The organism is Hymenobacter sp. 15J16-1T3B (assembly GCF_020711235.1).
Lineage (GTDB): Bacteria > Bacteroidota > Bacteroidia > Cytophagales > Hymenobacteraceae > Solirubrum.
Window position 1 is genome coordinate 340429 of the sequence record NZ_JAJFAV010000003.1, and the last position, 55502, is coordinate 395930.

General features: G+C 64.8%; 54 protein-coding genes (1 of these 54 running past the window's edge). 21 read left to right on the plus strand and 33 right to left on the minus strand.

The genetic code is table 11. The features are described 5' to 3' along the window. Positions 1-532: the final stretch of an ABC transporter permease/M1 family aminopeptidase gene (locus tag LJ737_RS07385; RefSeq protein WP_227764230.1), read on the plus strand. It extends 3140 nt beyond the left edge of the window; only the last 532 of its 3672 coding nucleotides appear in the window; the start codon falls outside the window, past its left edge; it ends in the stop codon at positions 530-532. Positions 533-636: 104 nt separating this feature from the next. On the opposite strand, the gene LJ737_RS07390 is transcribed toward LJ737_RS07385, so the two are convergent. The 5 genes from LJ737_RS07390 to LJ737_RS27090 all read right to left on the minus strand — a co-directional run bounded on the left by LJ737_RS07390 (position 637) and on the right by LJ737_RS27090 (position 5264). Further along, a complete protein-coding gene (locus tag LJ737_RS07390; RefSeq protein WP_227764232.1) occupies positions 637-2100 on the minus strand; it encodes a hypothetical protein in 1464 nt (487 codons plus the stop codon). Positions 2101-2234: 134 nt separating this feature from the next. Continuing rightward, on the minus strand, positions 2235-2372 hold the full coding sequence (locus LJ737_RS07395) for a hypothetical protein (protein ID WP_165903891.1): 138 nt from the start codon (positions 2370-2372) through the stop codon (positions 2235-2237). Between the two features lie 113 nt (positions 2373-2485). After that, positions 2486-3109, minus strand: coding sequence for a hypothetical protein (locus tag LJ737_RS07400; RefSeq protein WP_227764233.1), 624 nt, complete (start codon positions 3107-3109; stop codon positions 2486-2488). Positions 3110-3191: 82 nt separating this feature from the next. After that, on the minus strand, positions 3192-3851 hold the full coding sequence (locus LJ737_RS07405) for a methylated-DNA--[protein]-cysteine S-methyltransferase (protein WP_227764236.1): 660 nt from the start codon (positions 3849-3851) through the stop codon (positions 3192-3194). A gap of 84 nt (positions 3852-3935) precedes the next feature. Next, on the minus strand, positions 3936-5264 hold the full coding sequence (locus LJ737_RS27090; RefSeq protein WP_227764238.1) for a polysaccharide deacetylase family protein: 1329 nt from the start codon (positions 5262-5264) through the stop codon (positions 3936-3938). A gap of 157 nt (positions 5265-5421) precedes the next feature. Between LJ737_RS27090 and LJ737_RS07415 the strand changes: the two genes are divergently transcribed. Together LJ737_RS07415 and LJ737_RS07420 are read left to right on the plus strand one after the other, a co-directional pair. Continuing rightward, positions 5422-5934: a hypothetical protein gene (locus LJ737_RS07415; RefSeq protein ID WP_227764239.1), complete on the plus strand. Its 513-nt coding sequence runs from the start codon at positions 5422-5424 to the stop codon at positions 5932-5934. Beyond that, positions 5931-7337: a M64 family metallopeptidase gene (locus LJ737_RS07420; RefSeq protein ID WP_227764241.1), complete on the plus strand. Its 1407-nt coding sequence runs from the start codon at positions 5931-5933 to the stop codon at positions 7335-7337. Before LJ737_RS07415 ends, LJ737_RS07420 begins: the two co-directional genes overlap by 4 nt. A gap of 68 nt (positions 7338-7405) precedes the next feature. On the opposite strand, the gene LJ737_RS07425 is transcribed toward LJ737_RS07420, so the two are convergent. Together LJ737_RS07425 and LJ737_RS07430 are read right to left on the minus strand one after the other, a co-directional pair. After that, entirely contained in the window at positions 7406-8560 is a 1155-nt protein-coding gene (locus tag LJ737_RS07425) for an OmpA family protein (protein ID WP_227764243.1), read from the minus strand. A 104-nt stretch (positions 8561-8664) separates the two neighbouring features. After that, positions 8665-11073: an outer membrane beta-barrel protein gene (locus LJ737_RS07430; protein ID WP_227764245.1), complete on the minus strand. Its 2409-nt coding sequence runs from the start codon at positions 11071-11073 to the stop codon at positions 8665-8667. Between the two features lie 230 nt (positions 11074-11303). On the opposite strand from LJ737_RS07430, the gene LJ737_RS07435 reads away from it, so the two are divergent. Both LJ737_RS07435 and LJ737_RS07440 read left to right on the plus strand, forming a co-directional pair. Then, positions 11304-12419 carry a sensor histidine kinase gene (locus LJ737_RS07435; RefSeq protein ID WP_227764248.1) on the plus strand — a complete coding sequence of 372 codons (1116 nt, stop codon included), beginning with the start codon at positions 11304-11306 and terminating at the stop codon, positions 12417-12419. An 11-nt stretch (positions 12420-12430) separates the two neighbouring features. After that, positions 12431-13192, plus strand: coding sequence for a LytR/AlgR family response regulator transcription factor (locus tag LJ737_RS07440; RefSeq protein ID WP_227764250.1), 762 nt, complete (start codon positions 12431-12433; stop codon positions 13190-13192). A gap of 9 nt (positions 13193-13201) precedes the next feature. On the opposite strand, the gene LJ737_RS07445 is transcribed toward LJ737_RS07440, so the two are convergent. The 9 genes from LJ737_RS07445 to LJ737_RS07485 all read right to left on the minus strand — a co-directional run bounded on the left by LJ737_RS07445 (position 13202) and on the right by LJ737_RS07485 (position 23540). After that, positions 13202-14302, minus strand: a complete 1101-nt coding sequence (locus LJ737_RS07445) for a CUB domain-containing protein (RefSeq protein WP_227764252.1) — start codon at positions 14300-14302, stop codon at positions 13202-13204. A gap of 212 nt (positions 14303-14514) precedes the next feature. Beyond that, a complete protein-coding gene (locus LJ737_RS07450) occupies positions 14515-15390 on the minus strand; it encodes an aldo/keto reductase (protein ID WP_227764254.1) in 876 nt (291 codons plus the stop codon). A 100-nt stretch (positions 15391-15490) separates the two neighbouring features. Further along, positions 15491-15907, minus strand: a complete 417-nt coding sequence (locus tag LJ737_RS07455; protein WP_227764255.1) for a hypothetical protein — start codon at positions 15905-15907, stop codon at positions 15491-15493. 107 nt (positions 15908-16014) lie between these two features. Beyond that, complete coding sequence (locus LJ737_RS07460) at positions 16015-17799, minus strand: peptidoglycan D,D-transpeptidase FtsI family protein (protein ID WP_227764257.1); 1785 nt, start codon at positions 17797-17799, stop codon at positions 16015-16017. A gap of 141 nt (positions 17800-17940) precedes the next feature. Then, on the minus strand, positions 17941-19140 hold the full coding sequence (locus LJ737_RS07465; protein WP_227764259.1) for an MFS transporter: 1200 nt from the start codon (positions 19138-19140) through the stop codon (positions 17941-17943). A gap of 225 nt (positions 19141-19365) precedes the next feature. Beyond that, positions 19366-20487, minus strand: a complete 1122-nt coding sequence (locus LJ737_RS07470; RefSeq protein ID WP_227764262.1) for a hypothetical protein — start codon at positions 20485-20487, stop codon at positions 19366-19368. Beyond that, the gene (locus tag LJ737_RS07475; RefSeq protein ID WP_227764264.1) at positions 20484-21119 is read right to left on the minus strand and encodes an ABC transporter ATP-binding protein; all 636 of its coding nucleotides are present in this window, start codon (positions 21117-21119) and stop codon (positions 20484-20486) included. The genes LJ737_RS07470 and LJ737_RS07475 overlap by 4 nt, the downstream gene beginning before the upstream one ends. 365 nt (positions 21120-21484) lie before the next feature. After that, entirely contained in the window at positions 21485-22264 is a 780-nt protein-coding gene (locus LJ737_RS07480; RefSeq protein WP_227764266.1) for an SDR family NAD(P)-dependent oxidoreductase, read from the minus strand. 202 nt (positions 22265-22466) lie between these two features. Next, entirely contained in the window at positions 22467-23540 is a 1074-nt protein-coding gene (locus tag LJ737_RS07485) for a mandelate racemase/muconate lactonizing enzyme family protein (protein WP_227764269.1), read from the minus strand. Positions 23541-23718: 178 nt separating this feature from the next. Here LJ737_RS07485 and LJ737_RS07490 point away from each other — a divergent pair, with 178 nt between their 5' ends. The 6 genes from LJ737_RS07490 (at position 23719) to LJ737_RS07515 (ending at position 27837) form a co-directional block, all read left to right on the plus strand. Beyond that, the gene (locus LJ737_RS07490) at positions 23719-24420 is read left to right on the plus strand and encodes a hypothetical protein (RefSeq protein WP_227764272.1); all 702 of its coding nucleotides are present in this window, start codon (positions 23719-23721) and stop codon (positions 24418-24420) included. A 186-nt stretch (positions 24421-24606) separates the two neighbouring features. Then, complete coding sequence (locus LJ737_RS07495) at positions 24607-25170, plus strand: hypothetical protein (RefSeq protein ID WP_227764274.1); 564 nt, start codon at positions 24607-24609, stop codon at positions 25168-25170. A gap of 575 nt (positions 25171-25745) precedes the next feature. Next, positions 25746-26183 (plus strand): hypothetical protein, encoded by a 438-nt coding sequence (locus LJ737_RS07500; protein WP_227764275.1) that lies wholly within the window; start codon positions 25746-25748, stop codon positions 26181-26183. Between the two features lie 189 nt (positions 26184-26372). Beyond that, complete coding sequence (locus LJ737_RS07505) at positions 26373-27041, plus strand: hypothetical protein (RefSeq protein ID WP_227764277.1); 669 nt, start codon at positions 26373-26375, stop codon at positions 27039-27041. 27 nt (positions 27042-27068) lie between these two features. Then, the gene (locus tag LJ737_RS07510; RefSeq protein WP_227764280.1) at positions 27069-27284 is read left to right on the plus strand and encodes a hypothetical protein; all 216 of its coding nucleotides are present in this window, start codon (positions 27069-27071) and stop codon (positions 27282-27284) included. Between the two features lie 55 nt (positions 27285-27339). Beyond that, entirely contained in the window at positions 27340-27837 is a 498-nt protein-coding gene (locus LJ737_RS07515) for a hypothetical protein (RefSeq protein WP_227764282.1), read from the plus strand. 351 nt (positions 27838-28188) lie between these two features. Here the strand turns inward: LJ737_RS07515 and LJ737_RS07520 are convergent, their stop codons facing one another. The 15 genes from LJ737_RS07520 to LJ737_RS07590 all read right to left on the minus strand — a co-directional run bounded on the left by LJ737_RS07520 (position 28189) and on the right by LJ737_RS07590 (position 44690). Further along, on the minus strand, positions 28189-28866 hold the full coding sequence (locus tag LJ737_RS07520) for a hypothetical protein (protein ID WP_227764283.1): 678 nt from the start codon (positions 28864-28866) through the stop codon (positions 28189-28191). Between the two features lie 287 nt (positions 28867-29153). Next, positions 29154-30206 carry a bifunctional transcriptional activator/DNA repair enzyme AdaA gene (locus LJ737_RS07525; protein ID WP_227764286.1) on the minus strand — a complete coding sequence of 351 codons (1053 nt, stop codon included), beginning with the start codon at positions 30204-30206 and terminating at the stop codon, positions 29154-29156. Continuing rightward, positions 30206-30982, minus strand: coding sequence for an isocitrate lyase/PEP mutase family protein (locus LJ737_RS07530; protein ID WP_227764287.1), 777 nt, complete (start codon positions 30980-30982; stop codon positions 30206-30208). The genes LJ737_RS07525 and LJ737_RS07530 overlap by 1 nt, the downstream gene beginning before the upstream one ends. Positions 30983-31254: 272 nt before the next feature. Further along, positions 31255-32034, minus strand: a complete 780-nt coding sequence (locus LJ737_RS07535) for an MBL fold metallo-hydrolase (protein WP_227764290.1) — start codon at positions 32032-32034, stop codon at positions 31255-31257. Between the two features lie 196 nt (positions 32035-32230). Further along, positions 32231-32587, minus strand: a complete 357-nt coding sequence (locus LJ737_RS07540) for a hypothetical protein (RefSeq protein ID WP_227764292.1) — start codon at positions 32585-32587, stop codon at positions 32231-32233. 136 nt (positions 32588-32723) lie between these two features. After that, positions 32724-33515 (minus strand): hypothetical protein, encoded by a 792-nt coding sequence (locus LJ737_RS07545; RefSeq protein WP_227764295.1) that lies wholly within the window; start codon positions 33513-33515, stop codon positions 32724-32726. Positions 33516-33588: 73 nt separating this feature from the next. Further along, a complete protein-coding gene (locus LJ737_RS07550; RefSeq protein ID WP_227764296.1) occupies positions 33589-37050 on the minus strand; it encodes a methylmalonyl-CoA mutase family protein in 3462 nt (1153 codons plus the stop codon). Positions 37051-37151: 101 nt separating this feature from the next. After that, a complete protein-coding gene (locus tag LJ737_RS07555; RefSeq protein WP_227764298.1) occupies positions 37152-37439 on the minus strand; it encodes a hypothetical protein in 288 nt (95 codons plus the stop codon). A gap of 68 nt (positions 37440-37507) precedes the next feature. Continuing rightward, on the minus strand, positions 37508-37750 hold the full coding sequence (locus LJ737_RS07560) for a CPCC family cysteine-rich protein (protein ID WP_227764300.1): 243 nt from the start codon (positions 37748-37750) through the stop codon (positions 37508-37510). A gap of 402 nt (positions 37751-38152) precedes the next feature. Next, positions 38153-38728 carry a dihydrofolate reductase family protein gene (locus LJ737_RS07565; RefSeq protein WP_227764302.1) on the minus strand — a complete coding sequence of 192 codons (576 nt, stop codon included), beginning with the start codon at positions 38726-38728 and terminating at the stop codon, positions 38153-38155. 313 nt (positions 38729-39041) lie between these two features. Beyond that, positions 39042-39776 (minus strand): DUF434 domain-containing protein, encoded by a 735-nt coding sequence (locus LJ737_RS07570; RefSeq protein WP_227764303.1) that lies wholly within the window; start codon positions 39774-39776, stop codon positions 39042-39044. Positions 39777-39872: 96 nt separating this feature from the next. Continuing rightward, positions 39873-40727: a carboxypeptidase-like regulatory domain-containing protein gene (locus LJ737_RS07575; protein WP_227764462.1), complete on the minus strand. Its 855-nt coding sequence runs from the start codon at positions 40725-40727 to the stop codon at positions 39873-39875. A 175-nt stretch (positions 40728-40902) separates the two neighbouring features. Continuing rightward, the gene (locus tag LJ737_RS07580; RefSeq protein ID WP_227764305.1) at positions 40903-42027 is read right to left on the minus strand and encodes a WD40/YVTN/BNR-like repeat-containing protein; all 1125 of its coding nucleotides are present in this window, start codon (positions 42025-42027) and stop codon (positions 40903-40905) included. A 210-nt stretch (positions 42028-42237) separates the two neighbouring features. Continuing rightward, entirely contained in the window at positions 42238-42591 is a 354-nt protein-coding gene (locus tag LJ737_RS07585; protein ID WP_227764307.1) for a hypothetical protein, read from the minus strand. Positions 42592-42842: 251 nt separating this feature from the next. Next, positions 42843-44690, minus strand: a complete 1848-nt coding sequence (locus LJ737_RS07590) for a glycoside hydrolase family 15 protein (RefSeq protein WP_227764309.1) — start codon at positions 44688-44690, stop codon at positions 42843-42845. Positions 44691-44840: 150 nt separating this feature from the next. Between LJ737_RS07590 and LJ737_RS07595 the strand changes: the two genes are divergently transcribed. Together LJ737_RS07595 and LJ737_RS07600 are read left to right on the plus strand one after the other, a co-directional pair. After that, positions 44841-45116, plus strand: a complete 276-nt coding sequence (locus LJ737_RS07595; protein WP_227764311.1) for a hypothetical protein — start codon at positions 44841-44843, stop codon at positions 45114-45116. A gap of 33 nt (positions 45117-45149) precedes the next feature. Beyond that, positions 45150-45554, plus strand: coding sequence for a hypothetical protein (locus LJ737_RS07600; protein ID WP_227764314.1), 405 nt, complete (start codon positions 45150-45152; stop codon positions 45552-45554). Between the two features lie 9 nt (positions 45555-45563). Here LJ737_RS07600 and LJ737_RS07605 read toward each other — a convergent pair whose 3' ends face one another. Then, entirely contained in the window at positions 45564-46415 is an 852-nt protein-coding gene (locus tag LJ737_RS07605) for a hypothetical protein (RefSeq protein ID WP_227764316.1), read from the minus strand. A gap of 129 nt (positions 46416-46544) precedes the next feature. On the opposite strand from LJ737_RS07605, the gene lepA reads away from it, so the two are divergent. The 8 genes from lepA (at position 46545) to LJ737_RS07645 (ending at position 53979) form a co-directional block, all read left to right on the plus strand. Continuing rightward, the gene (lepA, locus tag LJ737_RS07610; protein WP_227764318.1) at positions 46545-48332 is read left to right on the plus strand and encodes a translation elongation factor 4; all 1788 of its coding nucleotides are present in this window, start codon (positions 46545-46547) and stop codon (positions 48330-48332) included. Between the two features lie 96 nt (positions 48333-48428). Then, on the plus strand, positions 48429-48614 hold the full coding sequence (locus LJ737_RS07615) for a hypothetical protein (RefSeq protein ID WP_227764320.1): 186 nt from the start codon (positions 48429-48431) through the stop codon (positions 48612-48614). 31 nt (positions 48615-48645) lie between these two features. Further along, positions 48646-49122: a hypothetical protein gene (locus LJ737_RS07620; RefSeq protein WP_227764321.1), complete on the plus strand. Its 477-nt coding sequence runs from the start codon at positions 48646-48648 to the stop codon at positions 49120-49122. Positions 49123-49165: 43 nt separating this feature from the next. Continuing rightward, positions 49166-50077, plus strand: coding sequence for a bifunctional 5,10-methylenetetrahydrofolate dehydrogenase/5,10-methenyltetrahydrofolate cyclohydrolase (locus LJ737_RS07625; protein ID WP_227764323.1), 912 nt, complete (start codon positions 49166-49168; stop codon positions 50075-50077). 213 nt (positions 50078-50290) lie between these two features. Continuing rightward, positions 50291-50872, plus strand: coding sequence for a 7-carboxy-7-deazaguanine synthase QueE (locus tag LJ737_RS07630; protein ID WP_227764464.1), 582 nt, complete (start codon positions 50291-50293; stop codon positions 50870-50872). 9 nt (positions 50873-50881) lie between these two features. Beyond that, a complete protein-coding gene (locus LJ737_RS07635; protein ID WP_227764325.1) occupies positions 50882-52822 on the plus strand; it encodes an OmpA family protein in 1941 nt (646 codons plus the stop codon). 321 nt (positions 52823-53143) lie between these two features. Beyond that, a complete protein-coding gene (locus tag LJ737_RS07640) occupies positions 53144-53515 on the plus strand; it encodes a hypothetical protein (protein WP_227764327.1) in 372 nt (123 codons plus the stop codon). A gap of 98 nt (positions 53516-53613) precedes the next feature. Then, complete coding sequence (locus LJ737_RS07645; RefSeq protein WP_227764329.1) at positions 53614-53979, plus strand: hypothetical protein; 366 nt, start codon at positions 53614-53616, stop codon at positions 53977-53979. Positions 53980-54150: 171 nt separating this feature from the next. Here LJ737_RS07645 and LJ737_RS07650 read toward each other — a convergent pair whose 3' ends face one another. Next, positions 54151-55443 (minus strand): citrate synthase, encoded by a 1293-nt coding sequence (locus tag LJ737_RS07650; protein WP_227764330.1) that lies wholly within the window; start codon positions 55441-55443, stop codon positions 54151-54153. Positions 55444-55502: the final 59 nt, after the last annotated feature.

Genomic DNA, 55502 nt, shown 5'->3' on the forward strand with positions numbered 1-55502 from the left:
GCTCAACAAGGCCCTGGGCGACTTCGCGGCCGCCAACCGCTACAAAACCAACCCGTACCCGAACTCGGCCGACCTGATGGCCTACATCCGCCGCGAAACGCCCGACTCGCTGCGGTACCTGATCCGGGACATGTTCGAAACCATCACGCTCTACAAAAACGAGTTGAAAACCGCTACCTACACCGCGCGGCCCGACGGCAAGTTCGACGTGGCGCTGACCATCAAGGCCGAAAAGCTCCGCGCCGACTCCCTGGGCAACGAAACGTCCACGCCCGTGGCCGATTACGTGGAAGTGGGCGTATTCGGGGCCGATCAGTCGCCCGGCGAAGCCTGGGACGTGCGCGGCAAGGCCCTGGTGCTGCGCAAAATCAAGCTCACCCAGCCCGAAACCACCCTGCACTTCGTGGTGGCCGACAAGCCCGCCAAAGCCGGCGTCGACCCGTACCAGAAGCTTATTGAGCGGTACTACGTCGACAACGTGAAGCCCATGCAGGAAGAAAAGCCCGCCGCCAAGCCCGTGGCCGCGCGGTAAGGAGCCGTTTGGTGGGCGAGCCTGCCCCGGTTACTGCCTACGGGGCGGGCTCGCCCACTGCCAACGCCGTAGCGGCGGACGAAACCTGGGATTTTCGCCCGCCGCTACGGCTTGCAGCCGGCCGGCAGTTCCCGGGCTGCCTTTCGTTGCCGTTGCCGGAGCACCCGTGCCGGCAGCCGCCTGGGCGGGGCTACGCCGGCGGTTTGGCCGGGTTGGGGCCAGTCGGGCCAGTAATAGCTGGCCATAAAATCTACCGGAGCGCCTGTTTGCAGATTGGGCACGCAGTACCCGCTCACCAGTAGTTGGCTGGTGGCTGGGTTGAAGGTGCTGTGCTGCACAAACCGCCAACGGGTGCTGTCCGTCGTCGGCAGGGTGTGCAGCCCGGCCAGCTTACCATCGCGCCAGCGAATCAGTTGCAGGGCAAAATCGGGCGCGGGGCTGGCCGCCCGGTAGCGGATGCTGTGGGTGAGCAGCGCGTAGTCGCCGCGCACGCCCAGCACTTCCGGGGCCAGCTGGGTGGAGCGTTCCGGATTCTCCAGCAAGTAGCGCCAGCGCACCCGAAAGGCGCGGTCTAGGCCCGCCACAAAGTGGTAGCCCTGGCGGTGCGGCTGCAACTGAACGGTCCCGCTGATGACGAACCCGCGCTGCTGCGGCAGCTCCACCGGCGGCCCGGCCAGCACCACGTCTTCCAGCGAGTCGAGCAGCACCGGCGTGTGGCGCCGCTGGAAGCGGCCCAGGGAGTCGGTTTCCAGAAACAGGAGGCGGCGCGGCGCGTTGGCGCCATCCGGCCCGGCGGCTTCATGGGGCTCGGCGGCGGTAAAGCACTGCCATTGCCGGAGCCGGGGGCCCGTCAGGCGCCAGTGAAACCAGCCGCTGAGCAGAAACTGGTGGTCGGCGGTGCGCTGCAGGTGGGCTATTTCCAGACCGGCGTTGGCCGGGGCTTGGGCCACGTAGTCGTAGGCCCAGGCCACGCGGCCGGCGGTGTCGGCCCGGAGCAACGCGGGAGCATGAGGCTCGGTCCCAAACCACCCCCGGCGCGGGCCGATGATGACTGCGCCCGCCGCCACAAAGCTGCCCGGCCCCACCGGCAGCATTGCCGCGAGGGAGCGGTGCCGGCGCAGGGGCGAATCGTAGGTGGCCGGCAGGGCCAACGGCAGCAGCCGGCGCGTGGTGTTGCCGCGGTCTTGGCGGCCCAGGTACACCCGCGTGCGCGAAAACCACGGGCTGAAGTAGCCGCCGCCGGCTACCGGCAGCCAGGCCCCCTGCGGGATGTACGGGGTGCCGTCTGCGCTATCGGCCGGAATCACCACGGGGCGGGAGGATGGGGGCGTGAGCTGCCCCGCCGGCGTGACAAGCGCGTAGGTCGTGCCCCCGGCGTCGCCGTACAGGTCGTACAGTTCGTGCCAGGTGAAGCCGCGCAGGTGCGCGTACCCCTGGGCGTCGAAGCGGACGTTGGGGGGCACCGAACACAGGTGTTGCCACTGAAGCTGCGGCTGCTGCGCGAGCAGCGGCCCGCCCAGCGCCGACGCCAACGCCCAGCAGACCATCCGAAGAACAAAGCAGCGCATGGGCAGAAAAGGATAGCCCCAAAGGTAATAACCTAGGAGCCGGCGCGCAGAACGGCCCCAACCACAAGCAACCGGCCGGCCCCGCGTCTGCGGGGCCGGCCGGTTGCTTGTATTCCCGGAAGAGGCGCCAGAGCCTAGCAGCAGTAGTCGCTGTAGTCTTCGTCGAGCGAGTCGATGCGCAGGGAGAAGTTCAGCGTGCGGGCAGCCCATAGGCCCAGGCTACCCAGGCCACCCAGCAGCAACAGCGTCGAAACGGCGGTGGTCTTTTTCATGGTCTATATTGTATGTTGGTGAATCCCACGTTCTTGCTGCAAAGATACTACGCAAATGTTACATAATTGTTAGGCATGCATCATTGTTGTGAGGCCAGTGCTTCCCGCGGGCATCAGCTTTTGGCCGGAAATGTCTTACTGGCTTTTTTCGTGAGCAGGGGGATGATAAGGCTGTATTTGTACAAATGATGCTCGCTGAACTTGTCCACCACGTAGAAATCATTGGTCGTCAAGTCCTGCACGTACAAATCGACAGTGGTAATTTCCTCCTGGAAATACCGCGTTCCGCCACTGAAGGACATGTGGGTGCGCACACCTTGGTAGTTATTGGTCAGGAAACTGTTGAACGAGTCGTGGAACAGCAAGTACTTATAGCCCTGACTGCGGTAGTATGCCACGGAATCCTGGGTGGTGATGCGGTACGCGAACGGGTATTTCCGGGCGGCCTGCCGTAGTTGGTCGCCTGACCAGCCGCAGTTCTGGTTGTGCCAGCGCAAACGGGTGTACGCCTCCGAGGTCATGCCCTCTGGACGTTGGGCCGGCACTTGTACGGGCTCGAACTTGATGTAAAGAATTTTGGCCTGCGGCAGATCGTTCGGAAGCTGGTCTTTGAAAATGTGGGCGTTGGCTTCCTTGGCCGCTTTCCGATAGTTGCCAGAAATCTGCGCCTGCACCGCTGGCCGCAGGAACATGGTCGAGCCGAGACCAAGGAGAAAAGTAAGCGTGGGCGTTTGCATGTAAATAAGTTGCACGGAAGGAATAACGCGGTACAGTATTCTGGCTCCGCCAAACGGCAATGACCCAAAAGGCGCTTGGGGCTTAAAAAAGCGAAATCTGCTGCCCGGCCGCGGGCTGCCGGTGCTGCTGCTCCAGAGCCAGCAGCCGCTGCTTGCGCCAGAGGCCGCCGGCGTAGCCCGTCAGCTTGCCGTCGGCGCCGATGACGCGGTGGCAGGGAATGAGGATAGCAAGGCGGTTTTGCCCGTTGGCGGCGGCCACGGCGCGCACGGCTTCGGGCTTCTTCAGGGCCAGGGCCTGCTGCCCGTAGCTGCGGGTATGGCCGTACGGAATGAGCCGCAGCTCCTGCCACACCTGTTGCTGAAAGGCCGAGCCGGGCGTGAGCAGCGGCACCGTAAACTCCTGCCGGCTGCCGGCAAAATACTCGGCCAGCTCGGCGCGCAACTGGCGTAAGTGCGGGTTGTCGCGCTCCACCACCCGGGCGTTGAAACGCTGGGCCAAGTCTTGCAACTCGGTTTGCAATTCCCGCCGCTCGAAAAACTCCAGCAGGCACACGCCCTCGGCGGTGGCACCGGCCATCATCGGGCCCAGCGGGGTTTCGAGCCGGGCTAGCTCCAGCACGTGCGGGGCGTGGTCGGGGGCGGTGGGCAGGGGCCAGGGCCAGTCCGCGGCGGGGCCGGCCGGCTCGGCGGGGCGGTCGAAACGCAGGGCAAACTGGCTGGGAGCGGGCTGGGACTGGGGCATGGCGGGAGGCGGTTGCGTAGCTGAAAGATAGGCGGCCGAGCCGAAGAATAACGCTGCCGCCCGCAGGTCCGAACGCCGGCCAGCCTACCGCGGCGCGCCAACGGCGGCGCGCTGCTGGGCTTGCACGCTGGCGGCCACTTCCACCATTGGCGCCACCCAGATGTCCCGCTCGTGGGCCTTCAGGTAGCGCAGCAGCTGGCGGTGGGCGTTGGCGTCCACGTTCAGCGCGTGGCCGCCGCCCACGCCGTGAAACAGAAACACCAGCAGCGTGTGCGTCTGCTGGGCCTGCTTCACCAGATCCAGCATGTAATCGGCCGACTGCCCGTTAATCGAGTAGCAGGCTACGTTCGATAGGTCGACCTGCGCGGCCGTGGGCAGGCCTTTGGTCACGCCGCGGGCTGCCACGAAGTCGTTGCGCAGCGGTTGGTAGAAGTCCTGGCCGCCGATGGTCCGGTCACCGCAGGGGTAGGCGAAGGTGTGCGTGCTGCGGCCGTCGATGGCCCGGAGCAGGGTGTTGGTGGCCCGGATTTCGCTCACCGCCCGCCCGACGGTGTACTTGCTCAAGTCAGTGTCGGGCGTGACGAAGGAGCGGCCGGGCAGGGTGCCGTCGCAGGGGTGCATGAGGGCGTGGTTGCCCAGCTCGTGCCCTTTTTTGGCCGCCTTGCGCCATTCGTCGAGCCGTTTGGCCACCACCGGCGAGGAGCCAATGAGGTAAAACGTGCCGCGCAGCTGCAGCGAATCCAGCGCGGGCACGACGCGGTCCAGGTCGGCGTCGAGGGCGTCGTCGTAGGTCAGCACCACGGCGCACTGCTTGCCGTGCCAAGCGGAGGATTGGGCGTGGGTGGCCAGCGGAGCAGCCAGCAGCAAGGGGGCGAGCAGGTAGCGGTGGAGCATACGTGAAGATGGTGTTTTTCGGCGGTAGCGCCGGCCTAGTGCGCCCCAAAGGCTAGTAGTGCTGCCACACATGGCCAGGCCATAGGTACCCATCTGGTCGTAGTCGGTGATGCGGTGGGTTGTGCCGTTGGCATACTCCACCGTGAGGTAGCAGGTCTGGTCGTCGGTCCATTCCACCGCGGGCGAGGGGCCGCCGAGCAGCACCAGCAGTTGTTCCGTTTCCACGTCGCGGCGGAGGCAGGTGCGGGCCCGCACTTGCAAGTCGTCCGTGCCGTCGTGGCTGAAATCGGTCCGCTGCCAGTGCCCGGGCGCAGCAGGTGACATCAAGGACTGCGCGCTGTCTGGCAAGGACGCGTTGACGGCCGCCAGTTCCGTTGTGGCCCACCGGCCCCGTCGCCGCAGATAGGCTTCAATGCTGCTGCTGTGGCGCAGCGTATCGACTTCACCCGCGGCGCGGGCAATCAGGGGCTGGCACAGCAGCAGGACAAGCAGCAGGCGCATGGCAACGGCGGTGGTCACGACGGAAGTGTGCCGGCTGGATGCCGCCCGGTGGGCTTTCCCATAAGCAGACCGGTGGCCAAGGCCAGGTAATAGAGCCGGGCGAAGTGCCTCCGCGGCAACACCGAAAATGCTTACTTGCTGGTACCTTTGGCTTTCTGATTTGCCGCCTCCGATTATGCCGGCCTTATTTTCCGTGCTGCTATTCTGCCTGCTCAGCGGCCTGCTTGCCGGCTGCCGGCGCCCGTCCGCGGCGCAGCACCAGTTTACGGCGCCACCCGCGGCAGCAGCGCCCACGGCCAGCCGCCCCCAACTGGTATTTTTGACCTTCAAAGCAATAGCCAGCCCGAGCGGACCCGCCGTCATTACCCTGCTGGGCAGCACCGTGGCCGCCGGTGCGCCCAAGTCCGCCCCCGAAGACGCCCGCCACGCCCCGCACTACCTGACGATAAGCCAGCTCGGGGCCCAGCGGCAGGTGTTGGCCGCCGCGGCCGTGGAGCACCCGTTGCGCCGCTCCGTGGAAACGGCCGGGGCCGACGGGGCGCTACAGCGCCAGGACGTGCGGCTGCCCGAAGCCGAGTTTTTCGTGCGCCTGGCGTTGGTTCCGCAAGCCACCGCGGTGCGGGTGGAGGAGGTTGTCGACCGGCAGCCCGTAGGGGCCACTGATTTTCCATTACCGACTCGTCCATGAAAAAGCTCTATTCCCTGCTACTGCTGACCGGCTTGCTCTGGGGCCGCGCCGCCAGCGGCCAAACCACGTTCCAGGTGGATACCCTCATCAAAACCGGCCCGCTCGACCAGCGCGTCAACATTGTGTTTTTGAGCGACGGGTACCAGACCGCGCAACTGCCCCAGTTCGTCAACGACGTACGCGGGGTGGCGGCGGGCTTGTTTGCGCAGTCGCCCTTCCGCGAGTACCAGAACTACTTCAACGTTTTTGCCATTCGGGTGCCTTCGGTGGATGCCGGGGCCAAGCACCCGCGCACCGCCCCCGACTGCACCGCCATGCCCGCGGCCACGGTCAACAACTACTTCGGCAGCTCATTCGACCAGAACAGCATTCACCGGCTGCTGGTGGCCACCCGCGCCAGCGCCGTGGCGGGCGTGCTCTCCACCCACTTCCCGCTCTACGACCAGGCTTTCGTGCTCGTCAACACCACGGAATACGGCGGGGGCGGCAGCACGGCTTACGCCACGTTTTCCATCAACGCCAGCTCCCGCGAAACCTGCATCCACGAAATGGGCCACTCGTTTGCCAACCTGGCCGATGAGTATTGGGCCGGCCCCGGCTACGCCCGTGAGCGGGCCAATCAGACCGCCCAAACCGACCCCACGCTGGTGCGCTGGGCGCCGTGGGTGGGCACCGGCAGCGTAGGCGTGTACCCCTTCGTGGAAAACCCGCTCTGGCAACGCCCGCACCAGAACTGCAAGATGCGCTACTTGGGCTCCCCCTTCTGCAACGTGTGCCGCGAAACCTTTGTGGAGCGCATTCACACGTTGGTGCCGCCGGTGCAGAGCTTCAGCCCGGCCAGCACCGCCCTCAGCGACCCCACGGCCGCAGTGCCCTTCGCCCTGACTCTGCTGGCGCCTTCGCCCAATACCTTGCGCGTGACCTGGCAGCGCGACGGCGCCCCCTTGGCCCGCAACACCAGCCAGGTAACCGTGCCGCTGACGGCCCTGAATACTGGTACGCACGTCATCCGGGCCGAAGTAACCGACACGACCGGTTTTTCGCGCGCCACCACGCACGCCGCCCAGCATACCTACGTTACGCAGTGGACCGTGACGAACACGGCCACCGGCACGCATCTGCAGGCCAGCTCGTTCGAGTACCAGCTCGAAACCTACCCCAACCCGGTCACCGATGCGCTCAACCTAAGCTACCGGCTCAGCCGCCCGGCCCCGGTGACGGTAACCGTACTCGATGAGGCTGGCCGCCGCGTGCGCACCGTGTTGCAGGAGCGGGCGGCCGCCGCGGGCACGCACCAGTGGCGCTTCACGGCCGCCGAGCTGGGCCTACGCCGGCCCGGCACCTACCGGCTGGTGCTCGACATCGACGGGGCCCGCGTCAGCCGGCCGCTCGTGAAAGAATAAGCACGCAATAAGCCCACAAAACGGCCCGCCCCGGTACTGCCGGGGCGGGCCGTTTGCTATTCCGGTGCCTACTTCACTTCCGCCACTTCCACCCGGCGGTTGCGGGCATCGGGCGAGGGGAAGAGCGGACGGGTGTCGCCGTAGCCGACGGTGCTCAGGCGCGCGGGCTCGATGCCGGCTTTCACCAGGTATGCTTTTACCGCTTCGGCGCGCTGCTCGCTGAGAAGCTGGTTTTTCTCCGACTCGCCCACACGGTCGGTGTGGCCGGCAATCTGCAGACGCAGGGCGGGGCGCTGGCGCAGCTCGGCGGCGAGCTGGTTCAGGGCCGGCAGGCCGTCGGCCAGCAGCTCGGCCGTGCCCAGCTTAAAGAGCACCGTGGGCAGTACCACCGGCTTTTCGGTCACCACGGGCGACGGAGCGGGCACCGGCTGCGGGGCAGGGGTAGGCCGGCGCCGGGCGGTGTCGAGCGGGGGAAGGGGCGGCTCGGTGGCGGGCGGGGCTGCGGCCACCGGCGGCGCGGCCGGTTTTGGGGCGGGCGCCGCGCCGCCGACCTTCACCGTGACGGGCACCACGGCGCTTTCTCGGGTGGGGTAGTAGCCCTGCGTGATGTAGAACGTGGTGGTTTTGCTAAGCTTGGTGCGGTACTCGTTGCCGCTGGCGAGGGGCTGCTTCAGCTCGGCGTCGGCGTACCAGCGCACCTGCCGGCCCGACACGCGGATGGTGGTGGAACTGCCCGCCGGCACCGTGGCGGCCGATTTCAGCTTGACGCGGTAGAGCGTGAAGTTGCCGTGGTTGCAGGTGCCGACGGGGTCGTAGGCGGCGCGGCCGGTCAGCTTTTCCTCCTGCGCGTCGTAGCTGAAGGTGATGAGGCCCTCGCACCAGTAGCTGCCGGGCGTGCGGCCCGTTTCGTTGAGCTTGCGCACCTGGTCGAGGCGCAGGCCGGTGGGCGTGCGCGTGGCCTGCACCTGAAACGTGACGGTGACGCCCGGCCGACCGCCCGCTTCCTGGTAAAGGATGCCGAAGAGGCTGCTGCCCTTGCCGTTCTGCATGCGCAGCAGCGCCGGCCAGGTGGAGCCCGGCTCGTCGGTGTCGGTTTCGACGCCCTGCCAGATGCCGGCCAGGGAAGCCGTTTGGGCCTGGGCCGGAGCGGCCAGCAGCAGCACGGCCAGGCTCGCCAAGCCGCCGAGGTAACGCACGAAAGGGAAATGCCGGGTAGGTTTCATAGACTAGCTGCCCCAACGTCGGCGGCGGGCCCAAAGTGCGCGCGCAGCGGCTGGGACGCCGAAATATCGGCGGCGAACGGGCTGGGCGCAAGTCGGCCCGGCAGCTAGTGGCCGGCGCGGCTTTCTTCGTCGGCGCTGCCGCGGGTGCGGCCGGTGTGGGTGCTGCCGCTGCCGAGCTTGCAGGTGAAGCTGAGCGAGAGGCGGCGGCTTTCCCACTGGTTGTTCCAGCTCATGCGGATGTTGTTGTAATCCATAATACTGCGGAAGCGGCTGGTGCCGAATACGTCGCTCAGGCGCAGGCTCAGCGTGGCCCGCTCGCGCCAGAGCAGCTTTTTGGCGCCCAGCGTCAGGTTGGCGTAGCTGCGGGTGTAGAAGAGGCCCTGCACGCTGGGCGAGCCGTAGCTGCCGTTCACCAGCACTTGGTAGCCGCGCGGCAGCCGCACCGTGTGGTTGGAGGAGGCCGACAGGGCAAAGCGGCGCAGCTGCACCGGCTGGCCTTGCAGGCGCGAAGTCACGGCGTTGTAGCTGCCCTCCAGCTCGTTGTCCATGCCCCAGGCCGGGCTGACGTCGGTGTGCCCGCCCGAGGTGAGCGTGAGCGTGAGGGCCCGGTCCAGGTTTTGGCGCACGGTGGTCGTGACCTTGGTCTGGTCGTTCTGGTAGGCCACTTGGCTGACCACGTTGGTTTCGAGCAGGTAGCTCAGGCTCAGCACCTGAAAGTTGCGGTGGGCGTAGTTCAGCACCAGCGAGCGGGCCAAGGACGGGGCCAGAAACGGGTTGCCTTGCAAGGCGGTGTAGGCATCGGTGTAGGTCACGAAGGGGTTCAGGCTCTGGTACGACGGCCGGCTGATGCGGCGCCCGGCCGAGAGGCCCAGCTGGTCGTGCTCCCCGATCTTGTAGCTGGCAAACAGCGTGGGAAAGAGCTGGAAGTAGTTGCGCACCACGCGCTGGCCGGTGGTGGCCGAGGCGCCCACCGAGTGCGTATGCTCGCCGCGCAGGCCGGCTTTCAGCTCCAGCCCGCGCCAGGTGGTGCCCAGGGTGGCGTAGCCGGCCGTGATGATTTCGTCGTAGCGAAACCGGTCGGTGCGCGGCGCGTCCAGCTGCCACTGCTCATCCAGCAGCTGCTCGAAGTTCAGGAAGCTGCACGTGGTTACCCAGCTGGTTTTGGCGCCGGCTTCAGCCCGCCAGCCCCCGGCCGCGGGGTGCACGTAGTCGGCCTTGAGCGCCCGGATGACGACGTCGGCGCCCTGGTCGCTGCGCTGCTGCCCGCCGAGCGCGCCCGCGGCGGCCGGCGCGCTGCTCGTAACCTGGTAGCTCTGGTCCATGCGGCTGCGGTACTGAATCAGGTCTGCGTCGGCGGTCAGCTCGCGGCCGGTGCTGTCGAGGGCCAGGCGGTAGTTCAGGTTCAGGGCCCGGTCGGTGCTGCGGCTGGCGGAGGGGTTGTAGAGCGACACGGTGCTGACGGGCCGCCCATCGGGCGCCGTGGCCATGGAAGTACCCGTCGAGAGGGCCGTGGTGCGGTCGAGGGCGCCGCGCACCTGCCCGCCCAGGGTCTGGCGCGGGCTCAGCGGCAGTTCGACCCCGGCGGCGTAGTTCAGGCCGTTGTAAACGGGGTGCCAGTACTTCTGCTGGGCAAAGGTGGTGTCGCGGATCTGGCGGCGGATATCGAGGTTGTTGAACGAGTTGGAGTGCGTCAGATCAACCCGCCCGAACGTGCGCAGCCGGCCGGCGTTGTAGGCCAGGTTCAGCCCGCCCGAGCCTTTCTCGTAGCGCCCGTAGCCGCCGGTGGCGGTAGCGGTGCCCGTCAGGCCCGGCCGCAGGCTGCGCCGGGTGCGCAGGTTGATGACGCCCGCCGTGCCGGCCGCGTCGAGCGAGGCGGGCGGGTTGGGCAGCAGCTCGATCTGGCTGATGGCCGAGGCGGGCAGCGACTTGAGGTAGTTGCTGAGCGCGGCCCCGCTCATGTAGGTTTGCTTGCCGTCGATGAGCACCAGCACGCTGCCGCTGCCGCGGTACTGCACTTGGTCGTCCTTGTCGAGCGTCACGCCCGGGGCCCGTCGCAGCACCTCCAGGGCGTTGTCGCCGGCGGTGTTGAGGCGGTCCACGTTCACCACGGTCCGGTCGGCGTGCTGCTCCAGCACCGGCGGGCGGCCCTCCACCACCACTTCGGCCAGGGCAGTGGTAGCGCTGGGCAGGCGCAGGGCGGGCAGCGTGAGCGGCTGGTCGGTGACCGTGAAGCCGTAGTGCTGCGGCCGGTAGCCCAGGAGCAGGGCCTTGAGGCAGTAGGGCCCGGCCGCCACCGTTTCGAAGCGGAAAGCGCCCTGCGCATCGGCTGTTTGCACGCTGGCGACGGACGAGTCAGGCAGGTGCAGCAGCACGGCGGTGGCAAAGGGCAGGGGCTGGCCGGCGGCGTCCTGCAAGGTGCCGTGCACCGGCGCCTGGGCCTGGGCCGCCGCGCCGAGGGCCAGCGAGGCAAGGAGAAGCAGACCGAAACGTGGCGGGAGTTGAGGCTGGTGCATGGCAGGGGGCGTTTGGGCGGTTGGGTGGCTCAAAAGTGCCGGGCCCGGCGCGGCGCCGAAAAAAGATTATCCCACCGGCCCCAAATGCGGGGTAACTTCCGCCGCCCGCCCCGCGCCGGCCTCACCCGGCCGCCCGGCCCACTGACCCGGCCAAACCGCCCACTCACGTAAAAAATGCCGGCTCCAGCTGCGCAGCGGATAGTTTTGGGCTTCACCGTTTTGCCTGCGCCATGTCCTCGTTGCCCCTCAAATCCGCGTTGCGCTGGCACGTGCTGCTGTGGCTGGCCTACGCTGGCTACGTGCTGCTCGGCGCCTGGCTGCTCTTCGAGCCCCGGCCCGGGGGCACTGCGCTGAGCACCAAGCTGTGGCTGCAGGCATCGTTTCTGACGGCCCGCATGGTGACGTTTTACTGCTGCTACCTGCTGGTGTACCCGCGCTGGCTGCACCTGGGGCGGGTGCCCCAGCTGGTGCTGGGCCTGCTCGGGGCCGTGCTGGTGTTTGCCGGCACCCGGGCGCTGCTCGAAGAGGCGCTGTACCCGGCCGTGCTCGGTTTTCGCAACTACGGTCCCGATACCACGGGGCTCTACTACCTGCTCGACAATACCTACTACGCCGTGCTGCCGCTGGCTCTGAGCGCCCTGGTGTGGACCACCGAAACCACCCTGCGCCGGGAGCGGGAAACCCGTCAGCTCACGGCCGAAAAGCGCGCCGCCGAGGCAGCCTTCCTCAAAACGCAGATCAACCCGCACTTTCTCTACAACACGCTCAACATGCTCTTCGGCAGGGCCTACGCCGCCGACAAGGAGCTGGCCAGTGCCCTGATGAAACTCTCGGAGCTGATGCGCTACATGCTGCGCGACACGCCCGACGGCCGCGTGGAACTGGCCCAGGAAATCGACTACCTGGACAATTTCCTGGCCCTGCACCGCCTGCGCTTCTCGGGCCGCCTCAACGCGGAGCTTACCGTAGAAGGCGACCCGGCCGGCCACCGCGTGGCCCCGCTGCTGCTGATTCCCTTCGTGGAAAACGCCTTCAAGCACGGCGTGCTCGACGACCCGGCGGCCCCCGTGCGCCTGCACCTGCGCCTGCAGCCCGGCCGGGTGGAATTCACGGTGCGCAACCGCCGCCACGATTACCAATCCGATGCCACCAGCGGCATCGGCCTGAGCAACCTGCGCCGCCGCTTGCAGCTGCTCTACCCCGGCCAGCACGAGCTGCAAACCGGCCCCGAAGGCGCCGAGTTTCAGGCCCGCCTGCTCGTGTACGACGAGGCCGCGCCCACCGTGCCGGCCGCCGCGGCTGCGCCCGCGGCCCAGCCGCTGGCACCGGCCCCCGCCACCGCCTAGCTTTGCCGCCCATGATTCGCTGCGTAGTTATCGACGACGAGCCGCCGGCTCTGGCTATTCTGGCCGACTACATCGGGCAGGTGCCGTTTCTGAAGCTGGCTGGTACCACCACCGACCCTATCGAGGGCCTGACCTGGGTGCAGCAGGGCCGCGCCGACCTCGTCTTCCTCGACATTCAGATGCCGCGCCTCACCGGCCTGCAGTTTCTGCGCCTGGCCGGCCCGCGCTGCCGCGTCATCCTCACCACGGCGTACCCCGAGTATGCCCTCGACGGTTTCGAAAACGACGTGGTGGATTACCTGCTCAAGCCCATCAGCTTCGAGCGGTTTTTGAAAGCCGCCCAGAAAGCCCTGGCGCTGCTGATGCCGGCGCCCGCCGCGGCCGCAGAGCTACCGGCGCCGCAGGTTCCTTCCGTGGCGCCAGCGGTACCTGCGGCGCCGGTGGCCGAATACCTGTTCGTGAAGGGCGACTCCAAAAACCGCTTTATACGCGTAGAGTACGCCGACATTCGCTACGTGGAAGGGCTCAACAACTACGTGGTGCTGCACCTCGCGGACCAGCGCCTCATTACCTACCAAACGCTCAAGGAGCTGACCGACACGCTGCCGCAGCCGCCGTTTCTGCGGGTGCACAAGTCCTTCATCGTCTCGCTCGACCACGTGCAGGCCATCGACGGGAACACGCTCTACGTGCACGACAAGATGATTCCCGTCAGCGACACCTACCGCGACGCCCTCTACCAGCTCGTGCGCGGCGGCCGGGGCGGGCGGTAGCCGGCCGGCTCACATCGGGCGCCAGCCGCCGTTGAGGAAGATAAAGCGGGCAATGGCGTTCGGGGCCACGGTCGTCGTGCCCGTTGCGTGCGCCACCGGCAGCCCCTGCGAGTCGAAGTTGCCGAGCAGCAGGGTCTGGCCCTCCAGCGGCCCGGTCCAGCCCAGCGTGAGGGTGCCGTTGGCGCCGGCCGCCGCGTTGTCGGTGAAGTAGTGCACGGCCGACGTCACCGTGAGGGTGCTGGCGGCGGTGCTGGCCACGGCCGATGCCACGCTCAGGACCAGCGGCCCGGCGCTGAGCCGCAGGGCCGGCGTGCCGGCGCTGGCCGATACGTCGAGGCGGGCGGAGGGCGCGGCCACGCCCACGCCCACGTTGCCTGCGTTGTCGATGCGCACGCCCTCGTTGCCGCCGTCGCCCGAGAGCCAGTTGGCGTTGAGGCGCAGGTTCTGGGTGGCGGTGTGGTTGCCCAGGTTGTCGGCCGAGGAAGGCACCGTGACGGAGCCGCCCCCGCTCAGGCTGATGGTCGAGCCCGTGATGCTGAGCTGCTGCGCGGCCGCGGCGGTGGTTTGCACGGTGTTGTCGGGGAAGCGGAAGCCGCCCGCGTTGCTGAACACCTGCCCGGCCACTTCCAGCGCCTGCGTGGGGGCCGTGGTACCAATGCCCACCCGGGGCGGCGGCAGGGTGCAGGCTACCGTGGCCGACCAACCGGGGTACTGCACGATGGAGTCGGAGAAGAAAGTCAGGGTCAGGCTGCCATCGGCGCTGGTGGAGGTGAACGTGCCCGCCACGGTGCCGGTGAACGTGCCCAGCGAAGGCGCGCTGGCGCTGTTGCCGTTGTACACGGTCAAAAAGTCGTAGCCGCCCTCGATGTAGGTAGATGGAATGGTGATGGTGACCTTCGCGCCGGGGGTAGCCGGGTAGATGATGATGGTCGCGTTTTGGTCGGGCGGGTACAGGCCTCCGCTACTGGTATTGGTGATGAGGCCGTTGCAGGTGGTGATGGTGGCGCTGCTCGTCCCGGCGGGCACGGCGTAGGTGGTTTGGGCCCGCGCGGAGCCGGCAGCCAAGCCCAGCAGCACGGCGGGCAGGCAGGTGAGTAAGCAGGTTTTCATGCTGATGGCGGAGGGAAGCAGAACCAGTTCAGCCCCGTGTGGGCAGGGTCGAAGGGGGTTAATATTACGGGTTGGTAATATTACTGACAAGCTTCCAATACCCCGCGGCAATCCAGCCGTTTGTCAACGATTTCAGCTGTTTACAACGAGAGCGGGCAGCCGGTACGTCCGGCTGCCCGCAGCTTGGTTGGCGAAGTCACTCCTTGAGCGCCTCAGCCCAGGTAGGCCATTTCCTCGGCGCTCAGCTCAATATCCGTGGCCGCCAGGTTTTCGCGCAGGTGCGCCAGCGAGGAAGTGCCCGGAATGGGCAGTAGCCAGGGCGAGTGGTGCAGCAGCCAGGCAATGTTGAGTTGGGCGGGCGTGGCCGCGTGCCGGCGGGCTATTTCGGCCACCTTGTCGAGCTGCTTGGGCAAGGCGTGCAGCAGCGAGAAGAACGGAACCAGTGGAATCTGGTGCTGCTCGCAGAGGTGCAGCACTTCCTCGCCGCCGGGGTTGGAGCCGTGGGGCAGCTCCACGGTGGTGCGCTGGGCGTAGCTGAACATATTCTCCACCGAGGCCACCGGGCCCAGGCGCAGGCCTTCTTCCAGCTGTTCGGGCGTGACGTTGCTCAGCCCCACGTGCAGAATCTTGCCTTCCCGCTGCAGGTCGAACATGGCGCCGAGCTGCTCGGCCAGCGGCACCGGGCCGTGGCCCATCAGCCGCAGGTGCACCAGCTGCACCTGCTCCTGGCTCAAGGTGCGCAGGTTGTTGTCGATGCTCTGGCGCAGCTGCTCGGGCCGGTTGAAGGGCACCCAGCTTTTGTCCGGGCGGCGGGTGGCGCCCACTTTGGTGCAGATGACCAGGTCGTCGCGGTAAGGGTAAAGGGCCTCGCGGATGAGGCGGTTGGTGACGTCCTCGCCGTAGTAGTCGGCTGTGTCGAGGAAGTTCACGCCGCTTTCCACGGCGGTGCGCAGGATCTGCAGGGCCTCGGCGCGGTTGGCCGGCTCGCCCCAGATGTCGGGGCCGGTGAGGCGCATGGTGCCGTAGCCGAGGCGGTTGACGGTCAGGGGCCGGGCGGAATTCGGGGCGATGGTGATGGTTGCGGGCATGCAGTAGGAGTAAGGAATGAGGAACTACGCAGACCCAAGTCAAACCGCACCGGCCGGCAGAAGTTCGCAGCTTGCTACGAGAAGCGGACTGTGGCTGCGTCTACCATTCCAGTAAGTCGTTTTGCGCGTAGCGAATTTGCGGAGTGAGCCAGAACCGCCAGTCAAACGTCCCCATCGTGCCCACTGGTTGCCAGCTCTGGTTGTCAGGGTTTTGCATCTCAAATGTCCACTTGTACTCCCGCCCGGCCCGCGCGTAGGTTTTCAAGCGGCCCTGCGTCGACAAGCCGTAGCTCAGGTAATCCAGCAACTCGTTTTTGCCATCGGCAGTGTTGTCGAAATGGAAGTGCCAGTTGCCGAAATACAGGGTGTGTTCCCGTTCGCCGGCTTGTACCACGATTGCGAAGCCCTGGGCATTGGCCGGATGAATAGCCAATTCATCGTCGCTTCTTACCGAAATTCTGACATGAGGACACTTGGCCCGGAGCGTGGTGGCAATGCGGTCAATCAGTTCGTGCATACTGCTAGTAAGTATAGCAAGCCTATCGTACCCGGCGACAACTCTTCGGAAGGTGACGGTCCGGTACTGGCAAGCGGCTGGCTGAGTAGCTAATCCGCGGCCGCCCGCTACTCGCTGCCGGCCTCGCGCCTAATGCGCTTTTCCCAGCGCTTCCGCTTCGGCGCAACGGAGCCGCGCAAGTACTTTTCCATCACCAGCACGGCGCAGGGCGCGGCGGCTTCGGCCCCGAAGCCGGCGTTTTCGAGGTACACGGCCACGGCAATTTTGGGCTTGTCGGCGGGCGCGAAGCCGATGAAGGCGGCGTGGTCGTCGCCCTCGTCGTTTTGCACGGTGCCGGTTTTGCCGGCCACGCTGATGCCCACGTCGGCCAGGCTGGACGAAGCGGCGGTGCCGCTGCGCATCACGGCCTGCATGCCCGGAATCAGCGCTTCGAAGTGCACGCTGTCGACCAGGGTGCGGTGCTTCACCCGAAAGCGCGGCAGCGGACCGCCTGCGCCGATGCCGCGCACCAGGTGGGGCGGGTAGTACCAGCCGCGGTTGGCAATGATGGCGGCTAGGTTGGCCATTTGCAGCCCGGTGAGGTTGATTTCGCCCTGGCCCAGGCTCAGCGAGTAAATGGAGCGGTACGTCCAGGCGCGGGTGCGGCGGGCCTTGTCGTAATAGGCCGGGGTGGGCAGAAAGCCGGGGGCTTCGCGGGGCAAATCCACGCCCAGCACGGCATCGAAGCCGAAGGAGCGCACGTAGCGCCGCCACTGGGCCAGGGTGGCGTGGCGGGCGGCCACGGTGTCGCCGGCCAGGGTGTCGGGCACGCAGTCGATGAGGCTCTGCATGACCCGGTAGAAGTACGGGTTGCAGCTGTACTTGAGGCCGTCCGTGAGGTTCTTGGCCGGGCGGTGCCCGTGCACGCAGCTCACCAAAGACTGGTCGCAGGGAAAGGCGCTGGCGGGCGTAATGGCCTCCAGCTGCAGAGCCACGGCGGCATTCACCAACTTAAACACCGAGCCGGGCGGGTTGGCCAGCATGGCCGGGCGGTTGAGCAAGGGCAGGTCCTGGCTTTCGAGCAGCTCGGTCCGCACGCCGGCCTTGTCGGGGGCCGTGATGGTGCTGGCCGGGTACACCGGCGCCGATACGTAGGCGAGGATTTCGCCGGTTTTCGGGTCCAGGGCCACGAGGTAGCCGCGGCGGTTGCCCAGCAGCTTTTCGGCGTAGGTCTGCAGCTTCGCGTCGATGGTCAGGTGCAGGTCCTGGCCTTGCTGAAAAAGCGTGTCCTTGGCCCAGCTGCCGTGCTGCCGGCCCTGGGCATCGACGAGCGGGTGCTGGTAGCCGCGGTGCCCGCTGAGCAGCCCGTTGTAGTAGCTTTCCACGCCGCCGTTGCGCAGGCGGTAGAAGCGCCCGCGCTGGGTGCGCCGGGCTTGGCCGAGGAAGGGCTGGGCTTCGGCGTACATGTAGCCGAGCAGCGGCGCGCCGGCGGCCGTGGTGTAGGTGCGGCGGGGGCGCTCCGTCAAGGTCAGCTTCGGCACGGTCTGGCTGCTGTCCTGGCGCACCCGCTCGACTTCCGCGCGGGTGAGGCTGAGCTGCACGGGGTAGGCCGCGCCCCAGCGGTAGGCCGGCACGGCGTCCTTGATGCGCTGGCGCACGGTGGTGGAGTCCCAGCCGAGCAATTCGCCGAGCTTGAGCGTGTCGAGCAGGCGCGGCAGCTTCAGCAGGAACTGCGGGCGGGTGGCCACCAGCACCGAGTCGTGGCGGTCGAGGATGCGGCCGCGCTCGGGCACCTCGGGCAGCAGCACGCGGCGGGCAGTATAGCGGATGCGCACGTCGCCCGAGTCGGCGCCGGGGGCGCCGGCGGGTCGGTCGGGCGAGGAGCAGGCAGTTAGACCTAGAAAAAGTGCCAATAGGCTCCGTTTACAACGATTGGTAGCCGTGCGCATACCGGCAAAGCTAGGCAATTGGCCCGGGAAGGAGCGCCGCCATTCGCCCAAGCCGGCCCGCCACCGGCTGAACCCTGCAGAATCCTTGTCCGCCGTGGCTGCTGGCTACCGCGGGGCCGAAGCGGCGCGCTGCGTATGACCGAGCTGGGCCAACAGCCCCAGCAACGGCCCCGCGGTCAGTCCGACCAGCAGGTAGGTCGTCGGTACCCGGCCCGCCAGCCAGCCGGTAACCTGAATGCTGACGATGGTAAGGGCAAAGCCCAGGCAGTTGACGATGGTCAGGGCCGTGCCGCGGGTGGCGTCGGGCGCATTCTGGGCTACCAGGCTGGAAAACATGGGCGAATCGGCCACGACGACTAGCCCCCAGAACAGCAGAAACCCCAGCAGCACCGCCGCCGAGGCACTGCTCAGCACCCAAGGCGACACCAAACAGCACAGGCCCGACAAGGCCAGCGCCGTGAGGGCCAGGCGGCGCGGGGCCACCCGCCGGGACAGCAGCCCGCTGCCCACGCAGGCCACTGCGCCCGCCCCAATCAGTCCGAATGACCACCCTGCCACCGGCAACGCAGCCCCGGGATGCGCTTGGTTGTAACTGGTGAGCAGTAGCGGCACAAAGGCCCAGAAGGTGTACAGCTCCCACATGTGCCCGAAGTAGCCGAAGGCCGCCGCCCGGAAGCCGGGGAGCCGAAATCCGCTCAGAAACGCCGTCAGGTGCAGGCCTTGGCCGGCGCGGCGGTAGGGGCCATCGGGTACCAGTTGCCAGAGGGCCAGCCCGCCGAGCGTGGCCAGGGCGGAGGTAGCCCCGGGCACGAGCTGCCACGGCAACCGCACGGCGCCGCTCTTGAGCAGGTGCGGAAACGCCGTGCCCAGCACCAGCGCCCCCACCAGAAAGCCCAGCCACTTGCCCAGGCCGGCGGGGGCGTAGTCGGCGGCTATTTTCATGCCCACGGGGTAGATGCCGGCCAGGAAAAAGCCCGTCAGAAACCGGCACACCAGCAGATTGCCGGCCGCGGGCAGCAGCAAGCCCAGGTTGCACGCGGCGGCCGCCAGGGCGCAGAGGCCGAATACCCGGGAGGGCGAAAACCGGTCGGCCACGGCCAGCAGGGCAAACGTGAGCGTGCCGGTGATAAAGCCCAGCTGCACGGCGCTGGTCAGGTGGGCCACAAAGGCGGCCGGCTGCTGCAGGCGGGCCGCCAGGTCGGGGGCAATGGCATTGCCGGCAAACCAGAGCGAGGTGCAGCAGAACTGGGCCAGCACGATGACAGGCAGGGTACGGGACGGGGTGGGAGCGGAAACCCGGAGCATGGACGGGAGCGGGGAAGCTTGGAAGTGGCTCAAGGTAGCACCAGGTCCCGCAGGGGCGCACAGCCACGGCGTCGTATCAGGCTGGCGTCAGGTTCTGCGGGGAAATGCAGAGACACATTGTTGCGTCTTCACGTTGAATGGTAACGCCCACGCGGCGCGGCCGGCGAGACGCAACGGTGCGTCACTACATCGGGACCGATGCGCACGAAAAGCGCAGGCCGATAATCAGTCGGCAAAGGAGCGGCGGTGCAGCAGGCCCCAAGCGCTCAGCCCGCCGCCCACGACGAGCAGCAGGGTCAGGTTAAACATATCGGCAAGCAGCAGCAGCAGGAACAGCCCAAACAGCAGCCGCAAGTAGGTTTTCATGCGCAGCCCGACGCGGTACAGCAGGGCCCGAAACAGCAGCGTGGTGCTCAGCAGCAGCAGCCCGCCGACCAGGGCGGGGCCGGGCGGTACCGCCACCGCCAGCCAAATCAGCTCGGGCGCCAGCAGCAGGCCGTACAGGGCGGCTTGCTGGCCCAGCACCTGCCCGGAATGGTAGGGGAAATTGCGGGCGAAGCGCAGGTAGGTGTCCTCGAACTCGTGGGATTGGTACAGCAGCACCGCGTGAACCAGGGCCGCCCACAGGCCCAGCAGGCCGACGAGGCGCAGGTTGGTGTGCCCATCGGGGAAGACGCGCAGAATAAGCGTGAGGCTGAGCAGGGACAGCAGCTTGGTAACGCCCAGGGCTACGCGGCGGCGAATGAGCAGCTCGTACAGAAACAAGCTGAACAGGGGCTTGGGCCAACGCCGCAGCCAGCCGGTCCGGGCCGCGGCGCTTGGCTCGTCGATGGGGCGGTTGAGCAGGCGCACGCAGTAGCCGGCCCCGCCCCCGATCAGGCCAGCCAGGATGCCCGGAATGAGCAGGGGCACCAGCCAGTAGCCGTACCGCACCCCGACCAAGCCGGCGTAGGTGCCCAGTACGATGATGGGCAGCGAGGTGACCACCTGCACCACGGCCCAGGCCCGCAGCTGCCGCGCCGCGGGCAGGGCGGTGGTGCTGTAGCGCAGAAAGTGCACCTCGGGCTCCCGGAGCCGGCGGGCGGCATACTGCCAGGTTTTGAGGCTGTAGAAGAGAAAGACGCCCAGCAGCGCGGCCGTGCCCAGCGGGTGGCTCACCGAGGCCCGCGCCAGCCGCAGGGCGGTGGCCAGAATTTGCGCGGGCGTGAGGTGGGTCTGGTTAAGGACGTTGGTGTAAAAGAAGCTGCTGAACAGGAAGACGAATAGGCCGAACAGCAGCCCGGTGTGCTCCCGGTAAAACGGCTTGGCGACCAAGCGGACGAGCAGGCGCGGCAGGGAGTTGCTCATGCGGGCAGGCGCAGGGTGGCGTGCTCCAGGATGATTTCGCGCACGCCGGGCAGGCGGCCGCCCGCAAAGGCGTGGTGCGAGGACAGCAAAAAGGTGGTGCCGTGCTGCGCGTGCTGCGCAGCAATCCAGTCGTAGAGGATGGGCAGCGACGCCGCGTCGAGGGTGGTGAGGGGCTCGTCGAGCAGGATGCAGGCGGGACGGCCGAGAAAGGCCAGCAGCAGGGAGAGTTTCTTCACCATACCGCTCGAATAGGTGCCGATGGGCTCATGCAAGTACTCTGCCATGCCCATGCTCGTCACGTAGGGCTGCTCCTGCCCAGAGGGGGCGCCCTTGGCGGTTTTGAACAGCTGAATCAGCTCGTGGCCGGTGAGAAACTCGGGGAACAACGGCTCGGCCTCGGCGAAGTTGACGGCGCGGCGGTAGGCGGCGGGCTGCTGGCGCAAGGTCAGGTGCCCGTTCAGCGTCACCTCGCCCTCGCAGGCAATGATGCCGGCCAGGGCTTGCAGCAGGGTGCTCTTGCCCGCGCCGTTGCTGCCGCGCAGCCAGTAGATGCCCGGCGGAATGCGTAGCTCGTCGACGGTGAGGACCGGGTGCCCGGCGTAGGCTTTGCGGAAACGATGGAGGTGTAACATGCAGTGGCAAGCTCAGCGGTTGGCGCTTGGGCCGCCGCGCCGCTTAACGATGCAAAGCCGGATTATATGATAACGGCGCGGGGCGGGCGCGCAGGCCCGGCCCGCGGGTAGGAGTGGGGAGAGGTCGGGCCGCCAGATGTATAGGCCGTCATGCTGAGCCCCGCGAAGCATTTCTACCGAACAACGAAGCGGTAGAGATGCTTCGCGGGGCTCAGCATGACGTTCTTTATTTATTGCTGACTATGCAGCCTAAGAGGCACGAAATTCCAGCTGCTCCCGCGCCGCTCAAACGGTTTCGGGCGGGGATGAAGGCGGCTACAAACGCTGGTTCGGCGAAGCCCGGCATCCGGCCCGCCCGCGCCGGCTCAGAACCCGAAGGCCAGGGCCCCGCCGTCGACGCTGAAGTCCTGGCCGGTGATGTAGCTGGCCCCCGGCCCGGCCAGGAAGCACACCAGGGCCGACAGCTCCTCGGGGCGGCCGAAGCGGTGCAGGGGCATGCGCTGCAGGATTTTCTGGCGGCGGTCGGCGTCCATCACCTGCTGGCTCATCTCCGACGGAAACCAGCCCGGCGACACGGAGTTGACCAGCACGTTATCCTGGCTCCACTCTACGGCCAGGCCCCGGGTGATGCCCAGCACCGCCGACTTGCTGGAGCTGTAGGGCACCACCTCGGCAAAGCCCAGGTAGGAGGCCATCGAGGCCACGTTGATGATGCGGCCGATGTGCCGGGACTCGCGCAGGTAGGGGAAGGCGGCGCGGCAGCAGCGGAACACGCTGGTCACGTTCACCGCGTGAATGGCTTCCCACTCGGCCGTGGTCAGGGCCTCGGCCCGCTTGCGCTGGGTGATGCCGGCGTTGTTGACCAGCACGTCGATGCCCCCGCCGGCGCCGATGTCGTCGAACACGCGCTGTACGGCGGCTTCGTCGGTCACGTCGAGGGGCAGGAAGGTGATATTAGCGGGCACCGGGCCGGGGTGCTCCACCTTGATGCGGCCGGAGCGGCTCAGGGCGAAGACCTCGGCGCCGCACTCCGCCAGCGTTATGGCCTGGTCGAGGCCCAGGCCGCTGGAGGCGCCGGTGACGATGACGCGCTTGCCGGCCAGGGAAAACAGCGCGCGGAGCTTGGAATCGGGATTGGGCTGCATGGGGTGGAGCTGCTAGGTCGACTGGGGCTAGGTGCCGATTGATTATAAAGCTGTCTAGGAAATTCGTTGCACGTCATGTCGAGCTGGTCGAGACATCTCGCTCGATAGTATCCTTCTCTTCAAAAGGAAGGACTACTCGTGGCCGTCAGCACGCGAGATGTCTCGACCAGCTCGACATGACACTCCCTAACCAGGTTCTACGCTAGATTTCGGTGAGCACGGCGTCCTTGAAGCCGAAGCCCCAGCCCGGCCGGTCGTGGGGGCGGGCCAGGCCGTTGACAATCTGCAGGGGGTGGTCGATGAGCGGGTCAATCCAGTCGAAACTCTCGGCACCGGCCCCGTTCGGGATGGTGCAGAGCAGGGGAATGTCGTAGTCCTTGTAGTAGTGGGGCAGCACCGGGATGTTGAAGGCGCCGGCCAGGGCGGCGCTGTTGCGCCAGGCTTCCACCCCGCCCAGGCGCAGGATGTCGGGCTGCCAGATGTCGATGGCGTTGCGCGTGAGCAGCTCGCGCAGGGGCAGGGTGGAGTATTCCCGCTCGCCCATGGCCAGCGAGATGCCCGCCTGGTTGCGCAAGAGCGCGTAGCCTTGGTAGTCGTCGTGCGGAATGGGCTCCTCGAACCACTGGATGTGCAGCTCGCGGGCGGCGCGGGCCAGGGCCAGGGCGTTGGGCACGGTCATCCCCTGGTTGGCGTCCATCATGATGCCGATGTCATTGCCGACGGCCTCGCGCACCAGCCGCAGCCGCTCCAAGTCCTCGCGCCAGTCGGGCTTGCCCACTTTGATTTTGACGGCCTGGAAGCCCCGGGCCTTGTAGCCGCTGACTTCGGCAATGAGCTCCTCCACGGAGTAGGAAATCCAGCCGCCGCTGCCGTAGATGGGCACTTCGGTGCGGGAGGTGCCGAGGATTTTCCAGATGGGCTGGCCTAGGGTTTTGCCCCAGGCGTCCCACATGGCAATGTTGTAGGCGGCCTGGGCCCAGCGGTTGATGCCTTCGTGGCCGAAGTACTCGTTGGCGTGGTTGAGCCGCTCGAACACCGCCACCGTCTCCGACACCTCAGCCCCGCGCACCATTTCGCCCACGTCCTGCATGGCCCCGGCAATGGCGCGGGGGCTGTACTGGAAGCTGAGCAGGTAGGACTCGCCCACCACGCCGGTTTCGGTGGTGATGCGCAGCACCAAAAAAGATATTTCCGTCAGGGTGTGGGTGGCGTCGGCAATGGGCTGGGTTAGCTGGGCCTTGGCGGTGTACACGCCGTAGCTCTTGATGCGGTTCATGCGGGGGCGGGGTAGGGTGGAAGGGGCGCCGCCGGGAGTCGGGCGGCCGTGTGGTGAATGGCGGCGGCAAAGTAGCGGCGCCCGGCGGCGGGGGTGTCCTGTAGTGTCGGGTGGGGCGGCGGGCTACGGGGCGTGGGGATGCTGGCTGCTACCGGCTACTTTTAGCGCCAAACTTCCAGTGATGATTCCTTACTACGAACCATTTCCAAAGCTTATTGAACGCCTGGCCGCCGCGCCCCACATCGAGTTGCTGCAACGGAGGTTCGACTTTCCGCTTGAATCGGCGCATGATCTAACAGACACGGCGCAGTTCGTAGAAGAAAAGTTTGGCTTCGCGCTGCCGGAGCAGGAATGGCCGTTGGCGTTCATGCCCGCTGAGATGGACATTGCCTGGATCAGTCGGCCGGACGCTCCCTTGCCGCCGGACTGTGAACAACTCACGGGCTGCATCAGCTTGGTCAACTTCACGGTGTCCTTCGATGATTGGGACTACCACCTGGACCGGATCAACCCGAACCACGCGCCGTTTGCCCACTGCTCGTACTTCGAGACGGGCGGGGCCGAGGACTTCGACTACCGCACGTTCCTGCACTTCGTCCGGGGCCAGGGCCAGGCGCCCGACGTGCGCCTCTTCGACCGCCCCGACGTGCTGCCGCTCACCCTCTCGATGGGCGAATACGTGCAGGCGGCCCTGGCCTGGCACGGAGCCTACGGCTGGCAGCTGCTGTACCTGCCGCTAGACGTGTTTCGGGCCCTGCCCTGGGTTACGCGCCAGAAAGCCTACCAGCTGGCCAAAGTCCTGCCTGCCCTGTTCCCCGACGCCGACTGGTCCGTCATCGATACCCGGCGCGCTTACTTCGATACCGACCCCGAACGGTAGCCTTGCCTGCGGGCCCCTTTCATCTGTGCTAAAATTCCGATGCGCGCTTCTTACCCCGAGCAGTTTCAAGCCCTGATTCAAAGCCTCGCCCACAACCCACAGGTACGCCTGCTGCGACAAGAGTTATCAACGGGTACAAGGACCGACGCTTACATTCGACAGTACCAAGAGGCATTCGTTGACCATATGGGCTTTGATGCCGGGTTCGAGGTGTATAAGCTGTTTCTGGCCACGCCATCCACGGACGTGTGCTGGACCACGGGCGCGGACACGGCCCTGCCCGACGGCGGGCCCGAGCTGATGGGCTGCATCAGTCTGCTGAGCCTGAGCAAGAGCCTGAACGATTCGGCTTACCGGCTAGACGAGCTGAACCCGTCGGCGGAGTTTGCCCACGCCTCCTTTTTCGAGACGGGCGGGGCCGAGGACGCGGGCCTGCGCACGCTGCTGCGCTACGAGCGGGACCACAAGAAGCTGCTGGGCCTGGCCGTCTTCGACCGCCCGGACGTGCGCCCGCTGACCATCGGCATCGACGCGTACGTGCAGGCGGCGCTGGCCTGGCGCGGGGCCTACGGCTGGCAGTTGCTGTACCTGCCCTTGGCGGAGTTTCGGGCCCTGCCGCTGCCCACCCGCCGCCACGCCTACCGCCTGCCCCGGCTGCTGCCCGCCCTTTTCCCCGACGCCGACTGGAGCATCATTCACACCAAGCAGGCCTACTTCAATACCGAACCGGCGCTTCCGGCAGAGGGATGAGCCGTCGCGCTGACAACCCACGCCCGCCGCTGCCCGTCGCCGGAGCCTCCTGTAGTGTCGGGTGGGGCGGCTGGGGCGGTATGGGCGGGCCGCTGGCAGGGCGCGTGGGGCGGCTGGGAAACCGGGCGGCGGTGGCGCGGGGCCGGCCTGCTGCTGTTGGCGCCAGGGGGAGCAGCTTTAAATCCGTAGGAACGTTCACGCGCATCGTCCTGGCTTTACCGCCACTAGCTCGAAAGAACTGGCCATATTGGCCCAGACTGGCAAAGAGCCCGGTCAGAAATTGCCCATATAAGCCCCATTAGATGTACCCTTACCACAAGCGGTTTCAGGCGCTGATTGAGCAGTTGGTTGCTAACCCCAGCATCCAAGTGCTTCACCAGCAGTTTTCCCCCTCCCTCAGGTCACCGGAAGCAGTGGCTGGCATGGCTCATCATGTGGAGAAGGAGTATGGCTTTCTGCTACCAGAGGAAGATTGGGAACTGTACTACATGCCTAGCGCTACGGACATTGCTTGGCTGACCCGGCCCGAAATAGCACTATTGCACACCAACGAACGGCCCTCTGGTTGCTTGAGTATGCTTAACCTGACGGTGTCTTTGTACGAACCGGAGTTTCACCTCTACAACTCCAATCCGGGTTATGAGGACTTTGTGGGCTGTTCGTACCTGGAAACGGGTGGAGCCGAAAGCTGGGATTATCGCTCATTCCTGCGCTACGACCAGATTCAGCGCCACCTGCTGCGGGTGGCGCTGTTTGATCGGCCCGACGTACTGCCGATGACTACCACCCTGGGCGAATACATGCGTGCTGCCTTGGACTGGCACGGGGCCTACGGCTGGCAGCTGCTCTACCTGCCGCTGGACGAGTTTCGGGCCCTGCCCTGGGTCACGCGCCAGAAAGCCTACCAGCTGGCCAAAGCCCTGCCCGTCCTGTTCCCCGCCGCCGACTGGTCCGTCATCGAGACCAAACGCGCCTACTTCGATACCGAACGGACGCTTCCAGGAGAGGCCTGAGCCGCTGCGCGGGCAGGTCGTGCCCACGGCGCATTAATCAGTTATTCCCTCATTCCCCCGCCTGTCATGGCCCTGAACTATTGCCTGACCCTGCCCGAAGTCGGTATTGCCTGCGGCGACTATTTCTTGTTCTAACCCCTCCTTCCCATCTGTTCAATGCCTTCCCAATACTACCCCGTTCTGCGGCTTATGGCTGCTGGCATAGAAAAGCATTTTCAGCCCGTACCGCCGTTGCAATACGCGCCGCCGACGAAGCGGGAGCTGGCCAAGATGGAGCACCTGGACTGGGTGCCGGCATCGATCCTGAACTTCAGCCAGGAGTTCAACGGCTTTCGCGTCCGCTGGACTACGACGGCCGAGCAGCAGGCGCGCTACACGGAGCGGGCGCAGCGGGGGCTGCGCCAGGCGCGCGGGCGCATCGAGTTCAAGCGCCTGCAGGACATGTACGGCAGCTGGGAAGGCGTGGTGTACTTCGCCGACCAGCCGCTGGACAATGCGCGGCTGCGCGCCTTCAAGGTGGTGGATATGTTCAGCGACGAGGCCGCCGTGGGCCTGTTCCACGACGCGCAGCAGGAGGCCCAACTCTACCTGTGCGTGTTTGGCGAGGAGGAGCCCGCGCCGCTGGGCGTGGACTTCGAGGGCTACCTGCAGCTGCTGACCCTCACGCTGGGCCACGTCTACTGGCCCTACCTGCTGCGCGATGTGCACCAGCACTTCACCCTGCAGCCGGCTGAGCCCTACACCGCCCCCACCAACGCCAGCGCCCAGCAGTGCGCGGCCGAGCTCAGCGCCCTGCTGCCCGACTTCTCCCTCGATGCCTTTGTGGCCTGCTACGACCAGGTCCGCCTGCGCCGCTAGGTAACTTCCTAACTCCTTGCTTTCCCGATGTACGATTACGTCACCGCCATCAATCAAATCCTGGCGCGGCTGCGGGCCAATCCCCGCGTCGACCTTTCCTACCAAGACTTCGGGGTTGATCCGCTCAGCTTCGACCCGACGTGGCTGGAAGAGATGGACGAGTTCATGGCCGAGCTGTGCGGGGCGCCTTTCCCCTTGCCGGCCGAAGACCGGCAAGGGGAAAGGCGCCCCGCACGACTTTGACATTGCCTGGGAAAACACCCCGGACCAGCCCCTGGCCGGCGGCCTTCTTCCTCTCATGGGCGGGTGCCTGAACCTGCGCGGGCTGACCACGGCCTTTGCCGAACCTACCTACAAGCAGCTGAGCCGCCGCTACTCGCCCGCGTACATCGAGGACGTGCCGCTGCTGCGCATCGCCACACTCTTCGACTGCGGCTCGGTAGCCAACGTGACCAACTACCTGACCTACCTGCTCTACGACCCGGCTACGCCCCAGTACCAGGGCCTGGCCGTCGAATATGGCTCACGCATGCTGCCTCTCACGGTGGACATCGGCGCGTACGTGCGCGCCGGGCTGGCCTGGCACGGCGGCTGGGGCTGGCGCCTGCTCTACCTCTCGCTGAAGGACTTCTGCACCCTCGACGGCAGCGACCTGCTCACCCTCTACCAGCTCTACGACGGGCTGCCGGAGCTGTTTCCCGACGTGGACTGGTCCATCATCGACACCAAGAAGGCGTACTTCGCCATTGCCCGCCCGGCCGCCCTGCACTACCGCGCCCGGCAGCTTCGCCCCTAAGGCGGACCGCCGCGGGGCTGGTACGTCCCGGCGGCGCGGCCCGTAGTAGAGCGGCCGGTAGCGGCCCTGGGCACCGCGTACCTCGCGCCCCCGGCGTCAGCTGCGGGGCGCGGCCGTGGCTAGCCCCGCGGCGGCGATGGTGCGCCACTAGCAGCGGGCGACGCCGCTGGTCGGGGCGGGTTTGGCGTTTACTAGCTAGTCTGGCGCCCGGCTGCGACGCGCCCGATAACCTGATACGTCGGATCATCAACCAGGCGGCGCGGTCGACCTGCCACGCGGACGCGCGCCAGTGGAGGCCAGCGGGCGGGCAACGCAGACGCAACCAGGGTAACCGCTGGCAAGCCCAGCCGGTCAGCGTACGTAAATAGCGTAGTTGGTATTAGAGAGGCCGTAGCGCAGAAATAGGGTATCTTGGCGCCGGATGGGGTGATTGTACTGGTAGAAATCATCGAGCGAAGTGCCTACGATGGGCACGTCCGCTTCTTTAAAATAGGCTTTTACGCCCCCCACGTTTAGTTCCAGGTATTCGTGGCCGAAGGTTCGGAAATGAGGATTCCAAGGCTCGTCGGGGGTAACTGAGGAATTGCCCGGATAAATGTACAGGTGAAAGTGGACGTCTGAGTCAAAGTCATTTTCCGTGACTTGAAAGCCGACGGAACGCAGATTCGTGAGGCTCCGGTGGTCGTCGTAAAGCTCCCAGCTTCCCCGAACGGGTACAGGGCCATCCTCATCATTAAATGTTTGGTAATGCGTGACGGTGTCCGCCTCCGTAGGGTAAGGAAAGCGGTGACCGAACCGGGGGCCAAAAATCGAATCCGGTATTTTCTCTATCACCAGCTGTGGGTTGCTTAAAGCCGGAAATGGCTGCCAGGAGGGGTGACGGTCAACGGAAGGAATTTGGTACCCCAGGGAAAAGCACAACGCCACCCAACCGGCCGTCCCGGCCGCTAGTAGGCCTCCCGTCGTCTTCGGGTGTGCCGTGGCCCAGCGCAGCCCTGCAAGGACCCGTCGTATAATGCTTAGAATCATCAGGAGTGCCTTGCCGAATGAAACACATAGTCGTGCTGCAAGTAAGTGCACAACGGGGTACCTATTGCCGGTCCCGGGCTATAAGCTGCGGGCAAGGCTTGGCTCCGCCGAAGTATGGCCCCCGCTTCGTTGCGGGAGTTCCGGCGCCCCCCGGACGACTCCGAGCGGCGCGGTGCCGGTTGGCCGCTGCGGCGGCTGCTTGGGGCACGGCTTGCACGTCAGGGCTGGGCAGGTGAACCAGGCGGCGCTGCCCGTGCGCCCGAAAGGGCACCAAGTGGCGCCGAGGCCTACTGCGGGGTTTGCTCCAGTTCCAGCAGCCACTGCTTGCGCCACAGGCCCCCGCCGTAGCCCGTCAGCTGCCCGTCGGCCCCGACGACGCGGTGACAAGGGATGAGGATGGCCACGCGGTTGAGGCCGTTGGCGGCGGCTACCGCCCGCACCGCCGCCGGGCGGCCCAGGGCCTGGGCCTGCTGCCCGTACGAGCGCACCGCCCCGTAGGGAATCTGCCGCAACTCCTGCCATACAGCCTGCTGAAACGCGGTACCGGGCGTGTGCAGCGGCACCGTGAATGCCTGGCGCTGGCCCGCAAAGTATTCGGCTAGCTGGGTCCGCAGCAGCTCGAAGTGCGGACTGGCCCCGGGCACCACGGTAGCCCGCAGGCGGCGCGTCAGGTCGCGGAGCTCGGTTTCCAGCATGCGCCGGTCGGTAAACTCCAGCAGGCAGAGGCCCTGCTCGGTGGCACAGGCCAGCATGGTCCCGAGCGGGGTGTCGAGCCGGGTGAGGTGGAAAATCTGCTGCTCCCGGCTGCGCGATGGTGCGGCTCCGAACGTGGCCTTAAACGAGTCCTGAAACCCGCTCAGCGACTCAAACCCACTGTCAAAAGCTGCCGCCGTCACCGTGTCGCCGTCTTGCAGCCGCTTGAAGGCGTGGTTGAGGCGGGTGAGGCGCTGGTAGGCCTGGAAGGTGAGGCCGTGCTGGCGCACAAACCAGCGGCGCACCGTGGCCGGCTCCAGGCCGCGCTGGCGCAGGTCACCGTCGCTTATTCTGACGGTCGGCTGCTCGGACAGCTGCGCCAGCAGCGCCTGTAGCTGGGGCGGGGCGGCGTCGCGCGGGGTAAGCGGCGTGCACACCTTGCAAGCGCGGTAGCCGCGCTGCAAGGCTTCCTTCGGCGTCGCAAAGAACTCTACGTTTTCGGGCTTGGGCTTGCGGGCTGTGCAGGTGGGCCGGCAGAAGATGCCGGTGGTCTTCACGGCGGCCACAAAGCGGCCTTCGTAACCGGCATCTTTGGCTACGAGGGCCCGGTAGCACTCCGGGGCGGAAATGGGCAGCGGGGCAGGCATCAGGCAAATAAAGCGCAGAAGGATTGGTCGTTGCTGATTTGCTGGCTGAGCTGCTGTTGCCGCTGGCTCAGGGCTTCCAGCAAGAAGTTGCCCATGCTCAGGCGCCGCACGCCGGCCGCGGCCAGCGCCGCAAAGTCGGGGAGGGCGGGCAGGGCCATGAGGTTGACGGGCAAGGACGTGGCCTGGCAAAGGCGTTGGATGGCCGCCAGCTCCGTCAGGCCCGGCACAAACAGGCCGTCGGCGCCCGCCGCTTCGTAGAGGCGCAGGCGGTGCAGGGTAGCGGCCAGGGGCTGGGGCCCCGGGAGCAGGTAGGTATCGGTGCGCACGTTGAGGAACACGTCCACCCCGGCGGCCGTCAGCCCGGCGCGCACCGCGGCTAGGGTAGCGGCAAAGGCCTCGGGCGCCAGCAACTCCCGCCGCCCGGGCGCCGCCACGGAGTCCTCCAGGTTGATGCCGGCTACGCCCAGGGCCGCCAGCTCCCGAATGTGCTCCAGGATTTGGGCCGGCTCCCGGCTGTAGCCGCCTTCCATATCCACCGACACGGGCACCGTGGCCCCCGCGCAGATGCGGCCGACCAGGTAGCGCAGCTCAGCAAAAGGCAGCTGCTCACCGTCCGCGTAGCCCAGTACGCTGGCCATGGCCGCGCTGGAGGTGCCCACGGCCGCAGAGCCCTGCGCTTGGCACACGGCGGCGCTGCGGGCGTCCCATATGGTGGGCAGCACTAAAGGGCTGCGTTGGTAGTGCAAGGCGCGGAAGCGCTGATAGGGAGTTACCATCGTTCTTTTTTCGGCAAAGGACGAAGCCCCGCCGCCCCTCCGGCAACCGGAAAATCGACAAGCATTTTTGGGTGAAACAAAAAAGCGCCTGACGCTACGGAAGCATCAGGCGCTAATTGCAATGTTACTGGTTGGCTCCGAGCGGCCCGGTACCGGCTGGCCGCTGCGGCGGCTGGGGGAGGTGCATTCCACGTTAGGGGTGGGCGCGAGGCAGGGCTAAGCTCACGTCCGTACTGGGGCTTGGCAGGGCGCTCAGGCGCCCGCGGAGTTGCTTAGTTGGCCGCCGGGTACCAGTTGCGCAGCCGCACGTCAATCTTCTTGTTGGCCGCATTCACCGTTTTCTGGAAGCTGGCCACGTCGCTCAGGCCATTTTGCCCCCGGTAGTGATACGGATACACGATGCCCGGCTTGAAGGCCAGTACGCCCTGCGCGGCCTGCTGCACGTCCATGGTGTAGGGCAGGTTCATGCAGACGAAGGCCACGTCGATGTTCTGGAGGGCGCGCATCTCGGGCGTGTCTTCGGTGTCGCCGGAGAGGTACACGTTCTTGCCGCCCAGGCTGAGTACATAGCCGTTGCCCCGGCCTTTGGTGTGCATGGCGTCTTGGGCTTCGGGCAGGTTGTACATCGGAATGGCCGAAACCGTCATCCCCAGCGTATCGAGCTTCTGCCCGTTGCGCAGCACGCGGACCCGGGCTTTGTACTCGGCGGGCAGCTTAGCGGCCACAGCCGGGGGCACAATCATCAGGGCCTTGCCCACGGACAGCCCCGCAAGCGTCTGCGGGTCGAGGTGGTCGGGGTGAATGTCGGTAATGAGGACGACAACAGGGGCCGCCAGGCCGGCGTAGGCGGCGGCTCCGCCGTAGGGGTCCACGTAGATGGTCTTGCCGTTCCAAGTCAGTACCACGCTGCCGTGGGTGATGGGCTGCACCGTGAGCGGGCCTTTCTTGGTGGCAATCTGGTCGGCCGCCGCCCGCGGCGCGGGGGCAGTTTGAGCCGGCGCCTGCGTAGCAACCGCCGCCAGGGCCGCCGCGAGGATAAGGGTAGATTTCATCAGGTGTTTGTTGGTGGGTAAAAGGGACCGGGTTGCTAACCCGGGGCGGGGGCGAAAGTTCTGGGAAAGGGGTTTAGGAGAGAATGGAGGCGAATAGAAAACGCCGTCCGGACGACTCCGCGCGGCGCGGTACTGGCTGGCCGCTGCGGCAGCTAGGGGAGGCTGGGGCTTCTGCGTGGCCTAAGCGGCAACTACACTACCCTGGAATTGCTCCAGGTGAGCCTAGCAAATGAGTGATTATAAACTTGAGCGCTTCTGCATTTGGTTCTTCATACCAGTCACCGATTTCGGTTTGCATATCATCATTCCACAGGCAGATAACCTCGATGTCAGGGTCAAGCTGAATAGCAAATGCTTTTTCAGTCGTTTCGTAAGTGGCGTATACATCTTCTGTTTGATGCATCATTGAACGAAAGAATCTTAGGCAGTTGAATACGCTAGGTAGCTGGTTATTAATTAGCGGAAACAATCCAATGCCGAATCCTGAATATCTGTTCAGGACGTCTTGGTATTCCTCTTCTACAAAGGTTGAATTAGCAGGCAGTAGAGGCATAGGTGTAAGGTCGAGCAATTCTTTCTAATGAATACGCCGCCCGGACGACTTCGCGCGGCGCGGTACCGGCTGGCCGCTCGGGCGGCTTAGGGAGGCTGGAGCTTCTGTGAGGCATTGGATAGAACTCACCAAGCCTCTAATACACTATACGTGCCTGACTTACCTGCTTTTTAATGTTGGTAGGATCAGATGCATCTATTTCTACCTGATTAAACTTGTTTATTCCTTCGTGGCTATCAATTATTTCTTGGGAAACTAACCAGTAAAACCTTTTAGACTTATGGTTGTACTCAAATTGCACCTCAGCGACCGGGTTGATTTTTCTATTTGCTTTTTTAGCTATTTCTAAAACTCGACAAACAGTAAGAGTCGAGTCGATAGGCTTGTAATCTGCTTCCGCAGGAAAATTAAAAGGAGAAAGAATATTTCCCTGCTCGTCTGCTGCAATACCGATATTGTATACTGCCTCAGTATCTGCTTTAAATACATAAAAGAAGTAGTATTTGGATTTACACCTGCTCATATCGACAGCAGGACCCCTGTTGTCAAACTTCCTGATACTATCTGGATAGACTACATCAACGGACGAAAATTCTAAGTGTGAAAAGAAAGACTGACCTGCATATGCCTGTATCTGTTTCTCGATACGATTTTTTATCGGAAACACGGTATTAGATACCTGATGGATATCAATGGGATTTAATATGCTCCAAGATTTGGCAGTATCTCCATCGTATGCAAAGTGATAGGTAGGGCAGAAGTAGGTGTAATCATACGAATTGAAGTCGCCTCCATACTTTACTTTTTCTTCGTCAATACACTTGCTTATTGGTTTGACGTTTTTCTTCTGCGGAGGATCATTGACAGCAATTTTTGCTGAATCAGGCTGACAGTTGGCTAAAAAAAGTAAAAGAGCAAATGCTTTCATAGAACGCAAAAAACGGGTGCTACCTCTCACAAGGTAGCACCCGTTTCCGTTCAGCCAAAGCAGCCGCTGCGGCTTACATATTCCGCCGGTACTGACCGCCCACTTCGAACAGGGCGTTGGTAATCTGGCCCAGCGAGCAGGACTTCACCGTTTCCATCAGCTCCTCGAAGAGGTTACCGTTTTGCACGGCTACCTGCTGCAGGCGCTTCAGGGCGTCTTCGGCCTTGTCGCGGTTGCGGGCGTGCAGGCGCTGCAGCATGCTGATCTGGTACTGCTTCTCCTCCTCGGTGGCGCGGATAACCTCGGCGGGCTGCACCGTGGGCGAGCCTTTGGAGGAGAGGAAGGTGTTCACCCCGATGATGGGCAGCTCGCCGGTGTGCTTCTGCATCTCGTAGTAGAGGCTTTCCTCCTGGATTTTGCCGCGCTGGTACATGGTTTCCATGGCGCCCAGCACGCCGCCGCGCTCGGTGATGCGGTCAAACTCCAGCATCACGGCTTCCTCCACCAGGTCGGTCATTTCCTCGATGATGAAGGAGCCCTGCAGCGGGTTTTCGTTTTTGGCCTCGCCCAGCTCCCGGTTGATGATGAGCTGAATGGCCATGGCCCGGCGCACCGATTCCTCGGTGGGCGTGGTAATGGCCTCGTCGTAGGCGTTGGTGTGCAGGGAGTTGCAGTTGTCGTAGATGGCGTACAGGGCCTGCAGCGTGGTGCGGATGTCGTTGAAGTCGATTTCCTGGGCGTGCAGGGAGCGGCCCGAGGTCTGAATGTGGTACTTCAGCATCTGCGAGCGGGCGTTGGCGCCGTACTTCAGCTTCATGGCCTTGGCCCAGATGCGGCGCGCCACGCGGCCCATCACGGCGTACTCGGGGTCCATGCCGTTGGAGAAGAAGAAGGAGAGGTTGGGCGCGAAGTCGTTCACGTCCATGCCCCGGCTCACGTAGTACTCCACGAAGGTGAAGCCGTTCGACAGCGTAAGGGCCAGCTGGGTGATGGGGTTGGCCCCGGCCTCGGCAATGTGGTAGCCCGAAATCGACACGGAGTAGAAGTTCCGCACCTTGTTGGTGATGAAGTACTGCTGCACGTCGCCCATGAGGCGCAGCGAGAACTCCGTGCTGAAGATGCAGGTGTTCTGGGCCTGGTCTTCCTTCAGGATGTCGGCCTGCACGGTGCCGCGCACCTGCGAGAGCGTGCGGGCCTTGATGGGCTGGTACACCTCGGCGGGCAGCACCTGGTCGCCGGTCACGCCGAGCAGCAGCAGGCCCAGGCCGTCGTTGCCCTCGGGCAGCTGGCCCTGGTAGCGCGGGCGCTCCTGGCCCAGCTCCTTATAGATGGCGTCGATTTTCTGGTCGACTTCCGCTTCCAGGCCGTGCTCCTTGATGTACAGCTCGCACTGCTGGTCGATGGCGGCGTTCATGAAGAAGGCGGCCAGTTGGGCGGCGGGACCGTTGATGGTCATCGACACGGACGTAACCGGGTCGGCGAGGTTGAAGCCGGAGTAGAGCTTTTTGGCGTCGTCGAGGCAGCAGATGCTCACGCCGCTGTTGCCGATTTTGCCGTAGATGTCGGGGCGGTGGTCGGGGTCTTCGCCGTAGAGCGTCACCGAGTCAAAGGCCGTGCTCAGGCGCTTGGCGGGCAGGCCGGCCGACACGTAGTGGAAGCGGCGGTTGGTGCGCTCCGGGCCGCCTTCGCCGGCGAACATGCGGGTGGGGTCTTCGCCCTCGCGCTTGAAGGGAAACACGCCGGCGGTATAGGGAAACTCGCCGGGCACGTTTTCCTGCAGCATCCACTTCAGCAGGTCGCCCCAGGCGGCATAGCGCGGGGTGGCCACCTTGGGCACTTGCAGGTGGGAGAGGGTTTCGGAGTGCGTCTTGATGCGGATTTCCTTGTCGCGCACCTTGAACACGAACTCCGGGGCTTTGTAGGCGGCTACCTTTTGCGGCCAGGTTTCCAGGAGTTTCCAGTTCTGCCCGTCCAGCCGGAGCTTGATTTCCTCGAAGGTTTTCTCCAGGCCGGTTGCGAGCTGATCGGGTTGGAGTCCGTCGCGGCTGCTCCCCCCGGTTCCGGTTGCGGCGCCAAGGCTCCGGACGGCGTCAAGGCTTTGGCGGAGTCCGTAGAGCTGCTGAGCGGTTTCGGCTTGTTTATCGACCCACTGGTCATATTGGCGGATGGTTTCGGTGATTTCGGAGAGGTAACGCGTGCGGTGGGGCGGAATGATATACACCTTCTCGCTGGCTTCCTCCGAGGTTTCGAGGGTGGAATGGAAAGGCGTGCCGGTTTTGCGCTCAATGGTGCTGAGCACGGCCCGGTACAGGCGGTTCATGCCCGGGTCGTTGAACTGCGAGGCGATGGTGCCGAACACCGGCAGCTCGTCGGCCTTGGTGTCCCAGAGCTGGTGGTTGCGCTGGTACTGCTTGCGTACGTCGCGCAGCGCGTCCTGGGCACCGCGCTTGTCGAATTTGTTCAGCGCAATGACGTCGGCGAAGTCGAGCATGTCGATTTTCTCCAGCTGGGTGGCCGCTCCGTACTCGGGCGTCATCACGTACAGGCTGGCGTCGGAGTGCTCGATGATTTCGGTGTCGGATTGCCCGATGCCGGAGGTTTCGAGGATGATCAGGTCGAAGTCGGCGGCGCGCACCACGTCCACCGCGTCCTGCACGTACTTGCTCAGGGCGAGGTTGCTCTGGCGGGTGGCCAGGCTGCGCATGTACACGCGCGGGTTGTTGATGGCGTTCATCCGGATCCGGTCCCCGAGCAGGGCGCCGCCGGTTTTGCGCTTACTCGGGTCGACCGAGATGATGGCAATGGTCTTGTCGGGGAAGTCGAGCAGGAAGCGGCGCACCAGCTCATCCACCAAGCTCGATTTGCCGGCGCCGCCGGTGCCGGTGATGCCCAGGATGGGGGCCTTTTTGTCGCTCTTGCCTTCCACGCGCTGGTCGTTGCCGGCTTCGCTGCGCTGGAACTCGGCTACCAGCTGGGTCTTCACGCGCTCAAACTCCTCGGGGAAGTTTTCGGCGGCTGAGATGAGGCGGCCGAGGGAGCGGGCGTCCTTTTCCTTGACGTGGCCGGCTTCGCCGTTCAGGTTTTTGCCGGTGGGGAAGTCAGCCTTTTCGAGCAGGTCGTTGATCATGCCCTGCAGGCCCATGGCGCGGCCGTCGTCGGGGGAGTAGATGCGGGTGATGCCGTAGCCCTGCAGCTCCTCGATTTCGGAGGGCAGGATAACGCCGCCGCCGCCGCCGAAGATTTTGATGTGACCCGCGCCGCGCTCCTGCAGCAGGTCGTGCATGTACTTGAAGAACTCGTTGTGGCCGCCCTGGTAGCTGGTAATGGCAATGGCCTGGGCGTCTTCCTGGATGGCGCAGTCCACGATTTCCTGCACCGAGCGGTTGTGGCCAAGGTGAATGACCTCGGCGCCGCTGCTCTGGATGATGCGGCGCATGATGTTGATGGCCGCGTCGTGGCCGTCGAACAGCGCGGCAGCAGTCACGATGCGGACGTGGTTCTGGGGTTTATAGGGAGCTACGGGAGCTGGGTGCATGGTAGGGTTCCGAACGAGTGGGAAATGGGCGGCTAAAGTACGAAAAACGGGCGGCGGAGGCTTACAAGTGTTAGGTGAAGCAGTGAAGGGATATTGGGGTGTTATTCCGGATCAGCGGGGAATATGTCTTCGGGTAATGGCTGAAATCTTTTTCCACCGGTAGTGTTGAAACTATGTAATAGCCGTTCGAGTGCCTCAAATGGAATGTCTATCGGGCTGAAAGTGGCGAAGTCAATTTTTCGCAAATCATCGTGACGGAATATTTCTAGTAACCATACCCATTGCTGATCCACGTACTCCCACAGTTCCCAGCCGGCTCCATCCCGGTTAGATACGTCGCCTGCTCCCATAATTTGGAAACGACGGTTGTTGATAACGAAGTCAGCCATATGAGATGTGTAGAGCGTCCGTTTTGAGCTGGTTGATGAAATACGTTGAGGCTTAGTGCTTACCTGGGCTACAGATCATGCGGTGACGGCGGTTTGGCATCTTTTACGAATTCCTTTTCGCAGGCTCCCAATTGCCTATAGTTCTCCCGGGCAACTTCTATCGATACATAGTTGGGCCCGTCAGCATCATTGGTATCTACTTCTTCCTGATAATGGTCTTGCTGCCACCAGCAGACGTAGCAAATTTCAAGGGCTCGTTCGATGGTCTTGTAGCCGCAGCAGGCGCAGGCTTGTTTTCGGACGAATTTCATGCGTTGTAGTTTAGGCTACCGGAAAAAGACCGTGCATCGCTTTGATGGGTGCGAGTGGAGTGTCGAGGGGTAACACGGCCGAGGCGTGCGGCTTAGGCTTCGTTATTCTCGACATGAATCCTAATGCAGGCATCAAGGGCTTCGACAGCGGTGATATGGCTTTGAACGAAGGCGTCAGGGCTCTGAACAAACGTGACATGCCTCTGAACGGTGGTGACATGGCCCTGACGTTTTTAGCCCGCAGAGGCCACCGGAGAAATGCAGATGGCGCAGAACTCAGCATTGTCTGCGCCAACCTCCGCTTACTCTGTGGGCTACAGTCGTCCGCGCAGCCTCACCGCAGCTCCGCCAGCCGCAGCCGGAAGCCGGGCAGCTGTGCTTCGGCGGACGGCCGAAACAGCCTCAACGCTGCAGCGGCCCCACGTGCCGGTACGTGTTGAGCAGCACCCCAGTGGAAGTTGCCTGCGAGCTGACAAAGGCCAGTTCGCGCGGCGCGGTGCCCTCCGAAAACATGCGTTTGCCCCGGCCCAGCAAGACCGGGTAGACCATTAGCACCACTTCATCCACTAATCCCTGCTCGAACAACACGGATGTGAGCGTGGAGCTGCCGCAGACAATCAGGTCGGGGCCGTCGGTGGCCTTGACGCGGCGGATGCCTTCGATGACGTCCGCACCCAGGTCCTGCGCCGGGCCCCAGCTCAGGCTGTCCGGCCGGTGCGTGGCCACGTATTTTGTTGCTGCGTTCAGCCCGTTGGCAATCGGACTATCCCCGGCCTGGGGCCAGAAGCCGGCCCAGGCGTCGTAGGTGCGGCGGCCCAGCAGCAGATCGAAGCGGCTGCCGTAGGCCTCTACGACGGCCGCCAAGCCCGCGGGCGTGCGAAACGGGGTGGTCCAGTTGCCGTACGCGAAGCCCTGGTCGCTGTCGTGCTGAATCACGCCATCCAGGGAAATGTGTTCCATGATTCGGATTTTGCGCATGAGGGGAGCTAGTGGAGTTGTGACCCACAAAGGTGGTCCGGCCGGCGCAGATGGACGCGGGGTATTCAAGACAAAAGACCGGGCCGTTTGCGACGTTTCATCGCCGCCAGTTTAGGCTTTCAGTTCTATAAAGAACCCCAACCGGCGCACAGGGTAGCGCGGGCTTTACCGGCATCCGGCTGGTCAATTTCTTCGCCGGTGGGCGTATCCGTTGTGGGTCAGGATCGAGTTTGCGTCCATGCGGGCGGAACTGACCTTGCTCTGGTTAGGGGGCGTGGGGTTGCGGCAGCTCCGCCCCGCGCTGCTGCTACCCTCAACCCGCCGCTTCGTCCTGGCTTAAATCCAGTAGCCAGCGCGGCAACTCGGCCTGCAAAGCCAACGCGGCCAGGTTAAGCCAAGTGCCGGCGCGGTCCAGCACCTCCGAATCCGAAGTCACTACAATGTCAGTGGTGTCGGCCAGCACCGTGTCGGGGTTCATCACCACCTCGGCGGTCCATGTGAGGCCGAGCTCGGGGCCCAGGTCGCGCAGGCGGGCGGCGAGGCGGCCGCTGTTGGACACGGGCTGATCGAGCAGCCAGCGGATGGGGCCGGGATGCAGGGGGCGCAGCGCGGCGGCGGCCAGGCGGATGGCGCGGTCGGTTTCCTGCACGGCCCGGTAGGTGCCGTGAATGCTCGACAGGTCGCGCAGGGCGGAGTCACGTCCGCGCAGCACCACGCCGCCGCTCAGGGCCGTTTCCAGGGTGATGAGCAGGTTGAAGCCGTCGATGGCGACGGGACAGCCGCCGAGGTCGGCGGCGGGCAGTTGCTTGGTGGTGCGCTGAGCCAGCTGCTCGTCGGTGCAGGCGGCGCGGCCCACGGCCCAGCGCTGCCGCTCGGTGAGGGAGTACCGGTCGCCCACCAGTTTGAGGGTGCCGCCGGGCGGGTAGCCGCGCGTCAGCAGCCAGGACATTTCGGCCGTGGCGCGGCGCAGCTCGGGCAGCCAGCGGGGCGCAAACAGTTCACCATCGGCGGGGTGCGGGCCGCGGTGGCGGGTATCGGCAGGGCGCATAACGAACAACAGGAGGCGCCAGCAGCGGCGCGGTGGGCAGTAGGAGTGAAGCCAGGGGGACGGAAGGTAGCGCCCGCGGTTCCGGCGGGGCGTTGGTTACTCCGTCAGCAAGGAGAAGTACAGGCTGGGCTGCATGGGGTGGATGGTCCAGAGGGCCTGGCTGTTTTCGCGCTCCACCATGGTCTGCTTCGGGTCGCGCTTGACGGGGATGCTGAAATACTTGTTTTCGGGCTTGCTCGTCTCGCTTTGCAGCCACTGAAGGGTGGCCACCACAGGCTGCGCGGCCAGGGCAATTTGGTAGGGGCGCAGGTCCAGCGTCACCCAGCCTTTCTGCCAGCGCACCACCTTCAACTGCACGTCCTGGCTGAGCAGGGGCTTGCCGGGGCGGCCGTTTTCCAGGGCGTAGAGGTTGAGGCGGAAGCGCAGGTGCTCGTAGGTGTTGTCGAAGAAAAACACGTGCAGCTCCTCCAGCAAGGCCGGCTTAGGAGGCGTCAGCACCGTGCCCAGCTCCCAGCCCCACTCCGTATCGACGGTTTCCAGGCCCGAGGAGCCGGCCATCCAGCGCACGTCGCCCTTGTCTTGGGTGCGGCCGAGCGTGGCCGGGTGCACCGGGCGGTGGGCAATCTGCACGGTCTGCAGGGTTTGCTGCTCGGGCGGGAGCTTGAACACCCGCTGCCCGGCCGCCAGCGCCGCCGGCGGCACCACCACGCGCCCGAAGCCCACGCTGGTGACAATGACGGTGTCGGTCAGGGCCGGCAGGCGCAGCACGTAGCGGCCTTGCTCGTCGGCCACGGTGCCCAGGCCGCGGCGGGGCACACCGAGGGTGGCGAAGGGGACAGGCAGGCCGGTTTGGGCGTTCAGGACCTGGCCTTGCAGCGGGGTGGGTTGGGCCAGGGCCGGGAGGGTGAGCAGGCCGAGAAGCGGGGCGGCAAGCAGCCGGCGGATAAGCATCAAAGCAGAAATAGGAAAACGAGCAATGGGCGGAAGCGGGCCCGAAGGGTTGCGCCGGCGGCGGTAAAAGTAGCCGTTCGGGGTGGGTGGGGGCTACGCGGTTGCGCCCGGCAGGGTTGGGGCCGCAATGCCGCGGCGGCTGCCAATGCCGTGCCAGCCGCCGTTCCTGAGACGCTCAGCGGCGCGGCGCCCGCACTTGCAGCTGCGCCCGCCCGGTTGAGAGCCACACCCGTTCCGGCCCGAAAAACGCGTACGGCTGGGCCGCGGAGCCCACTGGCAGCCGCTCCTGCTGCCAGCTGCGGCCCGCGTCGGGGCTGCGGTAGAAGCGGTAAACCGGCTGCTGGGGCTGGTCGGCGGCGAGCAGCACCGAAACGCTGGAACCCGCTAGGTGCAGGGCTACCGGCCGCAGCCGCTCCCCGTGGGTTGGCACGAAGCGGTGCACTTCGGTATAGCGGCCCGTGCGCGCCGCGCGCTGCAGCAGCCGGGCGCTGCCGTCGGCGGCGGCACTGACCAGCCAAAGGTTGCCGGCGGCGTCGAGCAGGGGCGCGGCTTCGACGTGGCCGCCCGGAATGGCTTCGACGGTTACGGCCCCGCTGCGCCAATTGACGTGGGCCAGCGAATCCGCAAACCGGCGGGGCGGCCCGGGCGGCGCGAGTAGCAGCCAGGCCGTGCCGCCCGGGGCCGCTACGCCGTCGAGGGCGGGTACGGGCCGCCGCAGCCGCGCCGGCTGCCAGCTGCGGCCGCCATTGGCCGTGTGATACAGCACGGGCGGGGCGGGGGGCGGCGCGTCGGTTGCCAGCACTAGCCCCTGGGCGGTGTCGGCGAAGGAAACGGTCAGCACCCGGCCGGGCACCGCCCGGCCTAGCAGCTGCCAGCTCAAGCCGCCGTCGGCGGAGCGCAGCAGCCGAGAGGTGTCGCGGGCGCTGCCGGAGGCGGCTTCCTGCAGCTCCACGGCGTAGGCCGTGCGCCCCGCGCGGGTGGCCAGGGTGAAGCGGCGGCCCTTGCCAATAACGTGCAGCTGCCAGCTGCGCCCGGCGTCGGTGGTGCGAAACACCGTGGACACTTGTTCGGCCGAAACGGTGCGCGTGCGGGCCGCCGCGTCGCTCCAGGCGCTGCCCAGCAGCAGGCCGGTGGAGTCGTCGAGGAAGAGCAGGGCGCCGGCGCGGTGGTTGGCCAGCGGAAAGCCGGTGGGCGAAATCAACTGCCAGGACGCCGCCGGGGAAGAGCAGGCGGCCAGTCCCGCAGCCGCAGTGGTGGCGGAAAGGGCAACTCGCCGCGCCCAATGGAAAAACCGAAGCATGGCGGCAAAGTAAATACCGGCGACAGTTCAGCGCCGCGTCCCTGGCCCTGGCAGATGCCCAGGCAGCAAACCAGGGAAGCCGCGACGCCCCGCCCGCCGACTCTGGCGAGCCGGCGGCGGGGCGCCTTTGAGCGAGTTTGGAGTTGGTCTAAAAGAGCTCTGAAACATTATGCTCCGACAAGCTCAGCAGGGCCAACACCAACCACGCACTTACTTCGCGGCCTGCTTTTCCAGCGCCTGCTCCAGCTCGTCGGCGGCTCGTTCGATGTCGTGGTAGCCTTGCTGAGCCGCGCGCTCCTTGGCCGCCAGCAGTCCGTCGCGGTGCACGGTTTTGAAGTCGCCGAAGGGGAATTTGTAGCGGCCTTTGGTGTCTTCGCCCAGGGAGGTGTCCTCGCCCAGGTGCCACTTGGCGTACTCCTCGATTTCGTGCTTGGCGAGGTACTTGTTTTCGGCGGCCGTGTCGGGGTTGTGCTCCCGCCAGTGGCCGGAGTCGTTCTTGAACTTGCCCTCTTTGATAAGCTGTTTGGCGTAGCGGACGGCGGCTTGGTTGAGTGTTACGGACATAGCGCTTGGGGAAGTTGGGTCAACTCCGCAGTACGCGGCCGGACCGCCGGCCGTTAACGTTGAGCTAAGCGCGGCTAGCGGGCTTGCTGGTGTGTCAGGCTTCGGCAACCGCCGCCCAATACGTGCACGCTTATAGCATTCCAAGACTAGCCGTTATCGAGCAGTTAATAATACCATTAGGGCTCTACGTTGAAAGAGCTGTTTATGCAGTCTTAAGGGGAAAACAAACGCGCTACCAAGCCTACTTTGGTTTACACAAACTGGTGCCCTTGGGGCTGGCCGGCGCGGCGGGCGTCCAGGTCGCGGTTGAGCTGAAACGCGGCGCTGATCAGGGCCAGGTGCGTAAAGGCCTGCGGGTAGTTGCCGATTTGCTCCCCCTCGGGCCCGATCTGCTCCGAATAGAGCCCCAGCGGCGAAGCAAAGCCCAGCAGCTTCTCAAACAGCAGCCGCGCTTTATCAATCTGCCCGGCCCGCGAGAGGTTTTCGATAAACCAGAACGAGCACATGGTAAAGGCGCCTTCCTGCCCGCGCAGCCCGTCGGTGGCCCCGTCCTCGGCGCGGTAGCGAAACATGAGCGAGTCGAGCACCAGCTCCTGCTCGATGGTGCGCAGCGTGGCCTGCCAGCGCGGCTCGGCGGGGCTGAACATGCGCATCAGCGGCAAGAGCAGCACCGAGGCGTCGAGCACCTGGCTGCCGCGGTACTGCACGAAGGCCTGCCGCTCCTCGCTCCAGAAGTTGTGGTAGACTTCCTGGTAAATCTCGTCGCGAATGCGGTGCCACTCCACCAGCGGGGCCGGAAAAGACCGGTCGCGGGCAATGCGGATGGCGCGGTCCAGGGCCACCCAGCACATGAGCTTGCCCGAAATAAACGGCCGCTCCTCGTCGCGCACTTCCCAGATGCCGTGGTCGGGCCGCTGCCAGTTGTCGGCCACGAAGTTGACCAAGCGGCACAGGTGCTGCCAAAAGTCGAAGGTGATGGCGCCGCCGTAGCGGTTGTAGAGGTACACCGTGTCGAGCAGCTCGCCGTAGATGTCGAGCTGAAACTGCCGGGCGGCGCCGTTGCCGATGCGCACCGGCTGCGAGTCGCGGTAGCCGCTCAGGTGGGGCAGCTCCTGTTCGGGCAGTTCCGCGTTGCCGTCGACGGCGTACATCAGCTGCAGGTCGCCGGCTTCGGGCAGCTCCACGCAGCGCTCCATGATCCAGCGCAGAAAGGCCTTCGACTCTTCCATAAAGCCCAGGCGCAGGAAGGCGTACATGGTAAAGGCCGCGTCGCGAATCCAGGTGTAGCGGTAGTCCCAGTTGCGCACCCCGCCGATGCTTTCGGGCAGGGCAAAGGTGGCGGCGGCCACCGTGGAGCCGTGCTGCAGGGAGGTGAGCAGCTTCAAAGTAATGGCCGAGCGCAGCACCGTTTCGCGCCAGCGGCCGGTGTAGGAGCTCTTTTCCACCCAGTTCTGCCAGAAGTGCAGCGTGTCCTGAAAGGCGCCCTCGGCGTAGTGCGCCAGGTCGCCGGGAATAAACGCGGGGTCGTCGACGGGCGTGGCCTCGATGACGAAGCTGGCCGTGTCGCCGGCGCGCAGCGTCCACTCGCCGGTGGCTGCGCCGTCGGCCACGCGTAGGGGCTGGTCGGCGAGCAGGCGGAACTGCCGGGCGTCGGGCCCCAGGCTGCGGAACAGCAAGCTGCCGTCGGGCTGGGGCACTACCTCGTGGGGCTGGCGGGCGTAGTCGAAGCTGGGGGCGCAGCGCAGCCGAAACGTCAGCTCGCCCTTCACCAGGCGCAGCTTGCGCACCACGGCGCAGTTCTGGCCCGGGTGCTTGATGGGCATGAAGTCGGTGAGCTCGGCAATGCCGGCGGCGCAGTAAAAGCGGGTAAGCAGCACGCCCGTATCGGGCAGGTAGAGCTGCTTGCTGCGCACCGCCTCGTCGGCCGGTCCGATCAGCCAGGAACCGCCCCGGTCCGCGTCGAGCAGGGCGGCAAAGACGGTGGGCGAGTCGAAGCGGGTGAAGGGCAGGTAATCCAGCGAGCCGGCCTTCGACACCAGCGCGACGGTGTGCAAGTTGCCAATCAGGCCATATTCTTCCAGCGGGGGATACTGCGGCATATACAACGGGGCAGGCGAGGGAATACCCGCTTCCTACGCAAGCCCGGGCCGGACCGCCGTGTCCGGGCGCACAAACTCCGCCTTTCACCGGCTAGCAACTCCGCCGCCGAAGCGCGTATCTGCCGGCTGCTACGCTTTATGTTGATACCGATGATTCGTTCGATTCTGCGTGTTAACAGCTCATGCGCACTGGCCGGGCTGCTCGGCTGCGCGCCGCTGCTGCGCGTCACGCTGGGCTTCAAGCCGCCCCAGCCCGAAACCACGGCCAGCCAGCTGGCTTACGCCCAAGCGCTGGGCCTGCCGCCGGCGCAAGTGGCCTTGGCCCGGCCCGCGTTTGTGCTCGACCACCGCCGCGACACCCTCCTCTACGCCAACCCCAACGCGAACCGCGGCCTGTACATCGGCGGGGGTAAGGTGCAGCGGTAGGATACCGTGCCGGTCGACTTTTCCTTTCCGACCGTGCTGCTCTTCGACGCCCAGGGCCGCGGCCTGCGCCTAGCCCCCGACAACCAGTGCGCCCCGGGCAAGTACAGCATCGTGAAGCCGGCCATAGCGCAGCTGAACCAGCCCCTGCGCGTCGACGCGCGCCGGTACAACGCCGATTTCGACGCCGTGGCCGCCGGCTTCACTACCGCCGACGGGCAGCCGCTGACTTTTGCGCGCGTGCAAAACGGCAGCCGGCTGTACGTGGGGCTGTTCGGCATCCAAAACTGGGACCGGGAAACGCGCAAGCAACTCGCGCTGCTGCAAGCCGAGCTAAGCAAGCTGCCGCCCGGCCAGGCGCAAGTGCTGTACTTCAACTGCGACTTGAGCCCGGAAGCTTGGGCCGAGATGCAACGGGGCAAGCTCAAGAAGGCCCAGTAGTAGGTAGGCTTAGCCGAAGTGCACGCCCGGGCCCAGTACCACCCGCGCCGCCGCCAGCGCCAGCAGCACCAGCACCGCCAGGCCCGCCGCAAACCGGGTCTTTTGCGGCATTTCCACGGTAAACGCAAACAGCTCGTTGCTGCTGCTCACCGCCAGCGGGGCCAGGGCCACGAACAAGGTGGCCAGGTGCAGCCCCTCGTTGACGCTTAGGTGCGGAAACTTGGCCAGGGCAATCAGCGCCGAGCCCAGCAGCCAGGGCAAAAACAGCGTGGCCCAGAGCAGCCGGCGGCGCTGCTCAAAGCGCATGAGCGTGCGCGAGTCGTGGCTCTGCAAAAACAGCGGGGCCGCCAGGTAGCCCAGTGCCAGCAGCACCAGGCCGCTGAGCACGGCCACCGCCACGTTGACGGCGTTGCCGGCCAAAAACACCCAGCTCGGCACAAACCAGAAGCCCGACTCGGTAATGGTGTCGGCCACCATGGCGCCGAAAAACAGGTTGAGCCCGTGCAGCACCAGCCACAGCAGGTACTGCTTGAGCAGGCCGCGCCGCAGCCGGGCCCGCTGCCAAAACCACAGCGCCGCCACCACCGCCAGCAGCAGGCACACCAGCGGCCCCACGCTGTACACGGCCACCACCGCCTGCCGCCACCACGCCGTGTCGGCAATGCGGAACTGAATGCGGCTCAGGCCCCAAATGCCCGGAATGCGCAGCTGCCGGGCCATGAGCACGGTGGCCAGCCGGAAGGCCGTGTCGGCCGTGAGGTAGGCCAGCACGAAAAGCAGGGTGGAGTTGCAAGCGGCAATCAGCGTCTTCTGGCCGAGGTCGGTGGAAGCGGGCTGAACGGAGGTATCGGTGGCGGACATGGCGGGGGGAACTAGCGCGAATGTAAGCGGGTTGGCCTCGTACTGCCAAGCAGCAAAGCCGCCCGCCGGTAGCATTTGCCGGCCGAAAGCCCTACCTTCGCGGTTGCATACAGCCTTTATTACCCCCGAGTGAAGAACATTCGCAACTTCTGCATCATCGCCCACATCGACCACGGCAAAAGCACGCTGGCCGACCGCCTGCTGGAATTTACCAGCACGGTGAGTCAGCGCGAGATGCAGGCGCAATTGCTCGACAACATGGATCTGGAGCGGGAGCGGGGCATCACCATCAAGAGCCACGCCATCCAGATGCAGTTCCCCTACAAGGGGGAAATGTACACGCTCAACCTCATTGATACCCCCGGCCACGTCGACTTCAGCTACGAAGTGTCGCGCTCCATTGCCGCCTGCGAAGGCGCCTTGCTGATCGTCGACGCCTCGCAGGGCATCGAAGCCCAGACGATTTCCAACCTGTACCTCGCCATCGGGGCCGACCTGGAAATCATTCCGGTGCTCAACAAAATTGACCTGCCGCACGCCATGCCGGAGGAGGTCACCGACGAAATTGTGGACCTGATCGGCTGCAAGCCCGAGGACATCATCCACGCTTCGGGCAAAACCGGCATCGGCATCGAGGCCATTCTCAACGCCATCGTGGAGCGCGTGCCCGCGCCCTCCGGCGACCCGGAAGCCCCGCTGCAAGCGCTGATTTTCGACTCGGTATTCAACTCCTACCGCGGCATCGAAGTGCTGTTCCGCATCAAGAACGGCACCATGCGCAAGGGCGACAAGCTGCGCTTCATTGCCACCGGCAAGGAGTACGGCGCCGACGAAATCGGGGTGCTCAAGCTCAACCAGGAGCCGCGCGGCGAAATGTCGGCCGGCAACGTGGGCTACCTGATTTCGGGCATCAAGGAAGCGCGCGAAGTGAAAGTGGGCGACACCATCACCCACGTGGCGCGCCCCACCACCGAAGCCATTGTGGGCTTCGAGGACGTGAAGCCGATGGTATTCGCCGGCATTTATCCGGTAGACACGACCGAGTACGAAGAGCTGCGCTCCTGCATGGAGAAACTGCAGCTCAACGACGCCTCGCTGGTGTGGGAGCCCGAAACCTCGGCGGCCCTGGGCTTCGGCTTCCGCTGCGGCTTCCTGGGCATGCTGCACATGGAAATCGTGCAGGAGCGCCTGGAGCGCGAGTTCAACATGACCGTGATTACCACCGTGCCCTCGGTGCAGTTCAAGGTCATTTCGAACCGCGACGAGCTCAAGATGGTATCGGCCCCGAGCGAAATGCCCGAGCCCAACCTCATCAAGCACATCGAGGAGCCCTACATCAAGGCGCAAATCATTACCGCCGCCGAGTTTGTGGGCCCGATTATCACTTTGTGCATGGAAAAGCGCGGCATCATCAAGGGCCAGTCGTACCTGACGTCCGAGCGGGTGGAGCTGTCGTTTGAGCTGCCGCTGTCCGAAATCGTGTTCGACTTCTTCGACAAGCTCAAGACCATTTCGCGCGGCTACGCCTCGCTGGACTACGAGCTGATCGGGTTCCGGCAGTCCGACATGGTGAAGCTGGACGTGATGCTCAACGGCGAGAAGGTGGACGCCTTGTCGGCCATCGTGCACCGCTCCAAGAGCTACGACTGGGGCAAGCGCCTCTGCGAAAAGCTCAAGGAGCTGCTGCCGCGCCAGATGTTCGAAATTGCCATTCAGGCCGCTATCGGGCAGAAAATCGTGGCCCGCGAAACCGTCAAGGCCCTGCGCAAAAACGTAATTGCCAAGTGCTACGGCGGCGATATTTCGCGGAAGCGCAAGCTGCTGGAAAAACAGAAAGAAGGTAAGAAACGGATGCGCCAGGTGGGCTCCGTGGAAATTCCCCAAGAGGCCTTTTTGGCCGTCCTCAAGATTGACTAATGCACAAAACGCGGTTCCGATCGGGCCGCGTTTTTTGTTTCCTTTCACTTCATGCAATTCTTGCAAAAGCGCTGTGTGACCAACCCCACAATCCCCATGAATAGCACCACGCTGACCCAGAACTGCACGAGCGAAGACCAACTAGAACGCATCCGCCGCGGCCAGGAACTGCGCTTCCGCTGGCGCGACGACTGGCCCGTGCTGGAGCAGGCCATCCTCAAAGCCGGCCGCGAAGCCATTGCCCGCAACGCCGAAACGGCTACCGCCGCCAGCGAGAAGTAACCCCCCACCGCTTGCCCGCCGCGTACGGCCAATGACGCCACAAGCCTTCCTACGCACCGAGGACCTACGCGCCCTGATAGCGCAGCTGGTCGGTACCCAGCCCTGGCGCAGCCGGGCGGGCAACGGCACCGGCTCCATCTTCACAATGGAGTTCGGGGAGCCGCTGCCCACCGATGCCACCCAAGGAGCGTTTTCGCTGATGGTGTACTGCGCCTGGCGAATCGTGCGCGGGGATGAGGTGCTGCTTAGCTGGCACGACGACTCCGATGCAGTCCTGGCCCCGGGCCTGGCGGCGCTGGAAGGCCTTCCGGTAACTGCCGTTGAATTGTCGGCCTGGCGGGACCTGACCGTTCGTTTTGCCGACGGCCGGGCCCTGCACATCCTGAACGACTTCTCGCCTCATCAGGACTTCGACTGCAACTGGTTTGTTATCCACCAGGGTCGCCAGGCCTACGGGGTGCAGCCCGATAATACCATTGTGCTGGAGCCCGTTGGAGGCAAGGACTGACCAACTGTCGGCCGCTCATTCCGAACACCAACCCTTCTCTCATATGACCACTGCTCCCGACGCCACGACCTACCGCCTCATCGACGGCAAGCAGACCGCCGAGAACATCAAGCAGGAAATTGCCGCCGAGGTGACGCGCCTCCGCGAAGCCGGCCAGAAGGTGCCCCACCTCGCGGCCATCCTCGTGGGCCACGACGGCGGCTCTGAAACCTACGTGCGCAACAAAGTGCTGGCCTGCGAAGCCGTGGGCTTCGGCTCCACGCTGCTGCGCTTCGAGGATGACATCACCGAGGCCGCGCTGCTCCAGCAGGTGGAGGACCTGAACAACGACCCGGAAATCGACGGCTTCATCGTGCAACTGCCCCTGCCCAAGCACATCGACCCGAACAAGGTCATCGAGGCCATCCGGCCGGAGAAGGACGTCGACGGGTTCCACCCCATGAACATCGGCCGCATGGTGGCCGGGCTGCCCGCGCTGCTGCCCGCCACGCCCTCGGGCATCGTGGAGCTGCTGCGCCGCTACGAGCTGCCCACCGACGGCAAGCACTGCGTGGTTATCGGACGTTCGAATATTGTGGGTACGCCTGTTAGCATCTTGCTGGCTAAGAACTTGGAGCCAGGTAACTGCACCGTTACTTTATGCCACTCGCGCACCCAGGACCTGGCCAGCATCACCCGCACCGCCGACATTCTGGTGGCGGCCCTGGGCCGTCCCGGCTTCGTGACGGCCGACATGGTGAAGCCCGGCGCGGTAGTCATCGACGTGGGCACCACGCGGGTGGAGGACGCCTCGAAGAAGTCGGGCTGGGCCCTGCGCGGCGACGTGGACTTTGCCGGCGTGGCCCCGCTGTGCTCCTATATCACCCCTGTGCCGGGTGGCGTCGGCCCAATGACCATTGCCATGCTGCTGCTGAACACGCTGCGCGCGGCCAAGGGCGAGGTGTACCCGCGCTAAGGGCGGGCAAATGTCCCGCTGAAATTGCCAGTTTCACCGGGGAATTGTATTTTTAAGGTCGGGCCGCCGGGTGGCCGGAGGAACCCCAAACGGGGGGAGCTTCGTTTACCAAGCGGCCCGGCTTTTTTTCTGCCCTACCATTTCGCTTTGCTTTACCCTCTGCCCACCCTTTCCCCGTCTGATGCGTTGACCACTCCCGCGGCTTTGCCCGTGATGGAGCAGTTTTACACGATTCAGGGCGAAGGGGCCAACGCCGGGCGCGCTGCCTACTTCATCCGCCTCGGCGGCTGCGACGTGGGCTGCCACTGGTGCGACGTCAAAGAATCCTGGGATGCCGACCTGCACCCGCGCCACAGCCTCGACAGCCTCGTGGCCGCCGCGTCGGCGCACCCCGGCCGCAACGTGGTCATTACCGGCGGCGAGCCGCTGATGCACGACCTCGGCCCGCTTACCCGCGCCCTGCACGCCGCCGGCCTGCAGACCTGGATGGAAACTTCCGGCGCCCACCCGCTCTCGGGCGAGTGGGACTGGATCTGCTTGTCGCCCAAGAAATTCAAGGCCCCGCTACCCGAAGTGCTGCAACACGCCCACGAGCTGAAAGTCGTTGTATTCAACAAAAGCGACTTCGCCTGGGCCGAACAGCACGCCGCGCAGGTGGGCCCCGAGTGCCGGCTGTTCCTGCAGCCCGAGTGGAGCAAAGCCGCCCAGGTGACCCCGCTCATCATCGATTACGTCAAGCAGCACCCGCAATGGCAGGTGTCGCTGCAGACGCACAAGTACCTCGACATTCCCTAGCGCCCCTCTATGCGTCGCGTGTTGCTGCCCCTGCTGGTCGTGGCTGCCGGCTGCCTGCTGCCCCTGCAGCCGGCTACCGCCCAGGTCAAAACCCCCATCACCAATACCAAGGCCAAGAGCCTGTGGGAAAAAGCCCAGCAGCAAGTCAAGGACCGGGAGTTTAACAAGGCCATTGAGACGCTCAGCACGCTCAACCAGAAATTCCCCTCGATGGGGGAGCCGTACCTGCTAAAAGGCCAGCTCTACAAGGCCATGGGTGACACTCGCTCGGCCTTTGAAGCGTACCGCCAAGGCGTTGAAAAGACGGCGTTTGACCCCGGTCGGATGAACGACTACTTCACCTTGGGCGAGCTGGCCATGAGCTTTGGCGAGTACCAGTCGGCGCTGGATGCTTACCAGAAGTACCTGAAGGTGGCGCCCAAGGGACAGCGCTACATTCCGAAAGCCCAGCAGCAGGTGCAGAACTGTGAGTTTGCGCTGAAAGCCATGCAAAACCCGGTGGGCAAGGCCCCCGAGCGCCTGGGCAATCCGCTCAACACTTTCCGCTTTCAGTACTTCCCGGCGGTGACGGCCGACAACCGCTTCCTCGTCTACACCGCCCGCAAAACCGGCGAATCGGACGAGGACATTGTCATCAGCCGCATCGAGAAGGACGGCTCCTTCGGAGAGCCGCAGCTGATTTCCTCGGCCATCAACTCACAGTTCAATGAGGGCGCCGGCTCCATCTCCGGGGACGGCAAAACCTTGGTGTTTGCCTCCTGCGACCGGCCCGGCGCCGTGGGCAACTGCGACTTGTACATCTCGCGGCGCACCGGCAACAGCTGGAGCAAGCCGCGCAACCTCGGCCGCAACGTCAATTCCGTGGCCTGGGACTCGCAGCCCACGCTGTCGGCCGACGGCCGCACGCTCTACTTCACCTCCGACCGCCGCGGCGGCGTGGGGCTGGAAGACATTTACGTGACGACCCTGCAGGAAGACGGCACGTGGTCCATTGCGCGCAACGTGGGCGCGCCGGTGAACACCACGGGCAAGGACATGGCCCCGTTCATTCACGCCAGCGGCAGCACGCTCTACTACGTCTCCGACGGCATGGTGGGCATGGGCGGCCTCGACGTGTACAAGGCCAACCTGAGCGGGGGCAAGTTTGGCAACCCCGAAAACCTGGGCTACCCGCTCAACACCTTTGAAAACGAAGCCTCGCTGTTCATCAGCTCCGACAACCGCCGCGGCTTCTGCGCCCGCACCCGGCCCGCCGAGGCCGCCGTGGCCGAGCGCGACCGGCCGGTGGAGCTCTTCGGCTTCGAAGTGCCCGCGGCGGTGCGCTCCAGCGAGCAAAGCACCTACACCCAGGGCCGCGTGTTCGACGCCGTGACCAAAAAGCCTCTGCAGGCCGACGTGCAGCTCTACGACCTGAAAACCGACGAAATGGTGCAGGCCGTGATGAGCGACCCGGAAAGCGGCGACTACACCGTGGTGCTCAACGAAGGCCACCAGTACGGCATGTACGCCGTGGCCGATAAGTACCTGATGAAGAGCCTGAATTTCGACTACTCCGACAAGCGTAGCTTCGACCCGCTCACCCTCGACATTTACCTGGAGCCGCTGCGCGCCGGCCGCGCCATTGTGCTCAACAACCTCTTCTTCGACACCAAGGAATACGCCCTGAAGCCCAACTCCCGCACCGAGCTCAACCGCCTTATCAAGTTCATGAGCCAGTACCCGGACGTGCAGGTGGAAATTTCGGGCCATACCGACGACGTGGGAACCGACGACGACAACATGGTCTTGTCGAAGAACCGCGCCAAATCGGTCTACAACTACTTGGTGGAGCACAAAGTGAAGGCCGAGCGGCTGCGCTACCGCGGCTACGGCGAGTCGAAGCCCCTGGCCCCGAACGATTCGGAGGAACACCGCCAGCAGAACCGCCGCATCGAACTGCGCATTCTGTAGGCTTCTCAGCTTTTTCTGGTCCGTCAAACGGCCGGTTTTGCCCCGCAAAACCGGCCGTTTGACTTTTTTTTGTGCTATATCGGCGCTTTTTTATTGACTGATTAAAATGCTGAAAATGAGCGTTTATTGTGGTTTTGATAAAAGTTAATAGATAGAATAGTTACAAAATTTCTTTTTGCTATTTCATTTTTATCCCCACACATTTGGTCGAACCCAATGCCGTTCCCGGGCTGCCGTTTTGGCTCGGATACCGGGTTTCGCTCTTTGTCATTTTCACTTAAACCCGTTTTCACCATTGTCCAATCTCCACACTCCCGTCCCATGAAAAAGCTCCTCCTGCTGGCCGGCCTGGCCTTTGGGTTCCTGACCGCTGCCAACGCCGCTACGGACCCCGAGGGTGACAATCCGCTCAACCAACGCGCCACCGTACTGACGCGGGCCATGGCCAGCAAAATGCAGCTCGACGAAGGCCAGTACCTGAAGCTAAAGCAGCTGAACCTGCGCATGCTCAGCACCATGGAAGACCTGAAGGACCGTTTCGCCGCCGACCCCGAAATCCGGGACATCCGGATGGCCGAAGCCCAAACCAGCTACCACATGGAACTGGCCCTGATGCTGCGTCCGACCCAACTCACGGCCTACAAGCAAAGCCAGGCCAGCATGACCGCTCTGGGTCTTCCCAGCAGCCGCTAGTGCGCCTGACAACGTCCCTGCCGAGCTCACACGGCGGGGACGTAGCTTGGGCCGGGTTGTCTGCCGCATGATCCACGCCACAACACAATCCACCGCTCATGAACAAACTGTTTTTTCTTCCGTCGCTGGGTCTCTGCCTGGTACTGGCCCACGGGGCCACGGCCGGCCAGGAGCCCACCCTCAACGACCGGGCTACCACGCTCACCCAGCAGATAGCCCAGAAAGTACCCCTGAACGAAGCTCAATTCGTGAAGGTGCGCCGCCTCAATCTGCAATACCTCAGCAGCACGCAGGACCTGAAAGCGCGCCTGGCCGATAACCCCGCCGCCCTCGACCAGCAGCTGGCCGAGCTGCAGGACCGCTTCGACTGGGAAATGGCCGCCATCCTCTGGCCGCGCCAAATGACCGCCTACCGCCAGTCGCGCGCCAACATGACGGCCCTCGGCTCCTCGACCGAGCGCTGAGCCCCGGCAACCATTCACTCGCACTCACTCACCACGTTTCACTCACTCGCTTTTTCACTCACACTCAGTTCTTTGCTTAGCCGGGTGGGCTGTTGCAGCAGCCCGCCCACACGCAAAAACGCCAGCCTTGTTGGGGCTGGCGTTTTTTTATGCGGTCAGAAATGAGGCTGACTAGGCGCGCTCGTTGATCGGCACGTAGTTGCGCTCTTTCTCGCCCACGTAGATCTGGCGCGGGCGGCCGATGGGCTCCTTGTTTTCGCGCATTTCTTTCCACTGGGCAATCCAGCCGGGGAGGCGGCCCAGGGCAAACATCACCGTGAACATCTCCGTGGGAATGCCCAGGGCTTTGTAGATGATGCCCGAGTAGAAGTCCACGTTCGGGTAGAGCTTGCGCTGGATGAAGTACTCGTCGGTGAGGGCGGCTTGTTCCAGCTCCTTCGCGATTTTCAGCAGCGGGCTGTCCTGCAGGCCCAGGGCCGTCAGCACCTCGTCGGCGGCCTTCTTGATGATGGTGGCGCGCGGGTCGAAGTTCTTGTACACGCGGTGGCCGAAGCCCATCAGGCGGAACGAGTCGTTCTTGTCCTTGGCCTTGGCGATGAACTTGCTGGTGTCGCCGCCGTCGCGCTCAATGGCTTCGAGCATCTCGATAACTTCCTGGTTGGCACCACCGTGCAGCGGGCCCCACAGGGCGTTGATGCCGGCCGATACCGAGCCGTAAAGCGAGGCGTTGGCCGAACCCACCAGGCGCACCGTCGAGGTCGAGCAGTTTTGCTCGTGGTCGGCGTGCAGGATGAGCAGCTTGTTGAGGGCGCTGACGACGACCGGGTTGAGTTCGTACTTCTCCGTGGGGAAGCTGAACATCATGTGCAGGAAGTTCGAGCAGTAGTCCATGTCATTCCGCGGGTAGTTCAGCGGATGACCCATCTGGTTTTTGTAGGTCCAGGCGGCGATGGTGGGCAGCTTGGCCATCAGACGGATGACGTTCAGGTCGATTTCCTCCTTGCTCAGGTCCGGCGACACGCTTTCGGGGTAGAAAGCCGTCAGGGCGCAAATCAGCGAGGAGAGGATGGCCATGGGGTGGGCCGCCGACGGGAAGCCGTCGAAAATCTTGCGCACGTCCTCGTGCACGAGGGTGTGCTTGGTAATCTGCGAGCTGAAGTCTTTCAGCTGCGCTTCGGTCGGCAGGGCGCCGTAGATCAGAAGGTAGGCGACTTCCAGGAAGCTGGACTGTTCGGCCAGCTGCTCGATGGGGTAGCCGCGGTAGCGCAGAATACCTTCTTCGCCGTCGAGGAAGGTAATGGCGCTTTTGGTGGCGCCAGTGTTTTTATAGCCCGAATCCAGCGTCACGTAACCGGTTTGGTCGCGGAGCTTGTTGATGTCGATAGCCTTTTCGTGCTCGGTGCCCTCGAATACCGGCATCGCGTACGATTTGCCGTCGAGGATAATTTCAGCGGTTTCTGCCATTACTTACTGATTAGTGGACAGGGAGAGTGGGTGGCGTGCGAGGGCGAAGTACGGCATTA

Excerpts from the sequence above, each read along its gene's own strand:
- LJ737_RS07430 (WP_227764245.1), bottom strand. The coding sequence starts at position 11,073 with ATGCACCAGCCTCAACTCCCGCCACGTTTCGGTCTGCTTCTCCTTGCC.
- LJ737_RS07520 (WP_227764283.1), bottom strand. The coding sequence starts at position 28,866 with ATGATTCTAAGCATTATACGACGGGTCCTTGCAGGGCTGCGCTGGGCC.
- LJ737_RS07480 (WP_227764266.1), bottom strand. The coding sequence starts at position 22,264 with ATGCAGCCCAATCCCGATTCCAAGCTCCGCGCGCTGTTTTCCCTGGCC.
- LJ737_RS07535 (WP_227764290.1), bottom strand. The coding sequence starts at position 32,034 with ATGAAATCTACCCTTATCCTCGCGGCGGCCCTGGCGGCGGTTGCTACG.
- LJ737_RS07405 (WP_227764236.1), bottom strand. The coding sequence starts at position 3,851 with ATGCCCCAGTCCCAGCCCGCTCCCAGCCAGTTTGCCCTGCGTTTCGAC.
- LJ737_RS07525 (WP_227764286.1), bottom strand. The coding sequence starts at position 30,206 with ATGCCTGCCCCGCTGCCCATTTCCGCCCCGGAGTGCTACCGGGCCCTC.
- LJ737_RS07455 (WP_227764255.1), bottom strand. The coding sequence starts at position 15,907 with ATGCACGAACTGATTGACCGCATTGCCACCACGCTCCGGGCCAAGTGT.
- LJ737_RS07570 (WP_227764303.1), bottom strand. The coding sequence starts at position 39,776 with ATGCGCCCTGCCGATACCCGCCACCGCGGCCCGCACCCCGCCGATGGT.
- LJ737_RS07505 (WP_227764277.1), top strand. The coding sequence starts at position 26,373 with ATGGCTGCTGGCATAGAAAAGCATTTTCAGCCCGTACCGCCGTTGCAA.
- LJ737_RS07485 (WP_227764269.1), bottom strand. The coding sequence starts at position 23,540 with ATGAACCGCATCAAGAGCTACGGCGTGTACACCGCCAAGGCCCAGCTA.
- LJ737_RS07425 (WP_227764243.1), bottom strand. The coding sequence starts at position 8,560 with ATGAAACCTACCCGGCATTTCCCTTTCGTGCGTTACCTCGGCGGCTTG.
- LJ737_RS07510 (WP_227764280.1), top strand. The coding sequence starts at position 27,069 with ATGTACGATTACGTCACCGCCATCAATCAAATCCTGGCGCGGCTGCGG.
- LJ737_RS07420 (WP_227764241.1), top strand. The coding sequence starts at position 5,931 with ATGAAAAAGCTCTATTCCCTGCTACTGCTGACCGGCTTGCTCTGGGGC.
- LJ737_RS07435 (WP_227764248.1), top strand. The coding sequence starts at position 11,304 with ATGTCCTCGTTGCCCCTCAAATCCGCGTTGCGCTGGCACGTGCTGCTG.
- LJ737_RS07440 (WP_227764250.1), top strand. The coding sequence starts at position 12,431 with ATGATTCGCTGCGTAGTTATCGACGACGAGCCGCCGGCTCTGGCTATT.
- LJ737_RS07390 (WP_227764232.1), bottom strand. The coding sequence starts at position 2,100 with ATGCGCTGCTTTGTTCTTCGGATGGTCTGCTGGGCGTTGGCGTCGGCG.
- LJ737_RS07450 (WP_227764254.1), bottom strand. The coding sequence starts at position 15,390 with ATGCCCGCAACCATCACCATCGCCCCGAATTCCGCCCGGCCCCTGACC.
- LJ737_RS07555 (WP_227764298.1), bottom strand. The coding sequence starts at position 37,439 with ATGGCTGACTTCGTTATCAACAACCGTCGTTTCCAAATTATGGGAGCA.
- LJ737_RS07445 (WP_227764252.1), bottom strand. The coding sequence starts at position 14,302 with ATGAAAACCTGCTTACTCACCTGCCTGCCCGCCGTGCTGCTGGGCTTG.
- LJ737_RS07400 (WP_227764233.1), bottom strand. The coding sequence starts at position 3,109 with ATGCAAACGCCCACGCTTACTTTTCTCCTTGGTCTCGGCTCGACCATG.
- LJ737_RS07565 (WP_227764302.1), bottom strand. The coding sequence starts at position 38,728 with ATGCGCAAAATCCGAATCATGGAACACATTTCCCTGGATGGCGTGATT.
- LJ737_RS07640 (WP_227764327.1), top strand. The coding sequence starts at position 53,144 with ATGAAAAAGCTCCTCCTGCTGGCCGGCCTGGCCTTTGGGTTCCTGACC.
- LJ737_RS07530 (WP_227764287.1), bottom strand. The coding sequence starts at position 30,982 with ATGGTAACTCCCTATCAGCGCTTCCGCGCCTTGCACTACCAACGCAGC.
- LJ737_RS07550 (WP_227764296.1), bottom strand. The coding sequence starts at position 37,050 with ATGCACCCAGCTCCCGTAGCTCCCTATAAACCCCAGAACCACGTCCGC.
- LJ737_RS07645 (WP_227764329.1), top strand. The coding sequence starts at position 53,614 with ATGAACAAACTGTTTTTTCTTCCGTCGCTGGGTCTCTGCCTGGTACTG.
- LJ737_RS07575 (WP_227764462.1), bottom strand. The coding sequence starts at position 40,727 with ATGCTTATCCGCCGGCTGCTTGCCGCCCCGCTTCTCGGCCTGCTCACC.
- LJ737_RS07620 (WP_227764321.1), top strand. The coding sequence starts at position 48,646 with ATGACGCCACAAGCCTTCCTACGCACCGAGGACCTACGCGCCCTGATA.
- LJ737_RS07540 (WP_227764292.1), bottom strand. The coding sequence starts at position 32,587 with ATGCCTCTACTGCCTGCTAATTCAACCTTTGTAGAAGAGGAATACCAA.
- LJ737_RS07635 (WP_227764325.1), top strand. The coding sequence starts at position 50,882 with ATGCGTCGCGTGTTGCTGCCCCTGCTGGTCGTGGCTGCCGGCTGCCTG.
- LJ737_RS07515 (WP_227764282.1), top strand. The coding sequence starts at position 27,340 with ATGGGCGGGTGCCTGAACCTGCGCGGGCTGACCACGGCCTTTGCCGAA.
- LJ737_RS07415 (WP_227764239.1), top strand. The coding sequence starts at position 5,422 with ATGCCGGCCTTATTTTCCGTGCTGCTATTCTGCCTGCTCAGCGGCCTG.
- LJ737_RS07470 (WP_227764262.1), bottom strand. The coding sequence starts at position 20,487 with ATGAGCAACTCCCTGCCGCGCCTGCTCGTCCGCTTGGTCGCCAAGCCG.
- LJ737_RS07615 (WP_227764320.1), top strand. The coding sequence starts at position 48,429 with ATGAATAGCACCACGCTGACCCAGAACTGCACGAGCGAAGACCAACTA.
- LJ737_RS07495 (WP_227764274.1), top strand. The coding sequence starts at position 24,607 with ATGGGCTTTGATGCCGGGTTCGAGGTGTATAAGCTGTTTCTGGCCACG.
- LJ737_RS07625 (WP_227764323.1), top strand. The coding sequence starts at position 49,166 with ATGACCACTGCTCCCGACGCCACGACCTACCGCCTCATCGACGGCAAG.
- LJ737_RS07395 (WP_165903891.1), bottom strand. The coding sequence starts at position 2,372 with ATGAAAAAGACCACCGCCGTTTCGACGCTGTTGCTGCTGGGTGGCCTG.
- LJ737_RS07595 (WP_227764311.1), top strand. The coding sequence starts at position 44,841 with ATGATTCGTTCGATTCTGCGTGTTAACAGCTCATGCGCACTGGCCGGG.
- LJ737_RS07605 (WP_227764316.1), bottom strand. The coding sequence starts at position 46,415 with ATGTCCGCCACCGATACCTCCGTTCAGCCCGCTTCCACCGACCTCGGC.
- LJ737_RS07560 (WP_227764300.1), bottom strand. The coding sequence starts at position 37,750 with ATGAAATTCGTCCGAAAACAAGCCTGCGCCTGCTGCGGCTACAAGACC.
- LJ737_RS07465 (WP_227764259.1), bottom strand. The coding sequence starts at position 19,140 with ATGCTCCGGGTTTCCGCTCCCACCCCGTCCCGTACCCTGCCTGTCATC.
- LJ737_RS07590 (WP_227764309.1), bottom strand. The coding sequence starts at position 44,690 with ATGCCGCAGTATCCCCCGCTGGAAGAATATGGCCTGATTGGCAACTTG.
- LJ737_RS07585 (WP_227764307.1), bottom strand. The coding sequence starts at position 42,591 with ATGTCCGTAACACTCAACCAAGCCGCCGTCCGCTACGCCAAACAGCTT.
- LJ737_RS07630 (WP_227764464.1), top strand. The coding sequence starts at position 50,291 with ATGGAGCAGTTTTACACGATTCAGGGCGAAGGGGCCAACGCCGGGCGC.
- LJ737_RS07650 (WP_227764330.1), bottom strand. The coding sequence starts at position 55,443 with ATGGCAGAAACCGCTGAAATTATCCTCGACGGCAAATCGTACGCGATG.
- LJ737_RS07545 (WP_227764295.1), bottom strand. The coding sequence starts at position 33,515 with ATGAAAGCATTTGCTCTTTTACTTTTTTTAGCCAACTGTCAGCCTGAT.
- LJ737_RS07475 (WP_227764264.1), bottom strand. The coding sequence starts at position 21,119 with ATGTTACACCTCCATCGTTTCCGCAAAGCCTACGCCGGGCACCCGGTC.
- LJ737_RS07580 (WP_227764305.1), bottom strand. The coding sequence starts at position 42,027 with ATGCTTCGGTTTTTCCATTGGGCGCGGCGAGTTGCCCTTTCCGCCACC.
- LJ737_RS07500 (WP_227764275.1), top strand. The coding sequence starts at position 25,746 with ATGCTTAACCTGACGGTGTCTTTGTACGAACCGGAGTTTCACCTCTAC.